This window comes from Vibrio sp. TRT 17S01 (genome assembly GCF_050113695.1).
In the GTDB taxonomy this organism is placed as follows: Bacteria; Pseudomonadota; Gammaproteobacteria; order Enterobacterales; family Vibrionaceae; genus Vibrio.
This window is the reverse complement of sequence record NZ_JBNJOG010000006.1, coordinates 115,344-173,014: the sequence shown is the minus strand read 5'-3', so window position 1 is coordinate 173,014 and position 57,671 is coordinate 115,344. Positions and strand designations below refer to the sequence as shown.

Genomic DNA, 57,671 nt, shown 5'->3' with positions numbered 1-57,671 from the left:
GTTAGGCCATCCATTCTTGGTAACATCAAGTCCAGCAATATCAGATCAAACTGATTATTCATCGCCAACTCAAGCCCGAGTTCACCATTATCGGCGTAGTCGAGTTCTGTTCCCAAACATTCAAAATAGTCAAACAAGACGCCAGCGATTTCGCGGTTATCTTCGATTAATAGAACGTTATTCATTTTGTATTTCCGTACCTTTAACCCGATATATAGCAACAAACTTAGCGTGAAAATTCCGTGAATAACATTGTTTCTACGTGGGTGTTGCTAAAAAGAGATCATTTCGTAATAGAGCGTACCGAGTACGTTCTTAGATAGAGAGAAGTGGCATATGGGGCTAGTGACTACCGTTTCGACAATCAAATACCCTTCAACAACGTTATCTGTGATCGTGCCGTATTTCAACGAAGCGTCGGTATTGCCGATGTTTCATGCGCGGCTGATGAAAGTATTGGCAACGATTCCAGATACAGCAGAAATTATTTACGTGGATGATGGCAGCAGTGATACCAGTTTAGCCGTGGTGGAGAGCTTCCAAGCGACAGAGTGTGTTATTCGCAGCCTATCTTTAAGCCGAAACTTTGGCAAAGAAGCCGCGATGAGTGCGGGGTTAGAGCATAGCTGTGGTGAGGCTGTGGTCGTGATTGATGCTGATCTACAAGATCCGCCAGAGTGTATCCCCGACATGTTAGCCAAATGGCGTGAAGGATATGACGTGGTCAACATGCAGCGGAGTGAAAGACTAGGGGAGAGCCTATTTAAACGCTTTACGGCAGCCACGTATTACAAGCTTTTGAACGTGTTAGTTAAAAATCACATTCCTGAAAACGTTGGTGACTTTCGTTTACTCAGCCGAGAAGTCGTTGACCACATCAACCAGTTACCAGAGCGCAATCGATACATGAAGGGGATTTTTGCTTGGCCGGGTTTCAAGCAGACACAGCTCCGCTTCCAACGCGATCCGCGCCATTGCGGAGAAACGAAATGGAATTACGTTAAGTTGATTGGGCTGGCGATGGATGGCATCAGCTCGTTTTCAATTCGCCCATTACGTTTGGCTTCCTTTGTTGGGGCTGGCGTTGCGATGTCGGCGTTTGGTTATGGCCTTTATATCCTAAGCAAAACCTTGTTATTTGGTGAGTTGGTTTCGGGTTATCCATCCATGATGATTGTGATGCTAGCCTTAGGCGGCGTCCAGTTGCTCTGTATCGGTTTACTCGGCGAATACATTGGCAGAATTTTTATTGAAACTAAGCAGCGGCCACTGTATTTGCTCCAATCTCTCAAGGAAAAAAGACCTCAACATCAATCTGTTAAAGCGGAGAAGCGAGCATGATGTTGAAGCGAGTTCATCTCTGGAGTGTGTTAGCGACTGTGCTATTGGTTCGGTTGCTAAGTTTGGGCGCGTACCCATTAATGGACACGACGGAAGCGCGTTACGGTGAAATGGCCAGATTGATGGTCGAAACAGGGAATTGGTTAACGCCTCAATTTGATTATGGTGTGCCGTTTTGGGGTAAACCCCCACTGTTTACATGGATGAGTGCTGCGGGTATCGAGTGGTTTGGTGTCAATGAATTTGCGGTTCGAGCGCCCCATTGGCTAGCCGGTGGACTTGTTATTGCATTAATGGCGTATTTTGCTCGGCGTGTTGGTATTGATGCCCTGATGACCGCGGTGATCTTAGCTACTTGTGGTGTTTTCGCAGTGGCTGCGGGAGCTGTGATGACAGACATGGCACTGACGCTTGGGATATCGCTTGCTATGGCTGGCTTTTACCTTGGCTGGCAAGGACGTAAAGCATGGGCATATGCTGGGTTTGTTGGTTTAGCGATTGGCTTGCTAGCAAAAGGCCCTTTAACCATCGTACTGGTTGGCTTAGCTATTTTTCCTTGGTTGCTGCTTCGGTATGGGCCAGTAAAAATGTGGGGGGAGCTTTGGCATCGTATCCCGTTGCTGAGCGGGACCTTGTTAATGCTACTGATCGCGCTTCCTTGGTATTTATTAGCGGAACAAGCAACACCGGGATTTTTGAATTATTTCATCCTAGGTGAACATATCAAACGATTTTTAGTCAGTGGCTGGGAAGGTGATCTGTATGGCAGCGCACACCAACGAGCTCGTGGAACCATTTGGTTGTACTGGCTTTATGCTTCTGCACCTTGGTCGTTCATTTTACCCGCGGTTCTTTGGTTTAAGCGAAAGCAAATAGTTAGCTGGTGGAATAATGATGGCCTACTGAGCTTTGCGTTATTTTGGATGATGTCTCCACTCATTTTGTTTACGTTCTCTGGAAATATACTCCCTGCTTATGTCTTGCCTAGCGTTCCTGCTCTTGCGCTTATTCTGGCGATGTTTCTTTCTCAGTCTGACAGTCAAAAACTGTGGTTTCAAATCACCACTTGGATGCTGCCTATATTGTTAATGCTTGCGGTTGTATTTATTGAAATTGGCGTATCTGAGCGGAAAAGTGACAAAGCGCTGCTTGTTGAAGTGGATCCAAACATTGCTATTTTTTATGTGGGTAAGCGTCCGTTTTCCGGCCAGTTTTATTCAAAAGGGCAGGCCAAAGTGTTGCAACAAAGTCACGAGTTAGAAAAATACCAGCAGGTGCAATTGGTGGGGAATTCTGAGCAAGTTGAAGCCTTGCTTTCATCTCAGAAAATGGATTGTGTTTTAGTGAAAACGGCGGCGAGTCATCGCTCACTCTACCAATGCAGAACACCATGACGTCGCATCGGTTTGTTCGATTCGCAATGGTTGGAGGGGCGGGTTTTGTGGTTGATGCTGCGACGTATGCCATTGGGGTTTACGCGTTGGCGCTGCCGATTGAACTCGCGCGCGTCATCGCTTTTGCATTAGCTGCATCCACAACTTGGTTTGGCAACCGATGCTGGACATTTGGTGTTGTGGATCAAGCCGTATCTCGGCAATGGTCAAAAAGCGTTATTAGTGCTCTGATGTCATCACTGCCTAATTTAGGTGTCTTTAAGCTGACGTTATTCTTTTTGGGTCAAGATGATTGGGCACTTTGGATTGCCCTTGTTACCGGTGTGTTGGCGGGTATGTTTTTTAATTATGTACTCAGTAGCCGTTGGGTGTTTGTTCCCGCAACTGTACCGCTTAAAGACTCATCAAAAGCTAATTAACCCCGTGGATTGTACATAAAAAAAGCCCAGAACAATCAGGTTCTGGGCGGATACAAAACATAGGAGTTAATAAGAAAAAGCAGCGTAAATTAGTGGTCACAGTAAGGGACAAGTTTGACGGCCTGTAAACTCTTAATGCTCTGCTAACTACACTTATTCAGACCGAGATAGTGTAAAACAGTTCCCTTTTTTGAATAAAAAAAATCAAATTTTTAATTTTCTTTTATTTTTCATGGATCTAGCGGTCATTGTTGTTGTCTGGTCGGACCAATAATTAAAAGTGTGATGTTAATTGGTTGTTAATTAAATGTGCTGGTTGTATATTTTCAAACAGTTGTTTAATACGAGTGATTGAAATGGCACGAAACGGAACCAAAGAAAAGATTCTTGATGTTGCGGAAGCTCTGTTTGCTGAACATGGCTTTAATGACACGTCGCTGCGAACCATCACGAGTAAGGCTGGGGTTAATCTTGCCTCGGTTAATTACCATTTCGGTGACAAGAAAACGCTCGTTAGGGCGGTACTAAATCGTTACTTGGAAGCATTTATGCCAGCCGTGCAAGATGCTTTGATCACCTTAAATCTCAATAACAGTTACACCATGGCAGAAGTGTTTGAATCGCTTCGCGCACCGTTGCGCGCACTTAATGATGTGCGTCCAAACGGCACTAGTCGATTTATGCTGTTGATTGGGCGGGGGTATACCGATGTTCAAGGGCATTTACGCTGGTTTATTACGACTCGTTATCAAGATGCGTTATCACTTTTTACTGAATCGGTGATGAAAGCAAACCCCAATTTAACGCAAGAAACATTGTTTTGGCGCTTGCACTTCACACTCGGAACTTGTGTTTTCACCATGGCTTCCAGTCAGGCTCTGGTTGAAATTGCGGAAAATGATTTTGGAAAACAGATGGATGCAAAAGCTGTCGTTGACCAACTTATTCCATTTTTAGCAGCAGGCGTCGCTGCGGAATAAATCAAAACAACAAGGTTGAACCTTGGTATTAAAATTATAAATAACACGACAAAAAATTGGACACCAAACAAGTGAACAAAAGGATCTGATTATGAGCTCTCTACGAAGAAAATGGGTTAGCGACCCGGCTTTCAAATTATTTAAAAAAGTCTTACCACCGCTTTCCAGTACAGAGAAAGAAGCGATGGAGGCTGGCAGCGTTTGGTGGGATGGTGAGTTGTTCTCCGGCAAGCCTGATTTTACCAAATTGCATCAGTACCCTAAGCCAGCCTTAACCGCAGAAGAGCAGTCTTTCATGGATAATGAGCTGGAGACTCTATTGTCGATGTTGGACGATCATAAAATCGTCAAAGAAGATCGTGATTTGCCGCCTGAAGTATGGCAGTACTTACGTAAAGAGCGATTTTTTTCTCTGATCATCTCAAAGCAATATGGCGGTCGTGAATTTTCTTCATTAGCTAACTCAACCATTGTCTCGCGTATCGCTACTCGGAGTATCAGTACAGCGGTCACCGTCATGGTGCCCAATTCCCTCGGGCCGGGTGAACTGTTGTCACACTATGGTACGCAAGCACAAAAAGACTATTGGTTGCCAAGGCTTGCCGATGGTACCGATATTCCTTGTTTCGCACTGACGGGGCCAGAGGCAGGCTCGGATGCGGGTGGCATTCCCGATGAAGGGATAGTTTGTTACGGCGAGCACGATGGAGAGAAGGTGCTTGGCATTCGTTTGAACTGGAATAAGCGCTATATCACCTTGGCTCCAGTTGCCACTGTTCTTGGTTTGGCCTTTAAGATGTACGATCCAGATGGATTAATGGGTGATAAAAAAGATCTGGGGATCACGTGTGCTCTTATCCCGGCTGATCATCCGGGTGTGGAATTCGGTGAACGACATGATCCGTTAGGGCTTGCGTTTATGAACGGGCCAACACGTGGTCATGATGTGTTTATCCCAATGGATTGGTTGATAGGCGGTCAGGATTTCGCAGGCAAAGGTTGGCGCATGCTGGTGGAGTGCTTGTCAGCAGGCCGTGGTATTTCTCTTCCTGCACTGGGTACGGCAATTGGTCATCTTACTTCGCGCACGACAGGGGCATATGCTTATGTGCGTAAACAGTTCGGTATGTCGATTGGTAAGTTTGAAGGGGTAGCAGAGGCGCTAGGGCGTATCGGTGGCCTGACATATCTACTCGAAGCGACCCGGACATTGACCACAACGTCTCTGGATTTGAAAGAAAAACCGGGCATTGTCACGGCGATTGCGAAATACCACATGACAGAAATGGCTCGGACCATTCTCAATGATTCGATGGATATTCACTCTGGTCGTGCGATTCAAGATGGGCCGATGAATTACCTTGGCACCCATTATTTGGGTATTCCTGTTGCCATCACAGTGGAAGGGGCAAATATCCTAACGCGTAATCTGATGATTTTCGGTCAGGGTGCGACACGTTGCCATCCATATGTATTACAAGAAATGGAAGCAGCCGCGAATCCAGATCCAAAAGCAGGGGCAGAACAGTTTGATAAGTTGTTGTTTAAACACATCACCCACGCAACGAAAAATACGTTTGGTGCGTTTGGAGCGGCATTAACAGGTTCGATGTTGGTCAAAGCTGATATGAGTGGCCCGACAAAACAGTATTATCGAGAAATGACGCGTATCAGCCGCGCACTTGCTGTCAGTGCGGATGTTGCTATGTTGACCCTTGGCGGAGAGCTGAAACGAAAAGAGATGATTTCTGCGCGCCTTGGCGATGCTTTAGCTTACTTATACATGGCATCTGCTGCGTTGAAAAAATATGAAGATGAAGGTCGCCAGCAACAGGATTTAGATTATGTCCATTATGCGGTTCAACACTGTTTTTATCATGCAGCTAAATCACTGCAAGAAGCTTATAGCAACTACCCACAAAAAGCGGTCGGTCGCATATTGAAGCTGCTTGTGTTCCCACTTGGTAACCATTACCAACGTCCTTCAGATGATCTCACTGTGAAGCTGGCCGAAAGCTTGATGACTCCCGGGGCACATCGTGACCGTCTGACACACCTATGTTATATCGGGCAAGATACCAACGACAGTGTCGGTTTGATGGAGCAAGCTTTCCTTGCCATGTATAGTGTGAAAAGCTTGGAGCGTAAACTGATGAAAGCAGCTAAAGATGGAAAAGTTGACCGTAAAGGCCCACTTAAAGATCGCCTAAATCAAGCGCTGGAAGCTGAGGTACTCACTGAACAAGAAGTTGAGAAAATCCTTGCTGCTGACAAGCTACGTTATCAAGCGATTCAGGTGGATAATTTTAGTCATGACTTTAGTGAGGTCACCACGAATAAAGTGTCAGTGAAACCGACGTTGGATGATGTCGCATAGTTAACCTTTGGCGTTAAATTTTAATGCGAATAGATATGTGAGATAAGGCACCGTTTGCGGTGCCTTTGTTGTTATCAGACAAAAGAGATACCACAAACAGCTCCAACCACTTAGAAAAAAGCGGTGTTTTTTAAGAAATAAGATGAGATTTGATGTTGAAACTTTTATCCTAGCGGGGTTTTGTAAAGGAAGTTGAATATGATCATCAAACCTAGAATTCGCGGATTTATCTGTACTACTACGCATCCTGTAGGCTGTGAAGCTAACGTAAAAGAACAAATTGCTTACACTAAAGCGCAAGGCCCAATCAAAAACGCACCTAAGCGTGTACTTGTGGTTGGTGCTTCAAGTGGCTACGGTCTATCTTCTCGTATCGCTGCGGCATTTGGTGGCGGTGCTTCAACTATCGGTGTTTTCTTTGAAAAAGAAGGCACAGAGAAGAAGCCTGGCACAGCAGGTTTCTACAACTCAGTAGCATTTGAAAAGCTAGCACGTGAAGAAGGTCTTTACGCGAAAAGCCTAAATGGCGATGCTTTCTCAAATGAAGCAAAAGAAAAGACAATTGAGCTGATAAAAGAAGATCTTGGTCAGATTGATATGGTGGTTTACTCACTGGCTTCTCCAGTACGTAAAATGCCAGAAACTGGTGAAGTGATTCGTTCATCACTAAAACCTATCGGTGAGACTTACACATCTACTGCTGTTGATACCAACAAAGACGTGATCATCGAAGCAAGCGTTGAACCAGCGACAGAAGAAGAGATCAAAGACACTGTAACCGTAATGGGCGGTGAAGATTGGGAACTTTGGATCAACGCTCTGTCTGAAGCAGGTGTTCTAGCTGACGGTTGTAAGACAGTAGCATACAGCTACATCGGTACTGAGCTGACGTGGCCTATCTACTGGGACGGCGCACTAGGTAAAGCGAAAATGGACCTAGACCGCGCGTCTGCAGCACTAAACGAAAAACTGTCAGCAACTGGCGGTAGTGCAAACGTAGCGGTACTGAAGTCTGTAGTGACGCAAGCAAGTTCTGCAATTCCAGTTATGCCACTGTACATCGCAATGGTATTTAAGAAAATGCGTGAAGAAGGCGTACACGAAGGTTGTATGGAGCAGATCTTCCGTATGTTCAGCCAACGTCTTTACAAAGAAGACGGTAGTGTTGCAGAAGTAGATGAAGTGAACCGTCTACGTCTGGATGACTGGGAACTTCGCGACGACATTCAACAACATTGTCGTGACCTATGGCCACAGATCACCTCTGAAAACCTAAAAGAACTGACTGACTACGTTGAGTACAAAGAAGAGTTCTTGAAACTGTTTGGTTTCGGTGTTGAAGGTGTTGATTACGATGCAGACGTCAACCCAGCAGTTGAGACAGATTTCATTGAGATCTAATTGAAATTTGATACGAAAAAGGCGCTCTATTGAGCGCCTTTTTTTCTTTGCTAACGAATTAGCATTGATTGATTTCTTCATAACCACCAGCCCCTTTAAACCATTGGGTTAGGTGCGTTTTCAGATCTTTCAGCTCATCAGGTCCAATTAAGGCTAATCCGAGGTCTTCGGCACGAGTAATATCATTGTAGCGAAGAGGGCGGAAACTGACTAACATCGCACGAGCTTGCAATCCACCCAGTAGATCACGTAAAGATTCGAGCTTGTACAATGTGTCATCCCCGTCGTCTCGCATGCCTTTCGTTTTACACTCAATAATATGCAGCTTGTTATTCACAACCGAAGCCACGTCGAGTTCGTTGCGAACCTCTCGATCACCTAATTGGCGATAGACTTGTACGTTCAAAGAGTGATCTTGAATCGTAGGCATATCTTTTTGGATTTGTCTTACCGTGCTGTGAACCAGTGTTTCTAGCCATTCCCCGTTTGAGAAACGACGAGCATCTTCATTGGCAAATGTGAGTACGCCATTCTCGTAGGTGGCAATTTGAGCTTCAACCAGATCCGTAAGCAACATGTTGAGCTCGCGATAGCCTTGCTGCTTTTCTGATAATTCAACATCGAGCTTTTGTTCTTTGCGGCAGGTTGTTGCTAAGTAGTTCAAAGTCGCGAGACCCGGACCAAGTTCAAGTGCATTACTTGCCCAGCGTTCTCCGAGCTCATACAGCTTTTGATCCAGTTGTGGCGGAAGTTCATGCTCGTTAAATTCGCCACGAGCACCAAAAATCGTTAAATAGTCAGAAATGGTGATGCGGTCTTGGACTTGAGTGTCTTCTTTGCCATCAGGGTATAACCAGCACAAACGGTCACTGCTTGGTTCGACGACAAAAATAGGCCAATGGAACGTTCGGAAGACCTCATAGACAGAAAGAAGACGGTGTCGCAGGCCACAACTTGCATTGAGCTTGACGGCTTCCCCACGCGCTTTTAAATCGGCCGCGAGATTAATCACAGCCTGTTTAATTGCTGAAGTATTTGCGACATTTGGAATTTTGAAAAACTCAGAAGTGATCCCTCGCTGAGCCAGAACACTATTTAATCGGGTATACATACTTTCCTGAGTATCTACACCAATGAAAACAATATGGTTGCTGATAGTGCGATTATCCAACAATGGAGTGACCAAGCGAATCGGATCTTGATCGATGATGCCAACATGAACTGCCATATACCTTCCTCATGGTTGGCCTGCAAAAATGATGGATGAAAAGATAAATCAGCAAGCCATACAACCGATATAATGTTAAGCCCGAAAAAAAACAAGGGCAGCTTGAAAATAAAGCCGCCCTTATTTGATTATTTACAATAACTTTACAGTTTAAATCGATGTACTAGTGCACCTTGTTGGTTTGCTAGGTCAGTGAGCGCTGCGCTGGTTTGTGCAATATTCGCCATCGCTTGGTAACTGGCATCCGCGATCTGGTTTATCTCTTCGATATTTTGCGCAATCGCACAGGTTGTTTCATTCTGCTCTGCTGCCGCCTGAGAAATATGGCCACTCATATGGCTGATTTCAAGAATTAATGCTTGAATTTCTTCCATCGCACTGTTGGCTTGCGAAGCTTGGGAAACGGACTGTGTCATGTCTTCTCTGCAACTTTGAATTACATCGCTGGCAGAGCTTGAACACGTTTGTAAACTGCTGATCATACGCTCAATTTCTGATGTAGAATCAGTTGTTCTTTGGGCTAATACTCTCACTTCGTCAGCCACGACTGCAAACCCACGGCCTTGTTCACCAGCACGAGCCGCTTCAATAGCCGCATTTAAGGCGAGTAAATTAGTTTGCTCGGCAATGTTACGAATAACGTCCAAGATTGACCCAATGTGGCTGCTCATTTGGCGCAGTTCACTTACCGCATCAACAGATTGATTCAATCTTGATTCCAACTGATTGATGGTCGTGATGTTGTTACTCATGATCAGACGACCAGACTCAGACGCTGCTTCCACACGTTCTACCATCTGTTGGGAGCTCTGTGCACTCTGAGCGACTTCTTGCACTGAATGGGTCATCTCGGTCATTGCGGTGGCAACATTGGCCGTTTGCTCTCTTTGCTGGCTCAGTTGCGCTTGAGCATGTGAAGAGGTTTCTTGGTTGTCACTGGCGGTGTGGGTAAGGTTGTCCGACGCGTGATTAAGCTTATTGAGAATGTCATGCAGGTTGTCTGCAAGCGCATTAATATGGCTACTTACGCGGCTGAACTCATTGTTGTAACGGATATCAATTCGCTGTGTGAGATCACCTTCAGAAAGACTTTCTAGCGTTTTCAGTATGCGGGTGAGGGGAGAGCGTACGCTGTGAGCAATATGGTACCCAATAGCACCTGCTGTAACGAGCACGACCAGGCCAATTAGAATAGCTCTTAACACACCATGATCGTAGACCTCTCCGGCCTCGACGACTGAAAGCTTGAGTCCACCTTCCGCTTCTTGAGAAAACGAATTCAAGATCGCCATGGTGTTATCCACTTCACGCGTTAGATTGGCGATGTTGTCATACAGTGCAGATTTAGCCGCCAAATAGGTGTTGTGTTGATCGAGCACGCCGCCTTTTTTACCCACATCACGGGTAAATTGTTGAACAGATTCATCAAATACTTCTTTAATCTGAGGCATTTGAGTTGTAAGACCGCGATAAGCGTAATTTAAGTGAGTGACGGCTTTTTTGTTTTTTGCTACGGCTTTTGAAACCAATTCGGAATCGCTACTAGCAAGTGCATCAGAGGTGATCACCTCTGCATCTTTCAGTTTAATGAAGTAGCTTTTGGCCATCACTTTGACCGAAATACTGCTCTGGTCATCAACGTACTCTTTCATTCCCACACTCAGTTCTGAATGAAGACGTTGGAATTTACGTGTAGATTGCTGTACCTGAAGCTGAGCGGCGAACATGGCTTGATAATTGTCCATCGCCTGAGCCGCTTCAGAAAAGTAGCGTTCTTCCATCGTTTTTAGTTGCTCAATTTTTTCAACTAAATTGGCATTGCCATGGCTCGCTTGTTCGAGTGCTTGTAGAGATTGACCGTAAGTTGACTCAGCGGAGGCGAAGGCTTCACGCATAGCAGCCATACGCTCCTGACTTTGTGTGGTCAGGAAGTCTTTAAAATACTTATCCGCTGAAAGCAAATTAACACTTGTTTGATTCGATAGAGAAACCAGTGGTAGTGAAACGTTTGATACTTCTTCAAAATTATCGTGTATTTGCTCCATGCTCCGCATCATCAAAAAGGTGGTGATAACGAACATGATTATGATTAGGGCAAAACCAGCATACATGCGCCTGATCACTGAACCCTTCATAGAAATCTCCCCAAAAAACAAAAAAGACAATAAAAGACTGAACGAGAGTCTTAAAAAAGTAACAAAATAATCATTGTTGTATTGATGGTGGGAGGTGGGTTTTATGACGGACAATACAAATTTTAATAGAAGTTAATAGCAATTATTAAAATTGTTAACTGGACGCTGTTTTTATTGAGCTTTGTCTGCCCTTGGCGCATACTGCGATAACAAGCATACAAAACAAGATGATATGGAGTGTTCCATGGCTGAAGAAACGATTTTCAGTAAGATTATCCGTAAAGAAATCCCTGCCGATGTGGTCTATCAAGATGACTTAGTGACCGCTTTTCGCGACATCAACCCACGAGCGCCAAGCCACATTCTGATCATTCCGAATAAATTGATCCCGACAGTAAACGATATTGAAGCCGATGATGAACTGGCGCTAGGCCGCATGTTTACCGTGGCTCGCCAACTGGCAAAAGAAGAGGGGATTGATGAAGACGGTTATCGTTTGATCATGAACTGTAATGCTCACGGTGGTCAGGAAGTTTACCATATTCACATGCATCTTGTGGGTGGACGTCCGTTAGGTCCAATGTTGATGAGCTAGTCTAATTGGGCTTTGAACTCGGAACAGAAATAAACTTTTTTTGAAGTTTGCAGTCCAATCAGTCGGTGAACATAAGGGTGGCAACGGCCACCCTATTTACTTACATACAATAAATCGAACTACGGAGTACGAAGTGCTGAATCACATTCGACTCACTTTTGTTGCTGCTAGCTGTGTTGCGTTGACCGCGTGTGCAAATTTTTCTGCTGGCAATCTTTTTAGTCATTACAGCGCGCAGAATAGCGATGTTTATCAAGCCGTGAAAAAAGGTGACTACGCCGAGGCGGCGAACCAACTGCCTAGCTCGGTGGCAGGTGATATCCTAGATAACTTTGAAAAAGGTCGTGTGTACCTATTAAACAACGACTATGAACAGAGCAAAGCATCGTTTGAACTCAGTGATCAGTCGGTCAGAACGCTCCAAGACAAAGCGACAGTCTCCGTGTCGGAAACCGCCACCAGCGTTGGCGCACTAGCGGTGAATGACAACTTAGGAACGTATCACCCGGCTGACTACGAACTCGGCTTCCTTCATCTCTATTTAGGGTTGAATTATCTGCACTCGAATGATTTGGAAGGAGCATTAATTGAAATGCGTCGAGCCAATCAAGTGCAGGAGAGAGCGCGTAAAGAGCGTGAGAAAGAACTTGAGTTGGCACAAAAACAGATGCAATCACAAGGTCTCACTCCCAATTTAGGCAGTGTGCTGTCGAATTACCCAGATGCAGGCAAAACATTACAGGCGGTACAAAACGGTTATTTGTTATACCTTTCTGCCCTGTTGTATGAAGCGGATGGTGACTTAAACAGCGCTTATGTTGATTATCGACGAGCATTGGCTGTGTCTCCTAACAATTCGCAAGTGATTGACGGAACCATGCGCGTCGCTAAGCGTTTGGGTATGCGACAGGATTTAGTTAAGCTCGAGAAACGCTACGGTAAAGTTGAGCCCCTGAATGCAGGGCAAGCCCGTGTTATCGTGATTGATGAGCAAGGGATTGTTAAAGCCATGCAAGGTTGGAAACAGACCTTACCGTTGTTTGACAGCCACGGTAATGGTGCATGGTATTCTCTGGCATTGCCTTATTATCCAAATGGGAATCAGGCTTCATTTAACGGCATCAAGCTCAATGGCAAGAAGTTGAATGATTCGCTACTTACGGATGTTAATTTGATGGCGCAGCGGAATTTGTCTGAGCGCTTGCCTTCCATGGTTATGCGTCAGGCGCTGAGAATTGTTGCTAAGGAACAAATTCGACGTGAAGCCGCAAAAGATGATGACGTCGGTAACTTGGTCTTCAATATTTGGAACACGTTGACTGAGCAACCGGATACGCGCAGTTGGTTGACCCTTCCAGGGGAAGTTTACACAGCAAGTTCGCAAGTTAAAGCTGGCGAGCAGACGGTAAAAATTAATGGTACACCTTATCAATTTGATGTGGCTGAGAAGCGCACAGTACTGGTTTGGGTATCAAGACAAGGTAGTAATGCTACGGTGTGGCATAAACAACTGGGAAGATTGTAATGAAAAAATGGCTATTGGCTGCAGTGGCAGCACTTATTATGTCTGGCTGCACGCAAAATACCGCGGGCTTACGCATTGATGGTGCATCTCAAACGGTGTTGTTTGGAGACAATGTGTTGAGTTCACGCCTTGAAGTGGCTGATATTTCAACGAGCGAAGTAGATGGGCGTGCTCGAGGTATTGTTCGCCTGGCGAGTCAGTACAAAGGTGATCAAGTCATCCAATATCGTTTCTATTGGTATGACGAGCAAGGGTTAGAGGTCAATACCCAACTTGCACCGTGGCGCCAACTGATTGTACGAGGTATGGAAACGGTTGCGATTTCTGAAGTGACGGTTAATCCGAATGGAAAACAGTTTCGCGTACAGATCCGCGAAGGTGAAGAATAGTCGCTTGTTATCTACAACAGGCACAATTTATGCAAATAAAATTGGTAAATTGAGGAACCAATAATGAAAAAAAGTGTTATCGCATTGCTTGGCTTAGCCGTGATTCTAGGTGGTTGTTCGAATAGAGTAAGCTACGGTGATGCTCAAGCAGTTGAAACAACGACCATCGACTTTGGCTCAACTGACTTGCAAAAAATTGCGGGCGAAATGGTTGATAGCATGATGATGTCTGGCTCTGTGGCGGCAATTACGCGTGACTCTCGACCAATCGTATTTGTTGAGCGAATCAAGAACAAAACCAGTGAACATATTGATACGGAATCCATCACGGACACTATCAGCACCAAAATGCTCAATTCTGGTAAGTTCCGCTTTGTCGATATGGATCGTGTAGAGTCCGTACGTGAACAACTTAACTTCCAAAATAATGATGAGCTAGTGAATCAAAGCACGGCAATTCAGTTTGGTAAAATGGTTGGTGCTCAATACATGATGTACGGAAACCTATCAAGCATCGCTAAAAATGCGGGTAATGATAAAGACGTGTACTACAAAATGACCATGCGTTTAATGGACCTAGAAACAGGTCTGATTGAATGGGCAGATGAAACTGAAATCCGCAAGCAAGAATCTAAGAGCTTCTTAGGTCTATAAGCTTTATGAGTTAGGAATGAAAGAGGTGATGTATGGCAAGAATGTCATGGCAAGAGGCCAGCCAACTTGATAGTTCGTTGTTATCTCTTAATCACTTCTTTCATACCGCTCCAGAATATGCCCAAACACTGACTGGTGGCTTAACCAATCGCTGTTGGAAAGTGGTTTTACCCGACAACTCTGCTTATGTGTGGCGCCCAGCCACTTCTATTACGAAAGCATTTTCGATCTCTCGCTTTCAGGAGTATCAAATACTCAAAGCGATAGAGTCATCTCATCTTGCTCCGCAAGCAATTTACATCAATGAACAAGGTCTTCTCGTGGAATGGATTGAGGGCGAGTCACTGCACAAGGGGCTTGATTTTGATGCATTGCTAAAGACGTTGGTCAAAGTCCATTCTCTTGATACCTCTCGAATCCCAGTCGCACCGTTTAACTTTACAGCTCGGGTTGATCACTATTGGATGTTATTGAAACCTGAAATAAAGCAAGGTGACTATCTTTCTTTGTACCAACAATGGCGGAAAGCGCCAAACCTTGCCGATGTGGGGACAACCTTGTGCCATTTTGATTTGGCGGGTTACAACATGGTGAGTACTGAGATAGGACATCGGGTGATTGATTGGGAGTACGCTGTCATTGCGGATCCGCGTTTAGATTTGACTTTGACAATAGACGTTGCCGAAGAAAAGCCATTAGATGCGGTGTTCCGATATTGCAAACTGAGAGAAATTGAAGGCGTTGATGACTGGGTTGAAGGTGTGATGGCTTGGCAACCGCGAGCAACTCTCATGGCCATGTTATGGTATTTATTAGCCCACCAGCTATGGGGAGATGACCATTATTTGAGCCAAGCTCAACAACTCAAAGGGTCGTTTTGCAGCTAAGATCACTGTTTCACTTAACGCCTTGTTCAAAATAAGATTCAGAGCTTTAAAAGCTTGGTTTACATGATAGATTGAAAGCTTCAAGGACGGGGGTAAACCATGATCATTTATTTACACGGCTTCGATAGCAATAGCCCAGGTAATCACGAGAAAGTGCTGCAATTGCAATTTATTGACGATGACGTTCGTTTCATTAATTACAGCACTCTTCATCCAAAGCACGATATGCAGCATTTATTAAAAGAGGTCCATAAGGCGATTGAGCTATCCAACGATCCTGACCCAATGATTTGTGGTGTGGGTTTAGGCGGGTACTGGTCTGAACGTATTGGCTTCTTGTGTGGTATCAAGCAGGTGATATTTAACCCAAATCTACATCCAGAAATCAATATGCAAGGTCGTATTGATCGACCTGAAGAATATGAAGACATTGCGACGAAATGTGTTTCTGAATTTAGAACGAAAAACAAAGATCGATGTATGGTGATTTTGTCCCGGGAGGATGAAATTCACGACAACAGCAAGACGGCAGCTGCCCTTGAGTCGTACTACGATATTGTATGGGATGACAGCCAAACTCATAAATTTAAAAAGATTTCGCAACACCTCCAAGCGATGAAGGCGTTTAAGGCCTCTAGCTAACGCTAAAACTATCCTTTTTGTCACCAAAAACGACTCACCATTCAGTGGGTCGTTTCTTTTTTCAGCAGATGAATCATTTGTTGTACAAACCCATGAGTTTTCTATTGAGATAAATGCAAACTATGGTTGCGCAGTAAAATTTGCTCTATATAATGACTTACTTATAAATTATTTGATAAATATCAAAAAAAGTTGAGAGCAAGATAAAAACTTGCCCATGAATCACTAGCTAGCGAAACAGCATAGTGCTTTGCATTGTCGTAGTGCATTTAATCCGATGACGTATCTTCAAACCTGTTGTTCCCTCTATTGCTGCTTAAGGGGTAGCGAATACAAATTTTATCGATCTGAGTATTCGGGTCGAACCACATTTATTTATATTTAGAGGATAGTTACAGTGACACGAATTATCGTTGTTGGCGGTGGCGCGGGCGGTTTAGAGCTTGCAACCAAGTTAGGCCGCACTCTGGGACGTAAAGGACGCGCAAACGTAACCTTGGTTGACCGTAAATCAAGCCATCTTTGGAAGCCCTTGCTACATGAAGTTGCGACTGGATCACTGGATGAAGGTGTAGATGCGTTAAGCTACCGTGCTCATGCAAAAAATCATCACTTTGATTTCCAATTAGGTAGCCTGACCGATATCGACCGTGAACGTAAAGTGATCACTTTAAGTGAAGTAAAAGACGAGCATGGCGAGCTTCTTGTTCCGAGCCGTGAACTGGAATATGACTTACTCGTTTTAGCAATTGGCTCAACATCCAACGATTTCAATACACCAGGTGTTCGCGAACACTGTATTTTCCTAGATAGCCCAGAGCAAGCACACCGTTTCCGTACGGAAATGAATAACCAGTTCCTAAAACTGCATGCCAATAATGGTCAAGGTACGGTTGATATCGCCATTGTTGGTGCAGGTGCGACAGGGGTGGAGCTTTCTGCTGAACTACACAATGCGATTAAAGAGCTTCGTACATACGGCTTTAAAGATCTGGACTCAAGCAAGCTCAATGTTAACTTGGTTGAAGCGGGTGAACGTATCCTTCCTGCGCTTCCACCTCGTATTTCAAGTGCAGCGCATCAAGAGCTCACTAAGCTGGGTGTGAATGTACGTACTGCCACTATGGTGACTGAAGCCAATGAGAATGGCTTAACCACGAAAGATGGTGAACAAATTCCAGCGAAAATCATGGTGTGGGCTGCGGGGATTAAAGCGCCTGACTTTATGAAAGAAATTGGTGGTCTTGAAAGTAATCGCATCAACCAATTGGTGGTCAAAGATACCTTGCAGACAACGCGTGATGACAACATTTTTGTTATCGGTGATTTGGCGCAATGTACTCAAGAAGATGGCACATTTGTACCACCTCGTGCTCAAGCTGCACACCAAATGGCGAGCCGCGCATTTAGCAATATTGTGGCTAAATTGAATGGTCGTGACCTGAAGCCATATGTATACAAAGATAACGGTTCTCTAGTTTCATTGAGTCGTTTTTCTACCGTTGGTAGCTTGATGGGTAACCTAACCAAAGGCTCTATGATGGTTGAAGGGCGTATTGCTCGTGTTGTGTATGTGTCACTGTACCGTATGCACCAAATGGCGCTTCACGGCGTGTTCAAGACGGCGCTTATTGTTTTGATGGGACGCATTAACCGCGTACTCAGACCAAATCTGAAATTGCACTAAGCGCAAATAAACAGAATAAAAAAGAGCTCGAATGAGCTCTTTTTTTGTATTGGCTTTTTCGTGCTCACGGGGTGCTTATTCGGGGATAATTGAATAAACCAGCCCTTCATAAGGTTTGCCGTCATACAGGTAGCGGTTTGCCGCTTTCGTTTCAAAAACGGCATGGCAAGCCGTTGCAAGATGTTGGCTTGGCAAGTTTTTAGGATCGCACACAATCTCAAGTCGCGTTAGCTTTAACTGAGCAAAACAAAATTCAATGACGGCATCGAGCGCTTCTTTTGCGTAGCCGTGCTGTTGAAACTCATCTGCAACCCAGTAGCCTAAACTTGCCATATTGAAGGTATGGTAAAACTCGTTAATGGCGATCATTCCCATCAACTGACGGCTGCTGCGGTCATAAATACCAAAACCAAAGGCTTCTGCTTTTACCCAGTTCAAGCGTGTGGCTAGTATGAAACGCTCAGCCTCTTTTTCCGTGAATTCTGGGTGGCACCAGTCAACCCATTGGTGAAGGGATGATGAACGAGAAACTAAGGTCGCAAGTTCTGTAGCTGATTTTGAATCGATCAGCTCTAGCGATAAGCGACGAGTTATAATTTGGAAGTCAGGACTCATAGTGACAGTATGGTTGTAAAAAAGCCCTCATGTGAGGGCTTTTTAACTTTAGTTTACGCGGCGTACTTGAATAATTGCCCCCATCAAAGGATGGTCAAGGAAGTGCGTTTCTGAGCTGCGCATACGACGTTTTTGGTCCATACGATAGCTCTTCAAGAAGCGTTCTTCTCTTATGCTTGGTGTGATGTCTTCCATCATGCCCGCTTGGACAACACTATTTTCACCATCAACAATCTCGTCACTTGGCGCTACTGGTGTCTCTTCTAAGATAACTTTACGCACGCTTGGTGCTTGTAGATCCAGAGTTACATCTGCGTATAAGTAGTGCTCAACGTAAATTTGGAACTTACCATCAAGCTCAGTGAGTGGCCCTGAAATGGTTTGTTCGGTAATGCCGTCCATTACTTCAGAGTGAGCGACTGAGCCTTTTTCTGTTCCATCTGCATTGAACTGACCAGAGAAGTCTCGACCCGCGCGGATGTGGAATACTGGCGCAGAATAACGACCCTGATCACCTTGACGCCAAGCTGTGTGAAGTAGCACTTTAAATCCGGCATGATTGCGCAGTTTTTGTTCCTGAGTGTTTAGCTGATAAGACGATTTAGGTAACAGTTTTACGCCTTTTTGCGAACGGTAATTCGCATCACCCAGACTGCCTGCACGTGACATGTCGATTTGAGGCAGTGAGTCTGGCCAAGATTCACTGGTTGTCTCAGCATTCACTGCACGCTTAAAGATGATCACTTCTATATCAAATTGTCGCTGTGCCCAAGTTGGCATGGCGACAAAAAAGAGTAGTAGTGGGATCAGTTTTTTCATCATCACTCCATCGCTAGATGTCAGTAGCTATTAATTTTCACCCGATTATTCAGGCAGTTGGTAATAAATTTTGTTGGAATTCGCCCAACATGTCAGCAACAAATTGGATTCGCTTACGTCTGTCAGTCAATGGTACAGCAAACTTGAACTTAGTTGGCCCTTCCATCGCGAATTTTTGTGGCTGAGATTGCAATAGTTTAACCAAGTATGTCGGGTTAATGTCAGCGTCCGGATAGAACTCGATGAATCCACCCTTATCGTGAGCCTCAATTTTCTTGATTTTCAGTTTTGCGGCATCCAGTTTCAGCTGTGAAACAGAAAGCAGATTTTTTGTCGCATCTGGGAGCAGACCAAAACGATCAATCAGCTCAACCTTGAGCTCGTTAAGCTCTTCATTACTGGTTACACTGGCGATCTGTTTATACATAGATAAACGGGTGTTCACGTCTGGAATATAATCATCAGGAAGAAGGGCAGGTAGACGCATTTCGACTTCGGTCTGTTCACGAAGTAGTTCATCCAATGATGGCTCTTTGCCTTCTTTTAACGCTTCCACGGCCTGTTCCAGCATTTCCATATAAAGCGTAAAGCCAACGGATTGGATCTGACCACTTTGCTCATCACCAAGCAGCTCACCTGCACCGCGGATTTCTAGATCGTGCGTTGCAAGCGTAAAGCCAGCCCCTAAGTCTTCCAAGGACGCAATAGCATCGAGACGTTTAATTGCATCCTTAGTCATCGCTTTCGGATGTGGCGTCAATAGATAGGCATATGCTTGATGGTGTGAACGACCAACACGGCCTCTCAATTGATGCAACTGCGCAAGACCAAGGTTGTCAGCACGATCCATGATAATGGTATTGGCTGTTGGTACGTCAATGCCGGTTTCAATGATGGTGGTGCACACCAGTAGGTTGAATCGCTGATGGTAGAAGTCATTCATAATGCGCTCAAGCTCGCGCTCACGCATTTGTCCATGAGCAACGGTTATCCGCGCTTCGGGGATGAGTTTTGCTAAATCGTCGGCGACTTTATCAATGGTTTCGACCTGATTATGCAGGAAGTAAACCTGACCACCACGCATGATCTCACGCAGCACGGCTTCACGAGTAATTGCATCGTCTTTTTGGCGTACAAATGTCTTAATCGCAAGGCGGCGAGCGGGTGGGGTTGCGATGATGGAAAGATCGCGCATGCCACTCATTGCCATGTTCAAGGTTCTTGGAATCGGTGTTGCGGTTAGTGTGAGAATATCAACATCCGCGCGCATCGCTTTCATTTTTTCTTTTTGACGTACACCGAAGCGGTGTTCTTCGTCGACGATGAGTAGTCCAAGATCTTTAAACTGTATGTCGTTAGACAGCAGTTTATGGGTACCGACAACCAGATCAACTTTTCCATCTGCCACATCTTGCAGCACTTGTTTTTGCTCTTTTGCGGTTTTGAATCGTGATAGCACTTCCACACGGATCGGTAAGTTAGCAAAACGGTCACGGAAGTTTTCAAAATGCTGCTGTGCCAATAAGGTTGTAGGAACCAGCACCGCAACTTGTTTGCCATTATCTGTTGCAAGGAAAGCCGCACGCATTGCTACTTCCGTTTTACCAAAGCCAACGTCACCACAAACAAGGCGGTCCATCGCTTTCGCTTGGCACATATCAGACATGACGGCATTGATTGCCATAGATTGATCATCAGTTTCTTCAAATGGGAAACCGGCCTTAAATGTGGCGTATTGATCTCTATCGAGTGCGAATTTGTAACCTGGCTTCAACTCACGCTTTGCGTACACATCGAGCAATTCAGCAGCAACGTCGCGCACTTTCTCAGCGGCTTTTCTACGTGCTTTTGCCCAAGCTTCGCCACCTAGCTTGTGTAATGGTGCGCTTTCTTCGGCACCACCTGAATAACGACTGATCAGGTTAAGTGAAGCGACAGGAACGTACAGTTTGGCTTCATTTTGGTATTCCAGCGTGACGTATTCTGTGGTCATGCCGCCAGCTTCGAGGGTTTGCAAGCCAAGGTAGCGACCAATACCGTGGTCGATGTGGACCACTGGTTGGCCGGGTTTAAGCTCCGCTAAGTTGCGGATTACCGCATCACTGTTGGTCGCTTTACGGTCTTTTCTGCGTCTTTGAATGACGCGATCACCGAGTAAATCACTTTCACATATCAGTGCTAATTGTTGCTCACCGAACAAGAAACCATGTTCTGCCGCACCTAGCACCAAAGAGAATTTATCGTTTGATGCCAGTGCTTCTGAAAAGCGGGTAAATTCAATGGGTCTGAGTTTGATGCGTTGTAACAGTTCGAGTAATGCTTCACGTCGGCCTTCAGACTCTACGGAGAAGACGATTTTACCGGTGTAGCTTTCTGCAAACTGCCTCAATGCTGCCATCGGTTCTTTGTTCTGATGCTGAACAGCTAGATCGGGAAGAGGGGCAAACTCTGGGTTAGCTCGCCCTTGTTTTTCTGTCACTGCCTCAATAGTTAAACGGCATTGAGGTAGTTGTTTAAAGTGAGTAAACAGCTCATCTTTCTTTAACCAGAGTTCTTCTGGTGGCAGCAACGGCCGTAATGGGTCAACTTTACGTTGGTCGTATCTATAGTCGACATCAGTGAGGAAGGTGTCGACTGCAGATTCGATATCACCTACGGTAATGAGTTGACTGTCGTCTGCAATATAGTTGAATAAGGTTTCGGTTTTTTCAAAAAACAGCGGTTGCCAGTATTCGATCCCTGCTGGCCATGTGCCTTTGCTGACTTGCATATACACAGATTCTGGCTCGCGGCGCGCTTCAAATCGTTGGCGCCAGCGGATTCGAAAATCCTCAATCGCTGTTTCTGAAGTTGGGAACTCATGCGCTGGGAGTAGGCGTATTTCTGTGACATCCTCAATCGAGCGCTGATTTTCTGGGTCAAAAGTACGGATGGTATCAATTTCATCATCAAAGAAGTCAATACGGAATGGGTCTTTGGCACCCATCGGGAAGAGGTCGATGATTGAGCCTCGACTCGCATATTCACCAGGACCAAATACTTGGTCAGCATGACGATAGCCGGATTTTTCTAACTGAAGACGCAGTTTTTCCAATGAGTAACGATCGCCAGTCTTGACCATCAAAGTGTGCTGCATTAAGAAATCGCGAGGCGATTGGCGTTGCAACAATGTACTGACAGGCACAATTGTAATGCCAGACTGCTGAGTAGGAAGCTGATATAGCCTTGAAATACGATCCGATATGATTTCTTGGTGTGGCGAAAAGTTATCGTAAGGCAGGGTTTCCCAGTCAGGGAACAAGGCAACATCGTAGGTGGTGAACTGTTCGATCTCTTGCTGCAACTTAAGCGCAGTTTGAGGATCAGGAACGGCTAGAAGAGTATGCCCCTTATGCTGCACCGCAAGTTCGGCGATGGTTAAGGCAAGGGCAGAGCCGGGCAGGTTCCCGACTAATTTTTTATCTCCGGCTTTTGCAGGTGATGCCAGATTGAGTAAAGATGTTTTAGGCATGATCAGTACTATTTTTTATCACGATTTAGAGAGCGTTGGCGCAAGAGTTTTTGTTGTTGATAAAGCGCCGCTTTGATGAGTAAGTCTTCATCAATATCACGTAATAAATCATATTTCATCGTAATGAATGTATCGTTCGCTTCTTGCTCAACACTGACACAGTGAGCGTAGCAATAGATGGCTGCTGCTGGATGCTCTAGAAACAGTTTCACTCTCGCTTTTTGCCCTGTTTGTAATGGGGTACGAGCGCGATAAGTGAATAGGCTCGCGCCAAAGCGGGTGGTTGTCGAGCGATGTGTTGCGTCATCTTGCTGAGAGAGCATAAACGTCAGGAGTAAATTGAGTTTTTCGTTTTGGTTATCCAGCAATGCAATGACATGCTTTAGTTCGTGCGTCTTTAGCTCACTTCTTGCATTATCACTGAGTTGGTCAAGTTGACTAAATTCACTGGCAACAAGAAAAGGTGCTGGTATTTCGCTAACAAAAACCTCGTTAGAAGGAAGCACAAAATCGGCGGACAATGGCTCAACATTGACGGTCATCTGGTGGTGAACGGTAAAAAATTCTTGCTCTGTCATGCAACTATTCCTTCTTTTAATGTTCTGATTATCGACATACCTGCAAACTAATCAAGATATGTCGTTGTTTATCACACATTTTGACGGCTAATTAGCAAATTAGGGCTACAACCCTCAGCTATTAATCGTTACAGTATCAGCCATCAATTACTCTTGGTTTCCAATATGTTTCATCCTGTTTCAGCCTTCATCGGCTTACGATACTTGCGTGGACGCTCCGGTGATAGGTTCAGCCGATTTGTTTCATATATGTCTACGGCTGGTATTACTATCGGGGTCATGTCGCTGGTGACGGTTTTATCGGTGATGAATGGCTTTGAAGCCCAACTGAAGGGGCGCATTCTCGGTGTGCTTCCACAGGCTGTTGTTTCACAGTCTGGTGGTAAGACAGAACGTACCGATACGCCACCTGAGTTTGTCCGTCAGCTTTCTTCCGCTGGTCATCCTGAACCGATTGTTCAAAGTGAAGCCGTGATTCAAAGTGCTTCTCAACTGACGGCAGGTTTGTTAATTGGCATCAAACCTAGTGATCATGACCCGATCGAGCGCCATTTGATTGCAGGACGTTTGTCTGCGATGAAGGCTGGTGAGTATCAAATTTTTATTGGTCATACACTTGCGAGAGCGCTCGATGTGACCATGGGCGACAAAGTTCGTTTAATGGTGACAAGTGCCAGCCAGTTCACTCCTTTGGGACGCATTCCTAGCCAACGTATTTTTACCGTCGCGGGGATCTATAACACAGGTTCCGATGTCGACGGGCAGCTTATGCTCACACACATTGATGATGCAGCAAGATTAATGAGAATGAAGAGTGACCGCATGACCGGGTGGCGACTCTTTTTTGATGATCCTTTTGTTGTTGGGGATTTATCTCGCCACGAGCTACCTCAAGGTTGGCAGTGGCAAGATTGGCGTGACCAACGTGGTGAGTTGTTTCAAGCTGTCCGCATGGAAAAAAACATGATGGGGCTGATGCTTGGTCTGATTGTTGGTGTTGCTGCTTTCAATATTATCTCTGCGCTGATCATGGTGGTGATGGAGAAGCAGTCTGAAGTCGCGATTTTAAAAACTCAAGGGATGCGAGATAGCCAGATCCTAGCCATATTCATGGTTCAAGGCGCAAGTAGCGGGGTAATTGGTGCATTAGTTGGTGGAGGACTTGGTGTCTTGCTGGCCAGTAACCTCAATGCATTGTTAGAAACTATGGGTATTGCATTGTTCTCCGTTGGCGGCGAGCTGCCAATTTTAATTAATCCTATTCAAATTATTGTTGTTGTCATTTTAGCCATTGCTCTGAGTTTGCTGGCAACATTATTTCCTTCGTACCGCGCGTCTGCGGTGAAACCAGCTGAGGCTTTGAGATATGAGTAATCTTTTACAGTGTCGTAATGTATGTAAAACGTATCATGAAGGAGCGTTGGATACTCAGGTCTTGAAAGGTGTGAGCTTCGATCTTAATCGTGGAGAACTCGCGTCCATTATTGGTACCTCTGGTTCGGGGAAAAGTACATTGCTTCATATTCTAGGCGCACTTGATGACGCAACAGAAGGGCATGTGAATTTTCTTGGTCAAGATCTGGCAAAGCTGAGTTCAAATAAACAAGCTAAGCTGCGCAACAAGCATTTGGGCTTTGTTTATCAGTTTCATCACTTGTTGTCTGATTTTTCTGCGTTAGAAAATGCCGCCATGCCTCTATTGATTGGTGGCATGAACGTCAATGATGCAAAAAAATCGGCTCAAGCATTACTTGATAAGGTTGGGCTGAGTCATCGAATTGATCACCGTCCTTCTGAGTTATCGGGTGGGGAAAGGCAACGTGTCGCTATTGCTCGAGCGTTAGTTAACAGCCCAGATCTAGTGTTGGCTGATGAACCGACGGGTAACTTGGATCATAAAACCGCACTGGCCATATACGATCTTATGCGTGAATTGAATCAAGAGTCTGGCACAGCATTTTTGGTGGTGACCCACGACGGTGAACTGGCGGCTAAAATGGATCGCCAACTGCATATGCAAGATGGCTTGTTGATTAATGTGGAGGGCGTTTAGGTGTTCTCTTCTCTGTCACTTTTTATTGGTGGCCGCTTTAGTCGAGCTAAACAGCGAAACAAAATGGTTTCCTTTATCTCACTTTCTTCCACCATTGGCATTACGGTTGGTGTTGCGGTCATCATCATTGGTTTATCGGCGATGAATGGCTTCGAGCGGGAGCTAAAAAATCGCGTTCTTTCGGTGATCTCTCATGGCGAATTTGAAGGGGTGAAAGCACCGATCCAAGATTGGAGAGAAGTCGTTTTACAAGCGGAAAAACACCCCAAAATTGAAGCTGCTGCACCCTATGTAAAGTTGACCGCTTTGGCTGAAAAAGGCCGAGAGCTAAAAGCCATTGAAGTGCGTGGTATAGACCATGAGCAGGAGAAGCAGGTTTCAAGCTTAACCAACTTCATTGATTCTTCCGTGTGGCAAGAGTTTAAACCGGGTCATCAGCAAGCCATTTTAGGACAAGGGGTTGCGGAATTATTAGGGGTTGAAAAGGGTGACTTTATTACACTCATGATCCCACCTAATAGCGGTACCAGTAAAGTACAAGCGCCTAAACGTGTTCGCGTTCAGGTTGCAGGTTTGCTGCGCTTAAATGGGCAAATTGACCACAACCTTGCCTTAATTCCTCTTCAGGACGCGCAAAATTATGCGCAGCTTGGGCAGGGTGTGAGCGGCGTAGCGGTAAAAGTGAGTGATGTATTGCAAGCGACTCAAATCATTCGAGAAGCAGGAAACACCTTAGATGTGTATGTCTATTTACGAAGCTGGCAACAGAAATATGGTTTCTTGTATCGTGATATTCAGCTGGTGCGCACCATTATGTATCTCGTCATGGTCTTAGTGATTGGTGTGGCTAGCTTTAATATTGTGTCCACGCTCATGATGGCGGTAAAAGATCGGGCTGCTGAGATTGCGATTTTACGAACGATGGGGGCAACCGATGGTTTAGTGAAGCGCATTTTTGTTTGGCAAGGTGTTTTTTCTGGTGTGTTAGGCAGTGTGATCGGCAGTATTCTTGGTGTCTTGATTGCGTTAAACCTCACCCAACTGGTTAAAGGTTTAGAAACGCTGATTGGGCATCAGTTTTTATCTGGTGATATCTATTTTGTCGACTTTCTGCCTTCTCAAGTGGATTTCAATGATGTGTTGTTGGTTTCTTCCACAGCGATAATTCTAAGTTTGCTTGCAACGTGGTATCCCGCTTCAAGAGCAAGTCAACTCAATCCCGCAAGTGTCTTGAGTGCGAAATAAAAGCCGCTTGTTTCCAATACAAAAAAAGGACCGATAAGGTCCTTTTTCATACTTAGTTTTCACCGAATTTCTTACTCATCGCGACACAGTTTAGAAAAAGAGTGTCTCATTATTCTCGACTTTCTGATGATCGACTAACGTGATTGGCGTTGCTGCCAGCTACGCACCACGGAGTATCGCCACAAGCCTTTGATACCAAAGTAACCTGCGATGGCTGAAACGACACCACATATTAGGCAACCCAGCAAGAATGGAGGGCCAATGGTGGTCATTTGATTGAGTATGAAGTCCCAAGAAAGCTCAAAGTGGAAATGCTGAGGTGGGACATGCATTACCCAAGCCCCCACTTTATAAGCGAAATAAAACAATACAGGCATGGTGATGGGATTGCTCACCCATACCAAAGCAACAGATAAAGGAAGATTAACACCGCATAAGATGGCAAGACCTGCCGACATGATCATCTGGCTCGGTAGGGGGACGAACGCCATAAAGAGCCCAACGGCAAATGCACCAGCTGCAGAGCGGCGGTTAAGGCACCATAAGTTTGGGTTATATAGGACATTGCCAAAAACCTTTAATGCCTTTTGACGCTTAATCATCTCGTGATCAGGCATAAATCGTTTGATGAACTTTCTTGGCATAGGGGAATATGACTCTCTTTTTTAATTACTGGACGCTATCGTCAATATCTCTATTAATCATAACCGCTCCATATTGGCGTGTGATGCCAAATTGGTACTGGTCAGTTCCCTGTGTGCTTTTCCTAATCACCAGCATCTGGATTAAACCATTCAGGTGGTTTTTAGGTTTGGGTATTGCATTTTTGGTTGTCCTTTTCAAAGGCAATGCCTTGCAACATCAGACAAATGTGCTTTTCCAAGCCGGTCAGGATATTACCATAACTGCAAAGGTTGACAGCTTTTTTAAGCAAATAAGTCACGGCTTTGTAGGGATTGTCGTGGTTAGATCAATTGAAGGCGAAGAATTAAGCATTTTCGAACGACCTAAAATTCGTTTGGTGTCGCCAATTCCCCTCTCTTTAGGGGAGCAGATCTCAGCTTCAATAAAAATAAAGCACATATATGGTCGCATGAATGAGGTGGGTTTCGATAATGAGACTTTCTCCTTATCGCGTAGTGTGGTGGCGCAAGGCAATGTGAAACGACAAGACAGCTTGATTGTTGAACAACAACTTCATTGGCGGCAGTGGTTGTATTCTAAAGTTGAGCGTGAAATCGCCCACCTTCCCAGTGAAGGCGTTATTAAGGCGCTGACTTTTGCTGAGCGCAGTGATATCAGCCGAAGCGTATGGGAGGCATTTAAAGCCAGTGGGTTAAGCCATTTAATTGCGATTTCAGGTTTACATATTGGCATTGCTTTTGGTTTAGGGTGGCTGATTGGTTTTCAACTAATTCGTTTTCATTCGGTGTTCACGCCTCTGCCAGTGTTGAGTGGATTACTATTTGCTTTCGCTTATGCATGGCTTGCTGGCTTTTCGATACCCACGGTTCGCGCCTTACTGATGTGCGCGATGTACGTGATAATGGCGCAATTAAACTGGCGCATTCCCTTCACGCTTAAATGGTTGTTGTGTCTTGCGATCCTATTGCTGTTTGATCCATTTTCTTCGGTAGCAGCAAGCTTTTGGTTATCGATGTTAGCGGTCGGAGTGATCTTTTACTTTTTAATGCAAACGTCAACGACGGAAAATCGATGTTGGCAGTTCATTAAAGCGCAGTGTTTTCTAACGGTTCTCATGGCACCCATTCTGGTTGTTTTTTTCCAAGGAGTCAGTGTTTCTGGGGCATTGTTTAACCTCATATTTGTCCCTTGGTTCTCATTTCTGGTTGTTCCCATCGCGTTCCTTGGCCTAAGTTGGACTTTATTGTCTTTGCCTGGCGTTTGGCTGGTATGGGAGCTACTTGATGGGCTGTTAAAGCCCATGTTATTTGCCATTGAGTTTGCGGATCTTTCGTGGTGGTCAATTTCAGGTGAACAGCGTTGGCTGGTTATTGCATTTGCACTGTATCTGATGATGTTTCCATTGTTGTCTCGGTATGCGCGGCTATTGATTGCTATTGGGATCGTATTGCTCAATTTCAAACAAGATAAAAACTATTTATGGCAAATGGATGTAGTTGATGTCGGTCATGGTTTAGCCATCGTTATTGAACAGGATGAGCAAGCTGTTATCTACGATACGGGCGCCTCATGGGAGCTTGGGAGTATGGCAGAAAATGTGATTGCGCCAATATTAACGACACGGGGGATCACGCAACTGGAAGGGATGATCTTAAGCCATGGTGATAATGACCATTCGGGAGGTGCACCATACCTAATTAAACACTGGCAACCGACATGGGTTCGGAGTAGCCAAAATGGAGCAGGGCAAGAGCCTTGCTCACAAGGGATAAATTGGACGTGGGGAGAGTTAACGTTTGTTGCTATTTGGCCACCAAAGCAAGTTTCTCGGCCCTATAATCCACATTCATGCGTTGTCCGAGTAACCCATCAACGCTCTTCTCAGTCAGTGCTGCTGACGGGAGACATTGACCAAATTGCCGAATGGTTGCTACTGCGCCAACCAGAGGTGTTACCGAGCGATATCGTCATTGTTCCACATCATGGCAGTAAAACCTCATCGACTCCGCGTTTTGTTGAGCTGGTCGATGCTGATTTAGCGATTGCGTCCTTAGCAAAAGGAGGACGCTGGAAGTTACCGCACTCTGATGTCGTCCGGCGTTACCAAGATAATGGTACCCAATGGATGGACACTGGTGAGTCCGGACAGGTCTCTGTGTATTTTTACGAAAATAAATGGCGTGTTGAGGGAATAAGACAAAGACGAGGGCAGACTTGGTATAGGCAGATGCTGCGTAACCAAGTAGAATAGCCGCAATATTGTAAGAAGAATAAAACATTTCTATGTCTCTGAATAACGACGAAACAACCATGCAGACCTTTAAGCGTTTGTGGACTTACATTCGTTTATACAAAGCAGGCTTGGCTGTTGCGGTTGTCGCGCTTATCGTTAATGCGATTGCTGATACCTATATGGTTTCTCTACTAAAACCACTTCTTGATGAAGGTTTTGGTAACGCTGAATCAAATTTCCTTCGCACTCTTCCTTTAATTATTTTTGGCATGATGATCGTGCGTGGCTTAAGTGGCTTTGCTTCTAGCTACTGTTTGAGTTGGGTTTCTGGCAACGTTGTGATGCAAATGCGTCGTCGAATATTTAGCCAGTTCATGCACATGCCCGTGTCTTATTTCGACAAAGAATCTACAGGCGGTCTACTTTCTCGCATTACCTACGATTCAGAGCAAGTTGCTGGAGCCACCAGTCGTGCGCTGGTAAGCATTGTACGTGAAGGGGCGAGTATTATTGGTCTACTCGTACTTATGTTTTGGAATAGCTGGCAGCTTTCATTAGTTTTGTTTGTTGTCGCACCACTTGTTGCGTGGGGAATTGGTGTTGTTTCAAAACGTTTTCGTAAGATCTCGAAAAACATGCAAGAAGCGATGGGCAATGTAACTGCCTCAGCAGAGCAGATGCTAAAAGGGCACAAAGTTGTACTGAGTTATGGTGGTCAAGAAGTAGAGCGTGAGCGCTTTGATGCGGTTAGTAACCAAATGCGTCAACAAACCATGAAGCTTGTTGCGGCGCAGGCGATTGCAAACCCTGTCATTCAGGTTATTGCCTCTATTGCTTTAGTTGCTGTTTTGTTTTTAGCAAGTGTTGACTCAATTCGTAGTGAATTAACACCGGGTACATTTACGGTAGTGTTCTCTGCCATGTTTGGTTTGATGCGCCCACTTAAGGCGCTGACCAATGTAACGTCAGAGTTTCAACGTGGTATGGCTGCAAGCCAAACCTTATTTGCATTAATGGACTTAGAAACGGAAGTCGATAATGGCAAGTACACTGCACAGAAAGTGCGTGGTGATATTTCGGTAGAAGACGTGACGTTTACCTATGAAGGGAAAGAGAAACCAGCATTATCCAATGTCAGCTTCACCATCCCTGAGGGCAAAACCTTGGCATTAGTGGGCCGTTCAGGTTCAGGGAAAAGCACCATTGCTAACCTCTTTACTCGCTTCTATGACGTGGATTCCGGCGTGATAAAGTTGGATGGACACGATATTCGCGATTATACCTTGCCTAACTTACGTAGCCATTTTGCGCTCGTATCTCAAAATGTGCATTTGTTTAACGACACGATCGCCAACAACATTGCTTATGCTGCGACAGAAAAATACACACGTGAGCAAATCGAGCACGCAGCACGTCTTGCCCATGCCATGGACTTTGTTGATAACATGGATGAAGGTCTAGATACTGTCATTGGTGAAAATGGCACCAGCTTGTCCGGTGGTCAACGCCAGCGTATTGCTATTGCGCGTGCTCTTTTACGTGACGCGCCGGTTTTGATTTTGGATGAAGCGACCTCTGCTCTGGATACAGAATCTGAAAAAGCGATTCAAGCTGCGCTAGATGAGCTACAAAAAGACAAAACCGTCCTTGTGATTGCACACCGACTTTCTACGATTGAGGAAGCCGATGAAATCCTTGTGGTTGATGATGGTGAGATCATTGAACGTGGTCCTCACAATGAACTCATCAAGCAAAATGGCGCCTATGCCCAGCTTCATCGAATTCAGTTTGGTGAGTAAGCGTGATTGAAAAAATCTGGTTCCAGAACCATCCACTTAAATACTTGCTTTGGCCACTGTTGTGGCCATTGAGTCAGCTTTTTGGATTGGTTAGCCGAAAACGACGCAGTGATTATGCTGATGGTAAAAAGCAGAGTTATCGTGCACCTGTTCCAGTTATTGTCGTCGGTAATATTACAGCCGGAGGCAATGGTAAAACACCCGTTGTGATTTGGCTGGTGGAAAAACTGCAGTTAATGGGATTTAAGCCTGGCGTTGTCTCTCGTGGTTATGGGGGCAAAGCCCCGAGTTATCCGCTGGTTGTGCAAGAAAGTACACCAACTCAACATTGTGGTGATGAACCTTATTTGATTCATAAGCGCACAGGTGCACCTGTGGCTGTCTCCCCTGTTCGCTCTGATGCCGTTCAGGCGCTGCTACCAACGGGTGTCGATATTATAATTACCGATGATGGTTTGCAGCATTATGCGTTGCAGCGTGATATAGAGCTGGTTGTTGTGGATGGTCAAAGACGTTTTGGTAATGAAAACCTAATTCCGCTTGGTCCACTAAGAGAGTCTGTTGCCAGACTTCAAGAAGTAGACTTCATCATTGCTAACGGTGGAACCGCGCATGAAGGGGAAGCAGCAATGGTGCTTACGCCAAGCTTAGCTACCAATTTAAAAACTCGAGAACTTGCACCTGTCAGGCAATTGGAAGGAATGGTTGCAATTGCTGGTATTGGTCACCCACCAAGGTTTTTCAATACGTTGAAACAGTTGGGTGCAGATTTGGTTGCAACAAAAGGGTTTGCAGACCATCAAGAATTTAACCCGTCTGATTTGAATGAAATGGCTCAAAAAGGGCAACATTTAATGATGACAGAAAAAGATGCAGTAAAATGTGCGCCGTTTGCGCGAGACAACTGGTGGTACTTACCAGTGACTGCTACGTTTAGTGAATCTGATGAAGAACGTATTCTGAACAGAATTAAAGAGGTAAAGGAACAATATGGATCACCGTCTGCTTGAAATCGTGGCTTGCCCTGTGTGTAAAGGCAAACTGACTTTTGATAAAGATAAACAAGAGCTGATTTGTAAATTCGACAGACTGGCTTATCCAATTAAAGAAGGAATTCCTGTACTTCTTGAGCCTGAAGCGCGTCAAATGAGTATGGAAGAGGGACGCTAATGGCCTTTACGGTTGTCATTCCAGCGCGATACCAATCTACGCGCCTTCCGGGCAAACCTCTGGCGGATATTGCTGGTAAGCCAATGGTGCAATGGGTTTACGAACAAGCGTTACAAGCCGGTGCTGAGCATGTCATTGTGGCAACAGATGATAAACGTGTTAAAGAAGCTGTACTTGCTTTTGGTGGAGAGGTCTGTATGACTTCTCCTGATCATGAGTCAGGTACTGAACGTTTAGCAGAAGTTGTGAAGCTAAAAAATATCGCAGATGACCACATTATTGTGAATGTCCAAGGGGATGAACCACTGATCCCACCATTGATCATTCGTCAAGTCGCGGAGAATTTAGCAAACAGCGTAGCCCCGATGGCAACACTAGCAGTAGAAATTGAAGATGAATCTGAAGTCTTTAATCCAAATGCCGTTAAAGTGGTTACTGATAATGAAGGTTATGCGCTGTATTTTAGTCGTGCGACGATTCCATGGGACAGAGACGGTTTTGCTACCGAACAGAAACAGATTGAAACACCATTAATGCGTCATATTGGTATTTATGCTTACCGAGCTGGTTTCATCAATACATACATTAATTGGGCACCGTCGGCACTTGAGCGTATTGAGTGTTTGGAACAACTCCGTGTGCTGTGGTATGGCGAGAAAATTCATGTAGCTGTAGCCAAAGAAGCACCAGCAGCTGGTGTTGATACACCAGAAGATCTGGAAGCGGTGAGAAAAATCATTGCAGGTTAATTGGAAAAGGAGAGCTCTGCTCTCCTTTTTCTTATATGTTAGTGTCATAATCGCCCCGTTTCGGGCAAGTACCAAGTATTTCACGTCGTCCAGTGTCTTTCACTTCTTCGAGGATGACGTCAAACCCCCACAAACGATACATGTGCTTCAGTACCTCGTCATAACTTTCGTCCAATGGAATTCGGTCATGGGGAACATATTGAAGGGTTAAAGATCGATCTCCCCGGACATCAACATTGAAGACCTGAATGTTGGGCTCGAGGTTACTAAGGTTATATTGTGCGGCTATTTTTTCTCTGATTGCACGATAACCGACGTCATTATGGATGGCACTGACCTCAAGGTAATTTTTCCTATCATCATCTACGACAGAAAACAGTTTGAAGTCACGCATTAGTTTGGGGGACAGATATTGGCTAATAAAGCTTTCATCTTTAAAATTACGCATTGCAAAATGAACTGCATCAAGCCAATCGGTGCCCGCTAAATCTGGGAACCACTCTTTATCTTCATCAGTCGGCTCTTCACAAATCCGCCGTATATCTCTGAACATCGCAAAGCCAAGAGCATAAGGGTTTATGCCACTGTAGTAAGGACTGTTATAAGGCGGTTGAGCAACGACACTCGTATGGCTATGAAGGAACTCAAGGATAAATCGCTCTGAAACAATCCCTTCATCGTAGAGGTGATTAAGTATGGTATAGTGCCAAAAGGTAGCCCAACCTTCATTCATTACCTGTGTTTGCTTTTGCGGGTAAAAGTACTGGCTGATCTTTCGAACAATCCGAACGATCTCTCGTTGCCATGATTCTAACAACGGAGCGTGCTTCTCGATAAAGTACAAGATATTTTCTTGCGGTTCACTCGGGAAGCGAATTTTAATGTCTTCTTCTTTGGTTTTAGATTTCGGTACTGTTCGCCAAAGCTCGTTAACTTGAGACTGTAAGTACGCTTCACGTTCTTCTTGTCTGGCTTTCTCTTCTGCGATTGAAATCTTTTCAGGGCGCTTGTAGCGATCCACACCAAAATTCATAAGAGCGTGGCAGGAATCGAGTAACTCCTCGACTTCTTTTTGACCATATTTCTCTTCGCATTTGGCAATATAGTTTTTGGCAAAGAGTAGGTAATCAATAATAGAACTGGCATCCGTCCACGTTTGAAACAGGTAATTTCCTTTAAAGAAAGAGTTATGCCCATAACAGGCATGCGCCATAACCAGAGCCTGCATGGTGACGGTGTTTTCTTCCATTAGGTAGGCAATACATGGGTCTGAGTTGATCACAATCTCATACGCTAAGCCCATTTGGCCATGCTTATAACCTTGTTCTGTTTGAATGAACTTCTTGCCAAAAGACCAATGGTTATAGTTTATTGGCATACCGATACTGGAATAAGCATCCATCATTTGTTCAGATGTAATGACTTCAATTTGATTTGGATAAGCATCAAGCCGGTAATGATCGGCGACTCGTTTGATCTCTTGATGGTATTGCTCTAACAGATCAAAGGTCCAATCCGGCCCATCTGACAACATCTTGCTCTTTTTCTTTGTTGTTTTTTTTGTCGTCGTAGCCATAGTCATCTCCCTACGCTGCAGTTTCCTTTTTAAACAGCTCCCTGAATACCGGGAAGATATCATCGACACTGCGAATGTTCTTCATAGCAAAATTCGGGAATGCTTCTTCTAGCTTCTCATACTCGTGCCAAAGGGTTTGATGAGAGCGACGGGTTATTTCGATATAAGAATAATATTGACAGTTTGGCAGAATCTTCTTGGTCAGTAATTCGCGACAGCGTGGAGAGTCATCTGCCCAGTTATCACCATCTGAAGCTTGCGCGGCGTAGATATTCCACTCACCAATAGGGTAGCGATCTTCGACAATTTCGTTCATCAGCTTTAATGCACTGGAAACAATGGTGCCCCCTGTTTCTTGTGAGTAAAAGAACTCATGCTCGTCGACTTCTTTAGCTTGTGTATGATGGCGAATAAAGACGACTTCAACGTTCTCATAAGTTCGAGTCAAAAATAGGTAGAGCAAAACATAAAATCGTTTAGCTATGTCTTTTGTTGCTTGATCCATCGAACCTGAAACATCCATTAAACAAAACATTACGGCTTGGCTAGAAGGAATTGGGCGACGTTCATAATTTTTGAATCGAAGGTCGAAAGTATCAATAAAAGGGACAGAGTCGATCTTCTTCCTTAATGCTTGGATCTCTTCCCTCAGACGCTTTTCTTCCATTGCCTGAGCTGGCTCTTGGTTTTGAATTCGTTCTAATTCATCTTCGAGTTCATGGAGCATTCGTTTTTTACCCGCAGTCATTGCGGTTCTTCTGGCTAACGACTGTTGGAGTGATTTGACTATCGCAATATTGGCCGGTACCCCAGCAGTTTGGTAACCCGCTCTATGTGTTTTCCATTCAGTGATTTTGTTGATTTGATTCTTTTCAAGGTTAGGTAATTCAAGTTCTTCAAAGAGGAGATCCAAGTATTCATCTTTAGATATTTGAAACACAAAATCGTCTTGGCCTTCTCCATCTTGACTCGCATCACCTTCACCAGACCCACCGCCTTGGCCGCCCCCTTTAGGGCGCTCAATTTTGTCTCCGGTAACAAACTGGTCATTGCCTGGATGGACGCGCTCTTTTACTCCACCTTTACCTTGGTGAAATACGGGTTCTTTGATGTCTTTATGAGGAATAGAAACGTCTTCGCCCGTTTCTGTGTTCGTAATAGAACGGCGATTGACGGCGTCAGCGACCGACTCCTTGATCTGCTCTTTATGACGGCGTAGAAAGCGCTGCCTGTTCACAGCACTTTTATTCTTGCCGTTTAATCGTCTATCGATAAATTGCGCCATTCGTTACCCCTTATACAATCACACCGCTTTTGCCGGCTACCAATAGGTAGCCGACTACTTAGCTATGGACTTGAGTCAGGTTGACTTATGAAGACTTACGTACGCGTAAGTACCATTCAGAAAGTAATCTGACTTGTTTTTCGGTATAACCTTTCTCCATCATACGAGCGACGAAGTCGTCGTGCTTCTTCTGATCCTCAGAAGAGGTTTTGGTGTTGAAAGAGATGACCGGTAATAGCTCCTCGGTGTTAGAGAACATTTTCTTCTCGATAACGGTACGCAGCTTCTCATAGCTAGTCCAAACAGGGTTTTGTCCATTATTGTTGGCTTTAGCACGAAGGACGAAGTTAACGATCTCGTTACGGAAATCTTTAGGGTTGCTGATGCCAGCAGTTTTTTCGATTTTTTCTAATTCGTTATTTAATGCCGCTCGGTCAAATAGTTGACCGGTCTCAGGATCACGATATTCCTGATCTTGAATCCAGAAATCGGCATAGGTGACATAACGGTCGAAGATATTTTGTCCGTATTCAGAGTATGACTCTAAATACGCAGTTTGAATCTCTTTCCCGATAAACTCGACATAGCGAGGCACTAAGTAGCCTTTTAAGAACTCAAGGTATTTTTCAGCTGTTTCTTGAGGGAACTGCTCTCGTTCGACTTGTTGTTCAATGACATAGAATAGATGAACAGGGTTAGCGGCTACTTCTGCTTGGTCGAAGTTAAATACGCGCGACAGGATCTTGAAGGCAAAACGGGTTGAGAGGCCAGACATGCCTTCATCGACACCCGCATAATCACGGTATTCTTGATAGCTTTTAGCCTTTGGATCGGTATCTTTTAACGTTTCCCCATCGTAAACACGCATTTTCGAGAAAACCGAAGAATTTTCAGGGTCTTTTAGTCGTGAAAGAATACTGAACTGAGCTAGAAGATCTAACGTACTAGGTGAGCATGGTGCTTTCGAAAGCTCCGAATGATCGAGCAATTTCTGATAAATCTTCACTTCTTCAGAGACACGCAGACAATAAGGAACTTTAACTATGTAGACCCTATCTAAAAACGCCTCATTGTTTTTGTTGTTACGGAAGGTTTGCCACTCTGATTCATTAGAGTGAGCCAAAATCATACCTTCAAAAGGAAGGGCAGATAGGCCTTCTGTGCCGTTATAGTTACCTTCTTGAGTAGCGGTTAAGAGTGGATGCAAAACCTTAATAGGGGCTTTGAACATCTCTACAAATTCCATCAACCCTTGGTTTGCACGACATAACGCACCTGAGTAACTGTATGCATCCGGATCATCTTGTGAATAGTGCTCCAGCATACGAATATCGACTTTACCCACGAGTGATGAAATGTCTTGGTTATTCTCATCACCAGGCTCTGTTTTAGCTACCGCTAGCTGGTCTAGAATTGAAGGGCGAACTTTGACTACTTTAAATTTGGAGATATCACCGCCAAATTCGTGAAGGCGTTTCGCTGCCCAAGGTGACATGATGGTTCGCAAGTATCGTTTCTCGATACCGTATTCCTGTTTCAGTAAATCACCATCTTCTGTTACGTCGAATAAGCTAAATGGGTGATCATTCACCGGGCTGCGTTCGCCATTTGCAGATAGGACGTAGATAGGAATGAGTTGCATCAGTGCTTTAAGCTTTTCTGCAATCGACGATTTACCGCCGCCAACTGGGCCTAACAAGTAAAGAATCTGTTTTCTTTCTTCTAGCCCTTGCGCCGCGTGTTTTAGATAAGAAACGATTTGTTCAATAGCGTCTTCCATACCATAGAAATCTTTGAACGTTTCGTATCGCGATATGACCCGATTTGAGAAAATGCGGCTGAGTCGCGGGTCTTGAGCCGTGTCTATAATTTCAGGTTCGCCAATTGCCATTAATAAACGTTCGGCTGCATTGGCATAAGCGCTTTTGTCATCTTTACAGAGAGCTAGAAACTCCTGAAGCGACAATTCTTCGTCCTTGGCCGCTTCATAGCGTGCTTGGAAGTGGTCGAAAATACTCATAATGAATTCCCCTCTGAACCTGTCTGTTCGACAAACAACTCGCATTGAATTCCAATTTCCTTACTACTTAAGCCTAGTTTGTTTTTGGAATTTTGCTTAAAAAATATGTGTTTATTTGCAAAATGTGATGCTTGCCTAGTTGTTTTTATCTTGCGTATTTTTAAGCTGAATATCTGTTGTTGCGGGTATAAATGGTGTGATTTTAATCGAGAAGGGGGGAAGTGTTTTTTAACGAAAGGAATTGGACGCTGTCGGAAAAAGAGCTGCGATTGCAGCTCTTTTAGTGTTTTTAAGCGTTAAATATTTGTTTTAGCTCTGTCGGACATAAGTGATATTGGCGTGGACAACTACGCCATGTGCTCAACATGCGGCGATATTTTTCAAGCATTGGCATTTGGCTATTGAAATGGTGCTCTTCTTTGGAAAATTGAGGATATAGACCTTCTGATTCTGTTAAGAAGCGCACGTAGTTAACATGTTGAGCTTCTGTTGCGATATCGAACCCAAGGAATTGTAAACGGCGCTGATCAACTTCTTGTTGCTCATTCTCGGAAAGCATTTTATTGGACTCTTGCATCGCATGATACATTTCCATGATATCGATGATTTCACGACATTCTTGCTCTACAAGACAACCAAAGTCTTTGTTCAGTTCTTGCATTTGCAGCTCATACCCACGTTCTACAATGGTTTGTAAACGTTGGTATTTTTGCGCATTTTCTGGATCCATTTGTGACATCAGGTAGTACTGGTTTGAAAGGATCAGACGCTGAGCATTGGTCATTTCCATGTTGGCCTCACTAATAACAAATTAATATTTCTTTAATGGGATTAGGTTAACGCTTACACGATGAGTGAAACATGATCTCAACACATATTTAATAAGAAAAGTACAAAGAATCGACGCTTGCAGCGCTATTTTTTATGGTAATGATTGTAAATATAATCTTTATCAGAAAAGACTCTTAGCCATTCAGGTTTAAACACGCACAACATAGCCGTTGCCATTCCATTGAGTAGGCCTTCAGGAAAGGCAAGAAGGGGAGTGAAAATAAGGTAGTTGTCCACGATTGTTGCCCAATCATGCGTATCATTAACAACGTGGTACAGCGAATTTATCACCAGATGTAAACTGCCTGTCACTGCGCCATTGAAGAAACCCGCAATAAAGATAAAAACGAAGATATTTCGAGGTAAGTATTTGTAGGTTAGGTTAAAAATGATGTAGCTGATCGCGATTGGAACCAAGCCAGAAAGCAAGAGATATTCGGGGAATTGGAAGAAGTCGAGTTCACCAAATGTGGCTAACAGAAGAGAGACTATACCGGAAAGCAAATAAGCAATCTTCCAGCCATACATTAGGGAAAGGGTTGTGAGGCCAAGAAAGTGAATCGACAAGTTGTCTTTTATACCAGCTTGTGCTGACCACAACAAAAAAAGTGCAAAGATAATGGCGTAGGTAATGTGCTGAAATGAGCGATCTTTCTGTAGTTTTGGTAACAAATGACGCTTTACATCGTGAGCGGCTGGAAAGGCAGCAATCAATAAAAGTAGTAATGCAAAGAGCTCTTTGAGAAACATGATAACAACCATAAAAAATACCAACCTTCAGGTTGGTATTTTTTATGAATTAAAGCAAATGGGAAATCAGTATTTTACGTTTGAGTGATACTGCTCAAGAATTGATACGATGTTGTCCATTGTTTCTTTTGGTGGTGGGTTTACACCATCTAATGGATACTCGATTCCCAGAGCTTCCCACTTATGTGCACCCAATTTGTGGTACGGAAGGAGTTCAACTTTCTCGATGTTGTCCATATCTTTAATGAACTCACCCAGCATATGTGCGGCTTCTTCATCGTCGGTATAGCCTGGAACAACTACATAACGAATCCATGTGGTTTGTCCTACGCTATGTAAGTACCGAGCAAAATCAAGGACTCGACGGTTGGATACACCGATAAAATCTTGGTGGATCTCATCTTTCATGTGCTTTAAATCCAACATAACTAAGTCGGTAGCTTCAAGGACTTCATCAATCACATCGGTGTGTTTTCGGATATATCCGTTTGTATCCAAGCAAGTGTGAATACCTTCAGCTTTCGCTGCGCGGAAAAAATCGCGTACAAACTCAGGTTGAAGCATTGCTTCTCCACCTGAACATGTAACACCACCACCAGAAGCGTTCATGAAGTGGCGATAAGTTTTCGCTTCACTGATGATCTCTTCAACGGTCACTTCTTTTCCATCGTGTGTGTCCCAAGTATCGCGGTTATGACAGTACTTACAACGCATTAGGCAACCTTGCAGGAAGACTATAAAGCGAATACCAGGTCCGTCTACGGTTCCGCAAGATTCAAAAGAATGAATACGACCAGTTGTTGACATGAGCTCATCTCTATTTAGTAATTTTGGTTGTTATTTTATTACAAAAAGTGCGGTTTAAATAGCGCTATGCGGTGTTAACGCTGATTTTACTGAGTTTGTTTAAAAAAGCGTACATAGTACAAAAATAATGTTATAAAATTGTTATAAATGATAAGAATATAAATAATCATGGATGCATAAAACATAAGGTTTTTGGAAGTCATATAGTTTGATGACTAAGGAATAGCTATGGATTTATTTGCTCTGTCACAAAAGCAAAAGATGACACTACTACTGGTAGTCTTGTCTGTTGGTTTTATTGCTTTGGGAATATTTACAACGGCGCGTTTGAACGTAATGAGCCACCAATACCAATCGAGTGGGGAGGTTGCTACTGGTTCACTTTCTCTTTATCGAACTCAAAGTAAGCTTCTTTCACTGTCTGGTGAGCTTGATGATATGACGGGCTCTGAAGTAAGTACGGTAGAAGAAAAATTGGCATCAATAGTTTCTGATGTTGAGAAAAATGCCAAGTTTTTGGCAGAGCTAAGCCTTGCTGAGCAAGCGGACGGTATTCTATCGAGTGCGAATGAATTTAAACAAGCGTTGTTGCCTTGGATGACATTAAAGTCTGAGCTGGGGTTCAATGTTGATGAAGGGAAACTTGGCTTACTTAAAGAGTATGCGTCGACAATTGAAAAGAAAATCGAAGAGACGGGCATGGTGACATTGAACTCGGATTTTCAAGCAATGATCAAGGCACAACAAAACTACTTATTACAGCCGAACGAGAATAATTTAAAGCTGTTTAATCGTGCGATGGCTGGCTTTGTGAGCATGTCGAATGTGTATGCGATGTTAGAGTTGTACGAAGCAGAAATAAATAGCTTTAAAGAAACCTTTCTTCGAGTCAGCGAGCTTTCTCAGCAGCTGGGAGAAGTGGAGCAGCAATTGCTCGTTAACGAAAGCAATTTTACATCAGTTATCAATGAAACAACGCTAACACTGGGTACAATGAGCAGTGAGTTTCAAGTTTCTGCCGATAACGCTGCCTCGGAAACAACTTGGTCAGTGGTTTTTGCTTGTGCCATTCTTGCCATATTTACTGTTGCGATATTTATGACCGCCAGCATCAGCCTTTCAAAGTCCCTTAAACAGATCAGCCAAATTCTGCAAGCGATCTCAAAAGGGGATTTGTCTCAGCGGATGTCTTTATCGAACAATCCCAATGATGAGTTCAACCAGTTAGCAAAAACGATCAATCAAAGTTGTGAGAATTTAGGATCGTTGATCAAAGGTGTTCAGGGAAGCAGTAATGCTTTGTCTGAAAACGCTGCGGAGCTTAGTCATGGGTTGGATAAACTTGCTCATCACCAAACGGAAGTTCTGGGACAGACTCAAGTTTTAGCGTCAGCGACAGAACAGGTGAGTGTTACCACCCAAGAGGTTTCAAGCTCGCTTGAATTTGTGGCGGATATTAGCCGCTCTTCCACACATTCGGCAGAAGAAGGGGCTAAAGTGATCGGTTCTGCAATCGGTTCGCTAGAGGATGTAGCAAATATCCTTAAGTCTGCAGCCACACATATCCAACAATTGGAAGAAGCTTCATCTAAAGTGGATGCTGTTATGGAAATCATCAATGGAATTGCAGAACAAACCAATCTGTTAGCGTTAAATGCTGCAATAGAGGCTGCGAGAGCAGGGGAACAAGGTAGGGGGTTTGCGGTTGTCGCTGACGAGGTGCGAAGCTTGGCAGTTCGAACAGTCGATGCTGTAAATGAAATTTCCGAAACCATCGATACGATGAAAAATGAAAGTGCTGAAGTGATTCAATACATTGGACAATCTGAATCATCGATGAAATCGGGGCAGGAGCGAGGACACGAGGCTATGCAAGCACTCAATGTGATCATCGAAAAAGCCGATGAAGCATCCCATCAAACCGACGTAATATTTACGTCGATTAAAGAGTTGGTGACGACGAGTCAGTCAATGGCCGATAGCATGACTCAGATGTCTTCAGCGATGAAAGATTTGGAAGATAATAACGAACAATTACGGGCGGTGAGTCAAGTGGTTGATCAACGCTCTAGCAGCCTCAATCAAGACTGCCAGAGGTTTGCGATTTAGAAAAATGCGTATAAAGAGAGGCTGCCCGTACCGTAGACGCTACTGGTGGCTTCTTTATATTCTGGTGACTTAGCGGTAGTGGTAAAGCTTGCACCAAGGTAATCGTTGTACCAAGCAACGCCTAATACTGCTGAAGCTTGGAGGTTTTCAAGTGTGACTGGATAGTTTTCAGGATCAGGAATACCCGGTCTATCTCCCTCTAGCGTGTAGTCGTTAAAACGATAGCGGCCTTCAATTCCACCAAACAGGAACCATCCGCCTTTTGATGCTCCTATCATCCCGGGTCTGAAAGGATTTTCGGTGTCAATATTAGCAGCTCCCATGTTACCAGCTAAGTCGCTACCCCAGCGGAACATAAGACCTGTAGAGATATCACTTCGATAGTTCCCAACATTTACTTCAGAAATATTGGAAACCTCCCAATCTGTGTTCGCGATTGAACGTTCACGCATCCAGTTGAAGTGGCTGAGATATCCAACGCTGCCAACAATTTTTTCTTCTACTTGGTACTCCCAACCTAGTGGGTCATCTGAACCCGTAATGCTATGTACGAAGTTTTGGGCTTTGTCTGCAAGTGAACTTTCACCGGTTGTACCGATCGTCAAATTAAAACGCTGGGCTTGTTGTGGGTGCAAACTAATATAATTAAGCGAAGTATGTAAATAGCCCGCATAAGGGCGGTCATTTGCCAATGGCTCCATAGCTTCAATATCAGAAGGTGTCCACATTTTGTGTCCGATAGTGAATTCGAACTTATCTAGAGAAGTGGCTCCCCACATGCTTAAGCTTAAAGGCTTAGTTAACCAGTTTGGGTCGATCGCACCGGAGGTATAGGTCAAAAAGATCCCGTTTGTATAATCCTCATCAACACCAAAAACACCATCATTATCTAGTGTAAAAGAAACGGTAGAACGATCAGATGCTGATGCTCCAGTAGCAAGTAAAAGTAACGGTAAAACGCGCAGGTACTTCATAGGCAATTTTTCTTGTTATTTGCAGTGGTTTTCATATTACATACAAAAAGTATGCCCGCTTTAATAAGCTATTAATTTGACGCAAGAAGTGTGGAAAATGTCGATATGATAGACGTGTAATTGCAAATAGCTAGCAATAAAAAGCCCCGCTTAAATAGCGGGGCTTTATCAATCATTCAGCTGAGATTATAGAGACTCAGTGAAAGTACGTGCGATTACGTCAGCTTGTTGCTCTGCAGTTAGAGAGTTAAAGCGTACAGCGTAACCAGATACACGGATTGTTAGCTGAGGGTATTTCTCTGGGTGCTTAACTGCGTCTTCTAGAGTTTCACGGTTAAGAACGTTCACGTTTAGGTGTTGACCACCTTCGATGCCAGCTTCGTGGTGGAAGTAACCATCCATTAGACCTGCAAGGTTAGAACGTTGAGAGTTCTCTTCTTTACCTAGTGCGTTTGGTACGATAGAGAATGTGTAAGAGATACCATCTTTAGCGTCAGCAAACGGTAGTTTACCTACAGATGTTAGTGATGCTACTGCACCTTTCTCATCACGACCGTGCATTGGGTTTGCACCAGGAGCGAAAGGAGCGCCTGCTTTACGGCCATCAGGTGTAGTACCTGTTTTCTTACCGTACACAACGTTAGATGTGATAGTAAGGATAGACTGAGTAGGGATAGCGTCGCGGTAAGTCTTAAGCTTACGGATTTTACCCATGAAGATAGAAACAAGTTCACACGCCATGTCATCAACGCGAGCGTCGTTGTTACCAAATTTAGGGTAATCGCCTTCGATTTCGAAGTCGATTGCAATGCCGTCTTCATCACGGATAGGTTTAACTTTCGCGTGTTTGATTGCAGATAGTGAGTCAGCTGCAACAGATAGACCAGCGATACCACAAGCCATAGTACGACGAACGTCACGGTCATGAAGAGCCATTAGAGCTGCTTCGTAGCTGTATTTGTCGTGAGAGTAGTGGATTGCGTTTAGTGCAGTCACGTATTGCTTAGCTAGCCAATCCATGAAATTGTCTAGACCAGCCCAAACTTTATCGAAGTCTAGAACTTCGTCAGTCATCTTCTCAGTCTTAGGACCAACTTGGATCTTAAGCTTCTCATCTACACCGCCGTTGATAACGTAAAGTAGAGTTTTAGCTAGGTTTGCTCGAGCGCCGAAGAACTGCATGTGCTTACCGATAACCATTGGCGATACACAACAAGCGATAGCGTAGTCATCGTTGTCGAAATCTGGACGCATTAGGTCATCGTTCTCGTACTGGATAGAAGATGTATCAATAGATACTTTCGCACAGAACTTCTTGAAGCCGTCAGGTAGTTGCTCAGACCAAAGTACAGTGATGTTTGGCTCTGGAGAAGGACCCATTGTGTATAGTGTGTTTAGGAAACGGAAGTTTGTACGTGTAACTAGCGTACGACCGTCAACACCCATACCACCCATAGATTCTGTAGCCCAGATTGGGTCGCCAGAGAATAGCTCATCGTACTCAGGAGTACGTAGGAAGCGAACCATACGTAGTTTCATTACGAAGTGGTCGATCATTTCCTGAGCTTGTTCTTCAGTGATAACACCGTTTGCGATATCGCGCTCAACGTAAACGTCAAGGAACGTAGAAGTACGACCTAGAGACATTGCCGCGCCGTTTTGAGATTTAACAGCTGCAAGGTAACCGAAGTAAGTCCACTGGATAGCTTCTTGAGCGTTAGTCGCAGGACCAGAAATGTCAAAGCCGTATTTAGCTGCCATTTCTTTCATTTGACCTAGTGCGCGGTGCTGTTCTTGAATCTCTTCACGAAGTTGCATCGTCATTTGTAGGTCGTCACCTGCTTCCAGTTTCTCTTGTAGAGAGTGGAACTGGGCAGCTTTATCCTTCATAAGGAAGTCTACACCGTATAGCGCAACGCGGCGGTAGTCACCGATGATACGACCACGGCCGTATGCATCCGGAAGGCCTGTTAAAACGCCAGACTTACGACATTTTAGGATATCTGGTGAGTAAATATCGAAAACGCCTTGGTTGTGCGTTTTACGGTATTCAGAGAAGATTTTTGAAACTTGTGGGTCAAGTTCACGACCGTAAGCTTTACAAGAACCTTCGATCATACGTACACCGCCGTTTGGCATGATTGCACGTTTTAAAGGAGCTTCTGTTTGTAGACCTACGATAGTTTCTAGGTCTTTCTCGATGTAGCCTGCATCGTGAGCAGTGATGGTAGAGATAACTGAAGTATCGAAATCAACAGGAGCGTGAGTAGAGTTCTCCAGTTTGATACCTTCCATTACCTTAGCCCAAAGCTTGTTAGTTGCTTCAGTACCTTCAGAAACTAGGAAAGATTCGTCGCCTTCATACGGTGCGTAGTTCTTCTGAATGAAATCACGAACGTTTACTTCGTTTTGCCAATCACCTTCAGCAAAACCTTCCCAAGCTTTAGCAAATTGCTCTGCCATGACATACCTACCTTTTTAGTAGAAAAAACACGTACTATTCTAGCCGTTGAGCCAGCTATCCCCACTAGGAGGACAAGTACACTCTTATGAATAACAATATGTATAGTCTTTAAATGACGTTCATAAAACTATAAATATTGTCACTACGTTTTATATGGGAACTTCCTTACTTGTTTTCAAGGGTATACTAAAATTTTTTTGTAAACCTTAAACTAAATCAATAAATCCTCAAAAAAATCGATAAAAAGGGGGTGGCAATTGCTGCCACCCTCAAATAATTTGAGCTTATAGCCAAGCTTTAATGCCGTATTGGCTTTCTAGCATACCTACAGCAAGCATAGCAATCAGACAGATAACTAGTACACCGCCCGGGATAACGATTTTGTCTATGAACGATAGTTTAGATGCGCGCTCTTTGTCGCCAATCAAACCGTTATTGTCCAGTAGCATCGTTAGCGCCCAAGCTAGCACTGGGTTTACGACAGCAGAACCAAAGATACAGATACCCGCAGCTTGCGAATCTTTTGTATCTTTTACCATCTGCATACCTGCTTCTAGTAAAGGAAGGAATACACCAACTAGCAGTGCAACGCGCATTACTGGTGGCCATACAGCAACGTCCATTGGGAAACCAAGGATAGCAATCGTCATTACCAGTAGGCCTAGAATGATTGCGCCACCAGGAATTGGACGTTTTGCGATTGCAGCAGGGATCATGTATGTACCCCATGAAGATGTGATGTTACCGCCACCAAGTGCTGTACCTACCATTTGGCGAACAGAACACATGGTCATGGTGTCATCAACATCCATTAATACTTTTTCTGTCTTCTTAGGGTAGTTCAATTCTTGGAAGATACGGTGACCAAGGAAGTCTGGTGACCACATTGCTACAGCAAGAATGGCAAATGGTAATGATGCGATAAAGTGCTCAAGGTTTGGTAAGCCAAGTTGCCAACCTGTTTCTGTGCTGCCCCACCAATATACAGGGTTTAAGTTTGGCAAGCCCATTTCGGTTTCAAAGCGTAGATCGAAGCCTGCGCCAAGCACCAGTGCGATAATCAAACCGGTGAAAGCACAAACTGGGATCGCTAACCAACGCATGTTGATCTTCGCCAAAAATGCGTACAACACGATGTTGATACCTAAGACGACTAAACCGACATAGCCCATACTACCAGCGGCAATATCTGCAGATTGCAATCCAGTTGCCCAAGTTTGGATGGAGGTTATCTGGCTCATTGTACCTGTAAAACCAAGGAAAATGAGCAAGCCACCAGCCGTACCTTCAGACGTCAAATTAACTAACTTGGAGCCGCCTTTAAAGTAACTAAGTAGAAGGCCAAATACACCAAGAAGAATCGCCAAAGCCAGAGGGTGAGCACCGGCAAGAGCAATCGCACCGATAAGAGGGATCATAGGGCCGTGGTTGCCTGCAAGGTTTGCCCTAGGGTTGATAAAACCAGATGCAATCACACAGAAAAATAGAGCAGGGAAGAGCATTTCTACACGAGCGACTTCGATAGCAAACTCTTTACCTAAGTTTACATGATCCCAAGCCGCTGTTAGACCATCAGCCCACGACATCATTACCGCAGAATACATTGCGATAATACCGATAGTACCAGCTAGTGCAGGTACCAAGTCTTCTAATTCGAAGCGAAAATCACGACCTGGAAGGTTAAGGCCGAAGCGACGAGGCTTCATGATTTGCAGTTCGTGATCTAGGTAATCAGAGCGGGTAGCGAACTCAGAAGCTGGACGATGCAGTTCCTGATAGCTTTTATTCTCGATATCCGAATCAGAATGCGGTTTATTGACTGCGTCTGACATAGATTCCTCATATTTAAAAAAAGTTGTAGTGCTTTAAAACTGCTCAATAATTATTGTCTTCGAACAGTTCTGATAAAACGGTTTGCTGCTTCCTGCTGCAGGTACTTTGCCTTGATATACATGTAGCAAGCAATTGCTGTGCTTCAATGTGTGGCATGTACAAAGAAAAAGCGTCTGAAGTGAGGCTTTGACTTTCGTTGTGGAGTTTATCTTGGTAACCCTAAAGAGTGATTGATTTAGATCACTTTATGAAAGAATGTGAAAGAAAACTACACAGCTATGGAGTTTACGATATCTTCACATTTATTCGATTGAAATAATATTTCACATTGTAATTTTTCTTAGACCTGAACTGTATGTGTAACGCCTTTGTTGGTTGGTTGCGCTGGATCGTGTTTTTATAAAAATGTTAATTAGGTGCGTGCAATACATTGTGGTGTCTAATGGTGTTTTATGCGCGTTTGTTAGGATATAAACCCGCATGATGAATATATACTCAGATAAAGTGGCTTGATATCCCATTTTGATAGGTTAATAATTTGTTGCATGTCATAAGGTCTAGTGCTAGTTTGTATCGAACTGAAGGCAACAGCTTTTAGGAATACCTAATATAGATAATTAAAAATGGTATACACAATACAGGGAGTATAAGCGGATGAGTGAAGTACCCGCTCTGGATATCAAGGATTTACATAAAACATTTGGCCAAAATGAAGTTTTAAAAGGCATTTCTTTAGAAGCTCATAAAGGCGATGTTATTTCAATTATCGGCTCTTCCGGTTCAGGTAAGAGTACCTTTCTTAGATGCATCAACTTGTTAGAAACCCCAACCGCTGGCGAGATTTGGGTAAATGGTGAACTCATTCAGATGAAGAATAATCGTCAAGGTGAATCTGTCCCAGCTAATGAAAAACAAGTGCAACGTATTCGTTCTCGCCTTGCGATGGTATTTCAAGGATTTAATCTTTGGTCGCACATGACGGTACTGGAGAATGTAATTGAAGCTCCTGTACATGTTTTAGGCGTACCGAAAGCCCAAGCTATAGAAAATGCCAACGCCTTGTTAAAAAAGGTTGGTTTGTATGAACGCAAAGATTACTACCCAGGCCACTTGTCTGGTGGACAGCAGCAACGTGCGGCAATCGCTCGTGCATTAGCGGTTGACCCTGAAGTGATGTTGTTTGACGAACCGACTTCTGCGCTTGACCCAGAATTGGTTGGGGAAGTCCTGGGGGTGATGCGTGATCTCGCGGATGAAGGGCGAACAATGTTGGTTGTTACTCATGAAATGGCGTTTGCTCGCGATGTCTCAAATCATGTGATGTTTCTGCATCAAGGGTTGGTAGAGGAGCAGGGTGACCCTGCCAAACTGTTTACTAACCCAGAATCAGAGCGTCTTCAGCAATTTATCTCATCTATCTATTAGCAATTATATTTAAAGTGTTTGATAACGATCGAGCACACAGTAAACACAACAACATATAACGAAGAAAACACAATCACAGGAGTACGGAAATGAAAAAGTGGTTAGTCGTTGCAGCTTTAGCTGCTACTGCAGCAACAGGAATGGCCCAAGCGAAAGAATGGAAAACCGTTCGTTTTGGTATTGAAGGCGCGTATCCTCCATTTAGTTGGACTGAAGCAGATGGCTCTTTGAAAGGGTTTGATGTTGATATGGCCAATGCATTATGTAAAGAGATGCAAGTGAAATGTAAGATCGTTCCTCAGGATTGGGATGGCATTATTCCTTCACTACTTGCTCGTAAATACGATGCGATAATTGCAGCCATGTCAATTACGAAAGAGCGTAAGAAAAAAGTCGACTTCACTGGCAAGTATGCACTAATCCCTAACAAATTTATCGCAAAGAAAGGGGCTGGATTGAACTTTGATGCGCTAGACGGTGTGAAGATTGGCGTACAGCGTGCAACCACGCATGATAAGTACCTAACCGATAACTATGGCGGCAAAGTGGAAATTGTACGTTATGGCTCATTTGATGAGGCATATCTTGACCTTGCAAACGGCCGTATTGCTGCGGTACTAGGAGACGCTTCTGCTCTTGAAGAAGGTGTTTTGAATAAAGCTGGCGGTGAAGCGTATGAGTTTGTTGGCCCTTCTTTGACCGATCCTAAATGGTTTGGTGAAGGCTTTGGTATTGCTGTTCGCAAGCAAGATAAAGACTTAACGAAGAAGCTGGATGCTGCAATTCTATCGTTACGTGAGCAAGGTGTTTATCAAGAAATTGCTGCTAAATACTTTAACTACGATGTTTATGGTCAATAATTCATAAACATATCGGTTGCTGGTTTTCTGTTCCTAGAGGTAGCCAGCGACCGACCGTCTGAGTTTAGGGATTAGGAACTCACCTATGCTGGATTTACAAGGATATGAAGCCTCGATTTTAAAAGGGGCCGTGCTGACGATTGAAGTCGCAGTGCTATCGTTAATATTAGCGATGATATTAGGTGTGTTAGGAGCTTTGGCAAAGCTGGCGCCTTATCGTTGGGCTCGTGCCATTGCGACGCTTTACACAACAATTATTCGGGGAATTCCCGATCTCGTCTTAATGATGCTGATCTTTTTTGGAGGTCAGATCCTACTGAACAACAGTCTTTACTCCATTAATGAATGGCTCAATGAATGGTTTACATCAAGTAACCCTGACCATGAATGGACGTCTTACCTTCCTGATTATATCGATGTCAGCCCGTTTATCGCAGGGATCTTGACGATTGGCTTTATATTTGGGGCATACATGGCGGAAACCTTCCGTGGCGCGATTATGGCTGTTGACAAAGGAGAGTTAGAGGCAGCTAAAGCCTATGGTATGAGCTCTGTGTTAGCGTTTAGGAGGATTCTACTGCCTCAGATGATCCGCCACGCGCTTCCGGGTTTTGGTAATAACTGGCTTGTGTTGCTCAAAACGACCGCATTGGTTTCAATCATCGGTTTGGAAGATATGGTACGGGTGAGCTCACTTGCGGCGGGCTCGACGAAGATGCCATTTACTTTTTACATGGCTGTTGCATTGATCTTCTTATTCTTTACGAGCGTATCGACTGGGTTACTGAAATTAGTTGAACGCAAATTTAGTATTCATGCGAGGTAGTCATCATGGACTTTTCTTTGGTTATAGAAAGTTTTCCAACCTACCTTGAAGGCTTGTGGACAACAGCTTGGTTAGTCGGGTTAGCATTGATCATTGGTTTGGCAGTCGCTATTCCACTTGCTATTACTCGAAACAGTGAAAACTATTTACTCAGCTTGCCAAGTTGGGGCTTCATTTACTTTTTCCGTGGTACGCCACTTTTGGTTCAGTTATATCTAATTTATTACGGTATGGACCAGTTTTTCCCGGTAAAAGATACCTTGTGGGAGCATGCTTGGTTTTGTGCTTTGGTTGCGTTTGTTCTGAATACGTCGGCCTATACTGCAGAAATCATTCGAGGTGCAATCAATGGTTTGCCAAAAGGTGAGGTTGAAGCTGCAAAAGCCTATGGCATGGGGGTATGGAAAACGTATCGCCGAATAATTTTACCAAGTGCATTGCGTCGTGCGCTTCCAGCATACAGTAACGAAGTAATCTTTATGCTACACGGTAGTGCGGTCGCAGGTATCGTTACGATTGTTGATCTAACGGGTGCTGCGCGTTTGGTCAACTCTCGCTACTATGCGCCATTTGAATCATTCTTAACCGCTGGTCTGTTTTATATGGGGCTCACCTTTATCATATTGTGGTGTTTCAAATTCGCAGAGAAACGCTTCCTCGCTTATCTCAGACCATTAAGTTAATTAATTTAGATCGGCATCTCAATGATGCCGATAACTTTTTGATATCCATTCATAAAATTTCTTTATTAGCTTTTCTGTCAACAGGAAAATATTTTAATGCATGGTCCTTGCTGTAAGGTTGTGCGTTATATGAATAGACGATTTGTACCCATTTCATTTGTAATGTTGTTAATGATGGGCTGTGGTGGAGGTTCAGAGGATGAGTCGATTGTCACGAGCCCAACCAAACCGACAGAGGTTCCAAACATTCCAGATGTCCCTGACGTCCCCACTACCGAAACGCCAGAACAAGAGTCCGCAGTAGAAATAGCGTTAAGAACAGGTAATGCACTTGTCGTTGAAAAACCAAACGATTTTATCGTGGCAAGTCGAGACTATGTGACCGAATGGCAAACAAAGTACGATGAAATAAAACGCACGTTGGCATCTAATAACACAAGATCACAATTAGCAGGTCTAACTTGGGAAGTCTCACATGATGCAGCAATTCTTAAGCATCAGTTTGGCTTTAACGACACGGTACTGAAAACAAATAAAGCACTCGTTTCTGGGTATAAAGATCAAGCATTAACTTTAGGGCTTGCTGGCCAAAAAAGAGCGGCGCGCTACCTGTTTTTGGGTGCAAATCCAATGCGTAGTTGGTATCGAGAGTCATCGACAGTCAATGCTCAAATGCATCAATGGTTAAGCTCGGCTATTAAATGGCTCACGGTAAACAGCAAAAGCGATACGCTTAGAGTCGTCATTGCCCAAATGGATGAATCTCGTTACTTTCCCGATGAATCAGCGACCAGAGCATGGCTTGATCAGCAATTTGGCTCAGCAGTCGAATACAATACTCCTGGTTCATGCGATGACACGGCATTAAGAAGTTGTTTATCGAGCAATATTGATTTACTCATTCTTTCTCAACACATGCAGCCAACCACCTCTCTGGATGAGACGATTCGTGACATAAATGCGGCTAATATCGCGGGTATACCAGTTTTATACATGCATTTAGATGGAAATATGACACCGTTAGGCGACGCTATTTTTGACTACTTCAACGTGCAATACGTTGGCGATAATTACTGGCGTAGACTTGGTGTCGTTGATTGGAATCCTCTTGAGCTGGAAGGAGTTTTAGACTCAGATATTGTGGAGCAGCAAGCACTATTAAGCCGGTTAGAAAATGAGAGCTTCTCGGTGAATATGGCGGAGTGTGATGATAAGTCATGCCCAAATACCTCAGGTATGAAGGAGCAATTCTATACACCAATAGCGAGTATTCGTGGCAGACTGAGACAATTGGACGAGTCAAACGTATCGTTGTTTTCCACCAAGGACTACCGGTACGAGAAACTGATGTTACTGCTTGCAGATAAATACCGACAACAAGCCACTTTTCCGATGGACAAGCAAACAACACCAACCTCAGAATTTTTACGTTCGTACTATGCAGACCATATTCAATACCACGTGCGAGATGTGAATCCCAAGCAACCCGATATGGGCAATTTCTCAAGAAGTGAGTTTATAGGTGTCCCAAGGGAAACCAAAGTCGTTAATCTTGAGTCAAAATCCTACTTTCGATCTGCAGGTGTTTATGCCTTCCCAGGAGAAACCATTCAGGTGACTCGGTTAGATAACTCCCCAGTGAAGACGTCGATTGCGTTTAACACATTACGTAGTGGCGCTACTCATGAATTTAATCCCAATGGTTACAACCGACCCAAATATGTCACTTCTGGGCAGTTTGAAGTTACTCCTGGAGAAACGATTCGGCTAACATCAGCGTACGGTGGGCCAGTGCAAATTCATTTTGATGTAAATGATTTGCCTGTGTCTTTTCGCTTTGAGAATGTCGGCTTGCATCCTGTGTGGCGCAGCGCTGCAGACAATGAGTCTTTTATTCAACAACTAGAAGCCAATATGTTTGATTGGGCTGAATTGGTCACGTCTGGATTTGAAGTGCATTCTAAGCAAGACAAAATGAAACAATCAATGCAGGCAACAGAATGGGCAACGCCTGCGGATATGGCGTTAGCGACTCAGCGTTATGTGAGCAATTTACCTCATGCGCTTTCAGGTTTTACTGGGCCGGGTATTGACGAAATTGAAGAAATACATGGCTTTGCCAGAGATCAGAGCTGGGATATCGCGACAATAGATATTGTGAAGCATATGAATGCAGACCAGCCAAATTGTGGCTCAGGATGCTCTGGAAATCCATATGATGCAGGTTGGGCCTTCAACCCCGTAGGGCATGGTGATTTGCATGAGCTCGGACATGGATTAGAGCGATCTCGCTTTCGTTTTGAAGGTTGGGAAGGGCATACCAGTACAAACTTTTACTCGTATTACAGCAAATCGATGTTTTATCGCGAAACAGGGAATGATCCAACGTGCCAATCATTAGATTTTAAGGCGATGTACGAACTCCTGCAAACCAGTCAAGGTGAGCCTGACCCAGCTGAGTATATGCGGCAACTGAATAATAACGGATGGACATGGGGTGCTCGCCTTTATATCCAGATGATGATGTCTGCGCAAGGGGAGGGCATTCTTTCAAATGGTTGGCACTTATTAGGTCGCCTGCATATTTTAGAGCGCAATTTTAATCAAGCGGATAATTCTGAGTCGAATTGGGATCTAGCGAAAGGGCAGCTTGGCTTTAGTCAGTATAACTTCAGTGAGTTGAATGGCTTGAGTCAGAACGATTGGTTGCTAATCTCATTATCTCGTGTCTTAGAGAGAGACATGACTAACTACTTGACGATGTATGGCTTTGTTTTCTCAGATAAAGCGAAAGGGCAAGTCGCGGCGAATGGTTATTCGGCAATGCCTTTAAACTTTTATGTATCTTCTAATACCGGATACTGCAAAACGGAGTTCGCGTCCAGTCGAGTACCGATTGACGGTTCGACATCTTGGCCGTTATAAAAAAGGGGCATATGCCCCTTTATCAATTCACATTTACTAAAACACAGACCAAATTGGTGCGTGATCAGACGGTTTTTCGATGCCACGCAGCTCGTAATCGATCCCTGCTTCAGTGCACTTTTGTGCCAAAGAAGGTGTTGCTAGAATAACGTCTATACGTAGGCCTCGGTTGTCATCAAACCCGCGAGAGCGATAGTCAAACCACGAGAACTGATCATCAACATCTGGGTGCAGATTGCGGAAAGTGTCTTCAAATCCCCAGTCTAACAACGTCTTAAGCCATTCACGTTCTTCGGGTTGGAAAGAACACTTTCCGGTTTTTAGCCAGCGTTTACGATTGGCCTCACCAATACCAATATCAGCGTCAATTGGGCTAATGTTGATGTCACCCATCACGATCAATTGTTCATCATTGGTATGATGTTCATTTAAGTAATTCATCAAGTCTTTATAAAACTGACGTTTGTACGGGTACTTAGTCTCGTGGGAAATGTTATCTCCCTGAGGGAAGTAGCCGTTTAGTACGGTCGTTTTATTGCCATTCTCATCTTCAAATGTAGCCATGATCATGCGTTTTTGATGATCTTCATTATCTGTAGGAAAGCCTTTTTGTACATGAATTGGCTCTTGCTTGCATAGCATTGCAACGCCGTAATGCGCTTTTTGTCCATGGAAGAAAACCTTATAGCCCATAGCTTCGACATCTTCTATTGGGAATGCTTCATCATGTACTTTGATCTCTTGTAAACCGATGACGTCAGGTTGATGTTTGTCTATCAGCGCCTGTAATTGATGAAGCCTTGCTCTTAGACCATTGATGTTGAAACTAATCGCTTTCATTTCTTTTCCTTTTGACGAAATTTTTGAAATGTTATCACGCTCTATTTGGAATACCCAGAGAGGAGCAAAACAAAAGCGTAACTTGGTCGTTGTTAAAAATTTATAAACTTTGGATTGATCTCTTATGTTAATGTGTTGTAATAATTTATCGCTAAGGAAATGTTAGATTTGTTTGCGATTTAAGGATGTCATATGCGAACCCTCTCTGTTCAATGGAAGATAACGGTATTATCCGGGCTGTGTTTAGTTATTACTTCTTTCTCTCTTATTGGCTTTTCTGTTTACAACGCTGTGACAAATCAGCAAATCATTAGAGACCAAAGTGCAATCTCTGTCAGTAAAAAATCGGAACAGTTGTTAGAAACTAGGGCGCTGCTGAATGCCACTGAGGTTTCGGAATTTTTTAGCGAAGCGCTATCCAGAGCAGAACTGCTTGCAGACAGCGTGTTATTTCAAAAGAAATTGAGTGAAGAAAACTTTGGAGAGAGTGAGTCTTTGCGCACTGCGCTTGATGAAATTGTAAGAACATCAGTATTGAATTTTCCGGAAATAGAAGGGGCGTATCTGGTATTTAAACCCGATCTTTTGGACAGCGAAGACAGTAATTATGTGGATGCAGATTATGTTGGTTCAAATGAGATAGGCCGCTTTGCTCCCTATTGGGTGACGACGGAAAATGGTGAAAATGTAGTTGCAAACATCCTTAGCGAAGCAGCCATTAATGCAGATGAGAATAGTGAACGATTTTTTTGTCCGCTAAGCAGTGGCACTACCTGTGTAGCATCGCCAAGACTCATTTCTAATGAGCGTGGTGAATTTATTACCACCTCGATATCTGTCCCTATTTTAGTCGATGACGTTGCAATTGGTTTTTTTGGTATCGACCTAAAATTGGATCAATTGCGTTCCATTGTATCGGATTCGGACAGCCAACTGTTCAACGGTTCTGGACACATCAATATTATCAGTTTGGACGGATCTCTTATCGCCAGCGATGATGCGAGCAAATCAATTGGCCTGACCTTTACCAGTGATGTGATTTCTGCTGAGCAGCTGACTAACTTTTTATTCGGAGGCAAGGTTGTAAGCCAATGGAGCCATGATGAAGCATGGTTGACCGTATTTGCACCAATTGAAATTGCAAATCAGACATGGGGCATTTTATTTGATATGCCTAAAACTAGCGTTCTGTCAGATGCAAAAGCATTGAATGATGTCATCGAAAAACAAGTAGAGTCCGGAGTTAAAACCGAATTGGTCGCTGGTGGTGTATTAATTTTCTTTGGCTTGTTAACTATCGGTATCTCTGCCGCTAAATTGGTCAAACCTATACGAGAAGTGGTTGTGCGGCTTGAAGATATTGCTTCTGGTGAAGGCGATCTGACGCAAAGGATAGACGTTAAAAGTGATGATGAAATAGGTCAGTTAGCTAAAGGGTTCAATCTATTTCTTGAAAAACTGCAATACACCATTCGAGATATTGTAGAAACCACGAATCGAATTGGTACAACAACGCAGCAGTCTACCGTTGCCGCCCAGCAAACCAGTCAAAGCAGTGAAGCACAATTTAAAGAAGTGGATTTGGTTGCCACAGCGTCTGAAGAAATGACCCAAACCTCTGGGCTGGTGGTGCAAAATGCTCAAACTGCCGTTGATGCCGCAGAGCAAGCGCATCAATCTGCCGATATTGGTCAGAAGGTGATAGAGCTTTCAGAAAGCGAAATGATTAAGCTGGTGGAGCGTATGGAACGAGCTATCCCAGTTGTGGAAGAACTCGCAAAAAACAATGATAGCGTGACCGAGATCCTTACCGTAATTGAAGGTATTTCAGAGCAGACAAACTTACTGGCGCTTAATGCGGCGATAGAGGCGGCTCGTGCAGGAGAGCAGGGAAGAGGTTTTGCTGTTGTAGCCGATGAAGTTAGAAATCTTGCTAGTCGCACGCAAGATTCTGTTGGAGAAATACGCCAAGTGATTGCAAATGTTCAGCAAGGTACCGAAGATGTGGTGAGTGCGATAAGAGAAGGTAATGGACTTGCGAATGATGCAGCAAATCAAGTGAAGCAAGCTGTTGAGGAGCTGAATTCGATTTTTGGTGCCATTGAATCAATTAATGATATGAATTTGCAGATCGTTAAGGCGGCAGAAGAGCAGCAATCTGTCTCATCAGAAGTGAATCAAAGTGTAGCTAATATTCGAGATCTCAGTGCGAAGATCCTGACACAAGCGGAAGCATCTGAATCAGTAAGCCAAGACATTGGTGCGTTGTCGTCAAAGCAACAACAACTGGTCTCGCAGTTTAAAGTTTAACTGGTAGAAACAACCTCAGGCTCATATGTTTGTCAGTGAATATATGTACCTGAGGTAATAAGTTTTTGATCCTAGGATTATT

At 44.1% G+C, this 57,671-nt stretch carries 46 protein-coding genes (1 of these 46 only partly in view); 28 read left to right on the top strand and 18 right to left on the bottom strand.

The genetic code is table 11. From position 1 onward, the window contains the following. Positions 1–185, bottom strand: partial view of a response regulator transcription factor gene (locus ACQEXS_RS11640; protein WP_367986805.1) — the start only. Its footprint begins 490 nt before the window's first position; 185 of the gene's 675 nt are visible here — the first part of the coding sequence; its start codon is at positions 183–185; its stop codon lies off the left edge, out of view. A 151-nt stretch (positions 186–336) separates the two neighbouring features. On the opposite strand from ACQEXS_RS11640, the gene ACQEXS_RS11635 reads away from it, so the two are divergent. The 6 genes from ACQEXS_RS11635 to fabV all read left to right on the top strand — a co-directional run bounded on the left by ACQEXS_RS11635 (position 337) and on the right by fabV (position 7,912). After that, positions 337–1,341, top strand: coding sequence for a glycosyltransferase (locus ACQEXS_RS11635; protein WP_427013938.1), 1,005 nt, complete (start codon positions 337–339; stop codon positions 1,339–1,341). After that, the gene (locus tag ACQEXS_RS11630) at positions 1,338–2,735 is read left to right on the top strand and encodes an ArnT family glycosyltransferase (protein ID WP_427013937.1); all 1,398 of its coding nucleotides are present in this window, start codon (positions 1,338–1,340) and stop codon (positions 2,733–2,735) included. Before ACQEXS_RS11635 ends, ACQEXS_RS11630 begins: the two co-directional genes overlap by 4 nt. Continuing rightward, a complete protein-coding gene (locus ACQEXS_RS11625; protein ID WP_427013936.1) occupies positions 2,732–3,154 on the top strand; it encodes a GtrA family protein in 423 nt (140 codons plus the stop codon). The genes ACQEXS_RS11630 and ACQEXS_RS11625 overlap by 4 nt, the downstream gene beginning before the upstream one ends. 356 nt (positions 3,155–3,510) lie before the next feature. Next, positions 3,511–4,134, top strand: a complete 624-nt coding sequence (locus tag ACQEXS_RS11620; RefSeq protein ID WP_367986801.1) for a TetR/AcrR family transcriptional regulator — start codon at positions 3,511–3,513, stop codon at positions 4,132–4,134. Positions 4,135–4,225: 91 nt separating this feature from the next. Next, the gene (locus ACQEXS_RS11615) at positions 4,226–6,511 is read left to right on the top strand and encodes an acyl-CoA dehydrogenase (RefSeq protein WP_427013935.1); all 2,286 of its coding nucleotides are present in this window, start codon (positions 4,226–4,228) and stop codon (positions 6,509–6,511) included. Positions 6,512–6,709: 198 nt separating this feature from the next. Continuing rightward, positions 6,710–7,912 carry an enoyl-ACP reductase FabV gene (gene fabV / locus ACQEXS_RS11610; RefSeq protein WP_427013934.1) on the top strand — a complete coding sequence of 401 codons (1,203 nt, stop codon included), beginning with the start codon at positions 6,710–6,712 and terminating at the stop codon, positions 7,910–7,912. Positions 7,913–7,970: 58 nt separating this feature from the next. Here the strand turns inward: fabV and ACQEXS_RS11605 are convergent, their stop codons facing one another. Both ACQEXS_RS11605 and ACQEXS_RS11600 read right to left on the bottom strand, forming a co-directional pair. Then, a complete protein-coding gene (locus ACQEXS_RS11605) occupies positions 7,971–9,140 on the bottom strand; it encodes a DUF1887 family protein (protein WP_367986798.1) in 1,170 nt (389 codons plus the stop codon). A gap of 143 nt (positions 9,141–9,283) precedes the next feature. Beyond that, entirely contained in the window at positions 9,284–11,275 is a 1,992-nt protein-coding gene (locus ACQEXS_RS11600) for a methyl-accepting chemotaxis protein (protein ID WP_427013933.1), read from the bottom strand. A gap of 244 nt (positions 11,276–11,519) precedes the next feature. On the opposite strand from ACQEXS_RS11600, the gene hinT reads away from it, so the two are divergent. The 7 genes from hinT (at position 11,520) to ACQEXS_RS11565 (ending at position 17,654) form a co-directional block, all read left to right on the top strand. Beyond that, positions 11,520–11,870 carry a purine nucleoside phosphoramidase gene (gene hinT / locus ACQEXS_RS11595; protein ID WP_367986796.1) on the top strand — a complete coding sequence of 117 codons (351 nt, stop codon included), beginning with the start codon at positions 11,520–11,522 and terminating at the stop codon, positions 11,868–11,870. A gap of 133 nt (positions 11,871–12,003) precedes the next feature. Continuing rightward, positions 12,004–13,395 (top strand): COG3014 family protein, encoded by a 1,392-nt coding sequence (locus ACQEXS_RS11590; RefSeq protein WP_427013932.1) that lies wholly within the window; start codon positions 12,004–12,006, stop codon positions 13,393–13,395. Next, the gene (locus tag ACQEXS_RS11585) at positions 13,395–13,784 is read left to right on the top strand and encodes a YcfL family protein (protein ID WP_367986794.1); all 390 of its coding nucleotides are present in this window, start codon (positions 13,395–13,397) and stop codon (positions 13,782–13,784) included. Before ACQEXS_RS11590 ends, ACQEXS_RS11585 begins: the two co-directional genes overlap by 1 nt. Before the next feature lie 63 nt (positions 13,785–13,847). Next, entirely contained in the window at positions 13,848–14,438 is a 591-nt protein-coding gene (gene lpoB, locus ACQEXS_RS11580; RefSeq protein ID WP_367986793.1) for a penicillin-binding protein activator LpoB, read from the top strand. Between the two features lie 32 nt (positions 14,439–14,470). Next, on the top strand, positions 14,471–15,325 hold the full coding sequence (locus tag ACQEXS_RS11575) for a phosphotransferase (RefSeq protein WP_427013931.1): 855 nt from the start codon (positions 14,471–14,473) through the stop codon (positions 15,323–15,325). Positions 15,326–15,424: 99 nt separating this feature from the next. Beyond that, the gene (ycfP, locus tag ACQEXS_RS11570) at positions 15,425–15,967 is read left to right on the top strand and encodes an alpha/beta hydrolase YcfP (protein ID WP_367986791.1); all 543 of its coding nucleotides are present in this window, start codon (positions 15,425–15,427) and stop codon (positions 15,965–15,967) included. A gap of 397 nt (positions 15,968–16,364) precedes the next feature. Continuing rightward, the gene (locus ACQEXS_RS11565; protein WP_367986790.1) at positions 16,365–17,654 is read left to right on the top strand and encodes an NAD(P)/FAD-dependent oxidoreductase; all 1,290 of its coding nucleotides are present in this window, start codon (positions 16,365–16,367) and stop codon (positions 17,652–17,654) included. Positions 17,655–17,729: 75 nt separating this feature from the next. On the opposite strand, the gene ACQEXS_RS11560 is transcribed toward ACQEXS_RS11565, so the two are convergent. From ACQEXS_RS11560 to ACQEXS_RS11545, 4 genes are read right to left on the bottom strand one after another with little or no spacing between them, the layout of a single operon-like run. After that, complete coding sequence (locus tag ACQEXS_RS11560) at positions 17,730–18,269, bottom strand: GNAT family N-acetyltransferase (RefSeq protein ID WP_427009282.1); 540 nt, start codon at positions 18,267–18,269, stop codon at positions 17,730–17,732. Positions 18,270–18,317: 48 nt separating this feature from the next. After that, the gene (locus tag ACQEXS_RS11555) at positions 18,318–19,088 is read right to left on the bottom strand and encodes a peptidoglycan binding protein CsiV (RefSeq protein WP_427013930.1); all 771 of its coding nucleotides are present in this window, start codon (positions 19,086–19,088) and stop codon (positions 18,318–18,320) included. Between the two features lie 49 nt (positions 19,089–19,137). Continuing rightward, complete coding sequence (gene mfd / locus ACQEXS_RS11550) at positions 19,138–22,599, bottom strand: transcription-repair coupling factor (RefSeq protein WP_427013929.1); 3,462 nt, start codon at positions 22,597–22,599, stop codon at positions 19,138–19,140. Positions 22,600–22,607: 8 nt separating this feature from the next. Then, complete coding sequence (locus ACQEXS_RS11545) at positions 22,608–23,177, bottom strand: PilZ domain-containing protein (RefSeq protein ID WP_427013928.1); 570 nt, start codon at positions 23,175–23,177, stop codon at positions 22,608–22,610. 165 nt (positions 23,178–23,342) lie between these two features. Here ACQEXS_RS11545 and lolC point away from each other — a divergent pair, with 165 nt between their 5' ends. From lolC to lolE, 3 genes are read left to right on the top strand one after another with little or no spacing between them, the layout of a single operon-like run. Further along, the gene (gene lolC / locus ACQEXS_RS11540) at positions 23,343–24,551 is read left to right on the top strand and encodes a lipoprotein-releasing ABC transporter permease subunit LolC (protein ID WP_427013927.1); all 1,209 of its coding nucleotides are present in this window, start codon (positions 23,343–23,345) and stop codon (positions 24,549–24,551) included. Beyond that, the gene (lolD, locus tag ACQEXS_RS11535; RefSeq protein WP_427013926.1) at positions 24,544–25,230 is read left to right on the top strand and encodes a lipoprotein-releasing ABC transporter ATP-binding protein LolD; all 687 of its coding nucleotides are present in this window, start codon (positions 24,544–24,546) and stop codon (positions 25,228–25,230) included. The genes lolC and lolD overlap by 8 nt, the downstream gene beginning before the upstream one ends. After that, positions 25,231–26,475, top strand: a complete 1,245-nt coding sequence (gene lolE, locus ACQEXS_RS11530) for a lipoprotein-releasing ABC transporter permease subunit LolE (protein WP_427013925.1) — start codon at positions 25,231–25,233, stop codon at positions 26,473–26,475. It begins immediately after the preceding gene. A 134-nt stretch (positions 26,476–26,609) separates the two neighbouring features. Here lolE and ACQEXS_RS11525 read toward each other — a convergent pair whose 3' ends face one another. Then, positions 26,610–27,119: a DUF2062 domain-containing protein gene (locus tag ACQEXS_RS11525; RefSeq protein ID WP_367986782.1), complete on the bottom strand. Its 510-nt coding sequence runs from the start codon at positions 27,117–27,119 to the stop codon at positions 26,610–26,612. Positions 27,120–27,436: 317 nt separating this feature from the next. Here ACQEXS_RS11525 and ACQEXS_RS11520 point away from each other — a divergent pair, with 317 nt between their 5' ends. From ACQEXS_RS11520 to kdsB, 5 genes are read left to right on the top strand one after another with little or no spacing between them, the layout of a single operon-like run. Further along, positions 27,437–29,371 (top strand): DNA internalization-related competence protein ComEC/Rec2, encoded by a 1,935-nt coding sequence (locus ACQEXS_RS11520; protein ID WP_427013924.1) that lies wholly within the window; start codon positions 27,437–27,439, stop codon positions 29,369–29,371. 32 nt (positions 29,372–29,403) lie between these two features. Further along, positions 29,404–31,152: a lipid A ABC transporter ATP-binding protein/permease MsbA gene (msbA, locus tag ACQEXS_RS11515; protein WP_427013923.1), complete on the top strand. Its 1,749-nt coding sequence runs from the start codon at positions 29,404–29,406 to the stop codon at positions 31,150–31,152. 2 nt (positions 31,153–31,154) lie between these two features. Further along, positions 31,155–32,162: a tetraacyldisaccharide 4'-kinase gene (gene lpxK, locus ACQEXS_RS11510; RefSeq protein ID WP_427013922.1), complete on the top strand. Its 1,008-nt coding sequence runs from the start codon at positions 31,155–31,157 to the stop codon at positions 32,160–32,162. Beyond that, positions 32,143–32,322, top strand: a complete 180-nt coding sequence (locus ACQEXS_RS11505; protein ID WP_367986778.1) for a Trm112 family protein — start codon at positions 32,143–32,145, stop codon at positions 32,320–32,322. Before lpxK ends, ACQEXS_RS11505 begins: the two co-directional genes overlap by 20 nt. Next, a complete protein-coding gene (gene kdsB / locus ACQEXS_RS11500; RefSeq protein WP_427013921.1) occupies positions 32,322–33,071 on the top strand; it encodes a 3-deoxy-manno-octulosonate cytidylyltransferase in 750 nt (249 codons plus the stop codon). Before ACQEXS_RS11505 ends, kdsB begins: the two co-directional genes overlap by 1 nt. Before the next feature lie 31 nt (positions 33,072–33,102). Here kdsB and ACQEXS_RS11495 read toward each other — a convergent pair whose 3' ends face one another. The 6 genes from ACQEXS_RS11495 to pflA all read right to left on the bottom strand — a co-directional run bounded on the left by ACQEXS_RS11495 (position 33,103) and on the right by pflA (position 40,340). Then, entirely contained in the window at positions 33,103–34,653 is a 1,551-nt protein-coding gene (locus tag ACQEXS_RS11495; RefSeq protein WP_367986776.1) for a SpoVR family protein, read from the bottom strand. A gap of 4 nt (positions 34,654–34,657) precedes the next feature. Continuing rightward, complete coding sequence (locus ACQEXS_RS11490) at positions 34,658–35,932, bottom strand: YeaH/YhbH family protein (protein ID WP_427013920.1); 1,275 nt, start codon at positions 35,930–35,932, stop codon at positions 34,658–34,660. A gap of 85 nt (positions 35,933–36,017) precedes the next feature. After that, positions 36,018–37,952, bottom strand: coding sequence for a PrkA family serine protein kinase (locus ACQEXS_RS11485; protein WP_367986774.1), 1,935 nt, complete (start codon positions 37,950–37,952; stop codon positions 36,018–36,020). 289 nt (positions 37,953–38,241) lie between these two features. Next, positions 38,242–38,742 carry a YfbU family protein gene (locus ACQEXS_RS11480; protein ID WP_367986773.1) on the bottom strand — a complete coding sequence of 167 codons (501 nt, stop codon included), beginning with the start codon at positions 38,740–38,742 and terminating at the stop codon, positions 38,242–38,244. A 125-nt stretch (positions 38,743–38,867) separates the two neighbouring features. Then, complete coding sequence (locus ACQEXS_RS11475; protein WP_427013919.1) at positions 38,868–39,533, bottom strand: energy-coupling factor ABC transporter permease; 666 nt, start codon at positions 39,531–39,533, stop codon at positions 38,868–38,870. A 66-nt stretch (positions 39,534–39,599) separates the two neighbouring features. Then, positions 39,600–40,340: a pyruvate formate lyase 1-activating protein gene (gene pflA / locus ACQEXS_RS11470; protein WP_367986771.1), complete on the bottom strand. Its 741-nt coding sequence runs from the start codon at positions 40,338–40,340 to the stop codon at positions 39,600–39,602. A 228-nt stretch (positions 40,341–40,568) separates the two neighbouring features. On the opposite strand from pflA, the gene ACQEXS_RS11465 reads away from it, so the two are divergent. Continuing rightward, positions 40,569–42,449 (top strand): methyl-accepting chemotaxis protein, encoded by a 1,881-nt coding sequence (locus ACQEXS_RS11465; RefSeq protein ID WP_427013918.1) that lies wholly within the window; start codon positions 40,569–40,571, stop codon positions 42,447–42,449. Here ACQEXS_RS11465 and ACQEXS_RS11460 read toward each other — a convergent pair. The 3 genes from ACQEXS_RS11460 to ACQEXS_RS11450 all read right to left on the bottom strand — a co-directional run bounded on the left by ACQEXS_RS11460 (position 42,446) and on the right by ACQEXS_RS11450 (position 47,719). Next, positions 42,446–43,423 (bottom strand): lipid A deacylase LpxR family protein, encoded by a 978-nt coding sequence (locus ACQEXS_RS11460; RefSeq protein WP_427013917.1) that lies wholly within the window; start codon positions 43,421–43,423, stop codon positions 42,446–42,448. The genes ACQEXS_RS11465 and ACQEXS_RS11460 overlap by 4 nt on opposite strands. A 186-nt stretch (positions 43,424–43,609) precedes the next feature. Continuing rightward, positions 43,610–45,886, bottom strand: coding sequence for a formate C-acetyltransferase (gene pflB / locus ACQEXS_RS11455; RefSeq protein WP_427009296.1), 2,277 nt, complete (start codon positions 45,884–45,886; stop codon positions 43,610–43,612). 285 nt (positions 45,887–46,171) lie between these two features. Further along, on the bottom strand, positions 46,172–47,719 hold the full coding sequence (locus tag ACQEXS_RS11450) for a DUF3360 family protein (RefSeq protein ID WP_367986767.1): 1,548 nt from the start codon (positions 47,717–47,719) through the stop codon (positions 46,172–46,174). A gap of 655 nt (positions 47,720–48,374) precedes the next feature. Between ACQEXS_RS11450 and ACQEXS_RS11445 the strand changes: the two genes are divergently transcribed. From ACQEXS_RS11445 to ACQEXS_RS11425, 5 genes are all read left to right on the top strand, one after another. After that, positions 48,375–49,145, top strand: a complete 771-nt coding sequence (locus tag ACQEXS_RS11445; protein WP_427009297.1) for an ABC transporter ATP-binding protein — start codon at positions 48,375–48,377, stop codon at positions 49,143–49,145. 89 nt (positions 49,146–49,234) lie between these two features. Continuing rightward, a complete protein-coding gene (locus ACQEXS_RS11440) occupies positions 49,235–50,005 on the top strand; it encodes an ABC transporter substrate-binding protein (protein WP_367986765.1) in 771 nt (256 codons plus the stop codon). Positions 50,006–50,090: 85 nt separating this feature from the next. After that, complete coding sequence (locus tag ACQEXS_RS11435) at positions 50,091–50,831, top strand: ABC transporter permease (RefSeq protein WP_427013916.1); 741 nt, start codon at positions 50,091–50,093, stop codon at positions 50,829–50,831. A gap of 5 nt (positions 50,832–50,836) precedes the next feature. Further along, positions 50,837–51,514, top strand: a complete 678-nt coding sequence (locus tag ACQEXS_RS11430) for an ABC transporter permease (protein ID WP_427013915.1) — start codon at positions 50,837–50,839, stop codon at positions 51,512–51,514. 129 nt (positions 51,515–51,643) lie between these two features. Further along, positions 51,644–54,439 (top strand): ImpA family metalloprotease, encoded by a 2,796-nt coding sequence (locus ACQEXS_RS11425; RefSeq protein WP_427013914.1) that lies wholly within the window; start codon positions 51,644–51,646, stop codon positions 54,437–54,439. Positions 54,440–54,475: 36 nt separating this feature from the next. On the opposite strand, the gene xthA is transcribed toward ACQEXS_RS11425, so the two are convergent. After that, complete coding sequence (gene xthA / locus ACQEXS_RS11420) at positions 54,476–55,279, bottom strand: exodeoxyribonuclease III (RefSeq protein WP_427013913.1); 804 nt, start codon at positions 55,277–55,279, stop codon at positions 54,476–54,478. Positions 55,280–55,471: 192 nt separating this feature from the next. Between xthA and ACQEXS_RS11415 the strand changes: the two genes are divergently transcribed. Continuing rightward, positions 55,472–57,589: a methyl-accepting chemotaxis protein gene (locus ACQEXS_RS11415; protein ID WP_427013912.1), complete on the top strand. Its 2,118-nt coding sequence runs from the start codon at positions 55,472–55,474 to the stop codon at positions 57,587–57,589. The last annotated feature ends 82 nt before the right edge of the window (positions 57,590–57,671 follow it).

Bases quoted from the DNA above. Each gene is read 5' to 3' on its own strand.
- ACQEXS_RS11620 (WP_367986801.1), top strand. From the start codon at position 3,511: ATGGCACGAAACGGAACCAAAGAAAAGATTCTTGATGTTGCGGAAGCT.
- mfd (WP_427013929.1), bottom strand. From the start codon at position 22,599: ATGCCTAAAACATCTTTACTCAATCTGGCATCACCTGCAAAAGCCGGA.
- pflB (WP_427009296.1), bottom strand. From the start codon at position 45,886: ATGGCAGAGCAATTTGCTAAAGCTTGGGAAGGTTTTGCTGAAGGTGAT.
- ACQEXS_RS11605 (WP_367986798.1), bottom strand. From the start codon at position 9,140: ATGGCAGTTCATGTTGGCATCATCGATCAAGATCCGATTCGCTTGGTC.
- ACQEXS_RS11635 (WP_427013938.1), top strand. From the start codon at position 337: ATGGGGCTAGTGACTACCGTTTCGACAATCAAATACCCTTCAACAACG.
- ACQEXS_RS11430 (WP_427013915.1), top strand. From the start codon at position 50,837: ATGGACTTTTCTTTGGTTATAGAAAGTTTTCCAACCTACCTTGAAGGC.
- ACQEXS_RS11475 (WP_427013919.1), bottom strand. From the start codon at position 39,533: ATGTTTCTCAAAGAGCTCTTTGCATTACTACTTTTATTGATTGCTGCC.
- ACQEXS_RS11555 (WP_427013930.1), bottom strand. From the start codon at position 19,088: ATGAAAAAACTGATCCCACTACTACTCTTTTTTGTCGCCATGCCAACT.
- ACQEXS_RS11485 (WP_367986774.1), bottom strand. From the start codon at position 37,952: ATGAGTATTTTCGACCACTTCCAAGCACGCTATGAAGCGGCCAAGGAC.
- kdsB (WP_427013921.1), top strand. From the start codon at position 32,322: ATGGCCTTTACGGTTGTCATTCCAGCGCGATACCAATCTACGCGCCTT.
- ACQEXS_RS11625 (WP_427013936.1), top strand. From the start codon at position 2,732: ATGACGTCGCATCGGTTTGTTCGATTCGCAATGGTTGGAGGGGCGGGT.
- ACQEXS_RS11585 (WP_367986794.1), top strand. From the start codon at position 13,395: ATGAAAAAATGGCTATTGGCTGCAGTGGCAGCACTTATTATGTCTGGC.
- ACQEXS_RS11495 (WP_367986776.1), bottom strand. From the start codon at position 34,653: ATGACTATGGCTACGACGACAAAAAAAACAACAAAGAAAAAGAGCAAG.
- fabV (WP_427013934.1), top strand. From the start codon at position 6,710: ATGATCATCAAACCTAGAATTCGCGGATTTATCTGTACTACTACGCAT.
- ACQEXS_RS11460 (WP_427013917.1), bottom strand. From the start codon at position 43,423: ATGAAGTACCTGCGCGTTTTACCGTTACTTTTACTTGCTACTGGAGCA.
- ACQEXS_RS11630 (WP_427013937.1), top strand. From the start codon at position 1,338: ATGATGTTGAAGCGAGTTCATCTCTGGAGTGTGTTAGCGACTGTGCTA.
- ACQEXS_RS11490 (WP_427013920.1), bottom strand. From the start codon at position 35,932: ATGGCGCAATTTATCGATAGACGATTAAACGGCAAGAATAAAAGTGCT.
- lolC (WP_427013927.1), top strand. From the start codon at position 23,343: ATGTTTCATCCTGTTTCAGCCTTCATCGGCTTACGATACTTGCGTGGA.
- ACQEXS_RS11480 (WP_367986773.1), bottom strand. From the start codon at position 38,742: ATGGAAATGACCAATGCTCAGCGTCTGATCCTTTCAAACCAGTACTAC.
- ACQEXS_RS11600 (WP_427013933.1), bottom strand. From the start codon at position 11,275: ATGAAGGGTTCAGTGATCAGGCGCATGTATGCTGGTTTTGCCCTAATC.
- hinT (WP_367986796.1), top strand. From the start codon at position 11,520: ATGGCTGAAGAAACGATTTTCAGTAAGATTATCCGTAAAGAAATCCCT.
- lolD (WP_427013926.1), top strand. From the start codon at position 24,544: ATGAGTAATCTTTTACAGTGTCGTAATGTATGTAAAACGTATCATGAA.
- ACQEXS_RS11435 (WP_427013916.1), top strand. From the start codon at position 50,091: ATGCTGGATTTACAAGGATATGAAGCCTCGATTTTAAAAGGGGCCGTG.
- pflA (WP_367986771.1), bottom strand. From the start codon at position 40,340: ATGTCAACAACTGGTCGTATTCATTCTTTTGAATCTTGCGGAACCGTA.
- ACQEXS_RS11545 (WP_427013928.1), bottom strand. From the start codon at position 23,177: ATGACAGAGCAAGAATTTTTTACCGTTCACCACCAGATGACCGTCAAT.
- ACQEXS_RS11465 (WP_427013918.1), top strand. From the start codon at position 40,569: ATGGATTTATTTGCTCTGTCACAAAAGCAAAAGATGACACTACTACTG.
- ACQEXS_RS11575 (WP_427013931.1), top strand. From the start codon at position 14,471: ATGGCAAGAATGTCATGGCAAGAGGCCAGCCAACTTGATAGTTCGTTG.
- msbA (WP_427013923.1), top strand. From the start codon at position 29,404: ATGTCTCTGAATAACGACGAAACAACCATGCAGACCTTTAAGCGTTTG.
- ACQEXS_RS11450 (WP_367986767.1), bottom strand. From the start codon at position 47,719: ATGTCAGACGCAGTCAATAAACCGCATTCTGATTCGGATATCGAGAAT.
- ycfP (WP_367986791.1), top strand. From the start codon at position 15,425: ATGATCATTTATTTACACGGCTTCGATAGCAATAGCCCAGGTAATCAC.
- ACQEXS_RS11415 (WP_427013912.1), top strand. From the start codon at position 55,472: ATGCGAACCCTCTCTGTTCAATGGAAGATAACGGTATTATCCGGGCTG.
- ACQEXS_RS11505 (WP_367986778.1), top strand. From the start codon at position 32,143: ATGGATCACCGTCTGCTTGAAATCGTGGCTTGCCCTGTGTGTAAAGGC.
- lpoB (WP_367986793.1), top strand. From the start codon at position 13,848: ATGAAAAAAAGTGTTATCGCATTGCTTGGCTTAGCCGTGATTCTAGGT.
- ACQEXS_RS11615 (WP_427013935.1), top strand. From the start codon at position 4,226: ATGAGCTCTCTACGAAGAAAATGGGTTAGCGACCCGGCTTTCAAATTA.
- ACQEXS_RS11445 (WP_427009297.1), top strand. From the start codon at position 48,375: ATGAGTGAAGTACCCGCTCTGGATATCAAGGATTTACATAAAACATTT.
- ACQEXS_RS11525 (WP_367986782.1), bottom strand. From the start codon at position 27,119: ATGCCAAGAAAGTTCATCAAACGATTTATGCCTGATCACGAGATGATT.
- xthA (WP_427013913.1), bottom strand. From the start codon at position 55,279: ATGAAAGCGATTAGTTTCAACATCAATGGTCTAAGAGCAAGGCTTCAT.
- ACQEXS_RS11560 (WP_427009282.1), bottom strand. From the start codon at position 18,269: ATGAGTCCTGACTTCCAAATTATAACTCGTCGCTTATCGCTAGAGCTG.
- ACQEXS_RS11425 (WP_427013914.1), top strand. From the start codon at position 51,644: ATGAATAGACGATTTGTACCCATTTCATTTGTAATGTTGTTAATGATG.
- ACQEXS_RS11440 (WP_367986765.1), top strand. From the start codon at position 49,235: ATGAAAAAGTGGTTAGTCGTTGCAGCTTTAGCTGCTACTGCAGCAACA.